Annotated in this window: 54 protein-coding genes (2 of these 54 cut by a window edge); 32 read left to right on the forward strand and 22 right to left on the reverse strand. The window is 65.6% G+C overall.

The window, feature by feature from the left end:
* From ftsH to NTH_RS04950, 5 genes are all read right to left on the reverse strand, one after another.
* Window positions 1-907, reverse strand: the 5' end (the start) of a protein-coding gene (gene ftsH, locus NTH_RS04930) for an ATP-dependent zinc metalloprotease FtsH (protein WP_338528968.1). The gene continues 1055 nt to the left of window position 1, outside the view; only the first 907 of its 1962 coding nucleotides appear in the window; its start codon is at window positions 905-907; the stop codon falls past the left edge of the window.
* 177 nt (window positions 908-1084) lie between these two features.
* Complete coding sequence (locus NTH_RS04935) at window positions 1085-1504, reverse strand: cupin domain-containing protein (RefSeq protein ID WP_338528969.1); 420 nt, start codon at window positions 1502-1504, stop codon at window positions 1085-1087.
* Between the two features lie 156 nt (window positions 1505-1660).
* On the reverse strand, window positions 1661-2572 hold the full coding sequence (locus tag NTH_RS04940; protein ID WP_338528970.1) for a complex I NDUFA9 subunit family protein: 912 nt from the start codon (window positions 2570-2572) through the stop codon (window positions 1661-1663).
* A gap of 108 nt (window positions 2573-2680) precedes the next feature.
* Window positions 2681-3355, reverse strand: a complete 675-nt coding sequence (locus NTH_RS04945) for a phosphoribosyltransferase (RefSeq protein ID WP_338528971.1) — start codon at window positions 3353-3355, stop codon at window positions 2681-2683.
* A gap of 3 nt (window positions 3356-3358) precedes the next feature.
* Window positions 3359-4054 (reverse strand): dienelactone hydrolase family protein, encoded by a 696-nt coding sequence (locus NTH_RS04950; protein ID WP_338528972.1) that lies wholly within the window; start codon window positions 4052-4054, stop codon window positions 3359-3361.
* A 443-nt stretch (window positions 4055-4497) separates the two neighbouring features.
* Between NTH_RS04950 and NTH_RS04955 the strand changes: the two genes are divergently transcribed.
* The 6 genes from NTH_RS04955 (at window position 4498) to NTH_RS04980 (ending at window position 10213) form a co-directional block, all read left to right on the forward strand.
* On the forward strand, window positions 4498-5877 hold the full coding sequence (locus NTH_RS04955; protein WP_338528973.1) for a PQQ-dependent sugar dehydrogenase: 1380 nt from the start codon (window positions 4498-4500) through the stop codon (window positions 5875-5877).
* 72 nt (window positions 5878-5949) lie between these two features.
* A complete protein-coding gene (locus NTH_RS04960) occupies window positions 5950-6501 on the forward strand; it encodes a superoxide dismutase family protein (protein WP_338528974.1) in 552 nt (183 codons plus the stop codon).
* Between the two features lie 11 nt (window positions 6502-6512).
* Window positions 6513-6938 (forward strand): c-type cytochrome, encoded by a 426-nt coding sequence (locus NTH_RS04965; RefSeq protein WP_338528975.1) that lies wholly within the window; start codon window positions 6513-6515, stop codon window positions 6936-6938.
* A 37-nt stretch (window positions 6939-6975) separates the two neighbouring features.
* Window positions 6976-8184, forward strand: a complete 1209-nt coding sequence (locus NTH_RS04970) for a 3-dehydroquinate synthase (protein ID WP_338528976.1) — start codon at window positions 6976-6978, stop codon at window positions 8182-8184.
* Window positions 8181-9368 carry a metabolite traffic protein EboE gene (gene eboE, locus NTH_RS04975; RefSeq protein WP_338528977.1) on the forward strand — a complete coding sequence of 396 codons (1188 nt, stop codon included), beginning with the start codon at window positions 8181-8183 and terminating at the stop codon, window positions 9366-9368. Before NTH_RS04970 ends, eboE begins: the two co-directional genes overlap by 4 nt.
* The gene (locus NTH_RS04980) at window positions 9365-10213 is read left to right on the forward strand and encodes a UbiA family prenyltransferase (RefSeq protein ID WP_338528978.1); all 849 of its coding nucleotides are present in this window, start codon (window positions 9365-9367) and stop codon (window positions 10211-10213) included. Before eboE ends, NTH_RS04980 begins: the two co-directional genes overlap by 4 nt.
* On the opposite strand, the gene NTH_RS04985 is transcribed toward NTH_RS04980, so the two are convergent.
* A complete protein-coding gene (locus NTH_RS04985; protein WP_338528979.1) occupies window positions 10161-11600 on the reverse strand; it encodes an alkaline phosphatase family protein in 1440 nt (479 codons plus the stop codon). The two genes, NTH_RS04980 and NTH_RS04985, sit on opposite strands and share 53 nt — an antisense overlap.
* Before the next feature lie 92 nt (window positions 11601-11692).
* Here NTH_RS04985 and NTH_RS04990 point away from each other — a divergent pair, with 92 nt between their 5' ends.
* The 3 genes from NTH_RS04990 to idi are packed head-to-tail and all read left to right on the forward strand — an operon-like array spanning window position 11693 to window position 14045.
* Window positions 11693-12544 (forward strand): EboA domain-containing protein, encoded by an 852-nt coding sequence (locus NTH_RS04990; protein WP_338528980.1) that lies wholly within the window; start codon window positions 11693-11695, stop codon window positions 12542-12544.
* Window positions 12544-13464: a TatD family hydrolase gene (locus NTH_RS04995; protein WP_338528981.1), complete on the forward strand. Its 921-nt coding sequence runs from the start codon at window positions 12544-12546 to the stop codon at window positions 13462-13464. Before NTH_RS04990 ends, NTH_RS04995 begins: the two co-directional genes overlap by 1 nt.
* Before the next feature lie 44 nt (window positions 13465-13508).
* Window positions 13509-14045, forward strand: a complete 537-nt coding sequence (gene idi, locus NTH_RS05000; protein ID WP_338528982.1) for an isopentenyl-diphosphate Delta-isomerase — start codon at window positions 13509-13511, stop codon at window positions 14043-14045.
* A 96-nt stretch (window positions 14046-14141) separates the two neighbouring features.
* Here the strand turns inward: idi and NTH_RS05005 are convergent, their stop codons facing one another.
* Window positions 14142-14999 (reverse strand): LysR family transcriptional regulator, encoded by an 858-nt coding sequence (locus tag NTH_RS05005; protein ID WP_338528983.1) that lies wholly within the window; start codon window positions 14997-14999, stop codon window positions 14142-14144.
* 94 nt (window positions 15000-15093) lie between these two features.
* Between NTH_RS05005 and NTH_RS05010 the strand changes: the two genes are divergently transcribed.
* From NTH_RS05010 to NTH_RS05030, 5 genes are all read left to right on the forward strand, one after another.
* Window positions 15094-15474, forward strand: a complete 381-nt coding sequence (locus NTH_RS05010; RefSeq protein ID WP_338528984.1) for a tautomerase family protein — start codon at window positions 15094-15096, stop codon at window positions 15472-15474.
* Window positions 15475-15933: 459 nt separating this feature from the next.
* A complete protein-coding gene (locus tag NTH_RS05015) occupies window positions 15934-16251 on the forward strand; it encodes a hypothetical protein (RefSeq protein WP_338528985.1) in 318 nt (105 codons plus the stop codon).
* Window positions 16252-16638: 387 nt separating this feature from the next.
* Window positions 16639-18759, forward strand: a complete 2121-nt coding sequence (locus NTH_RS05020; protein WP_338528986.1) for a TonB-dependent receptor — start codon at window positions 16639-16641, stop codon at window positions 18757-18759.
* Window positions 18760-18769: 10 nt separating this feature from the next.
* Window positions 18770-19150: a hypothetical protein gene (locus NTH_RS05025; RefSeq protein WP_338528987.1), complete on the forward strand. Its 381-nt coding sequence runs from the start codon at window positions 18770-18772 to the stop codon at window positions 19148-19150.
* A complete protein-coding gene (locus NTH_RS05030; RefSeq protein WP_338528988.1) occupies window positions 19147-20427 on the forward strand; it encodes an MFS transporter in 1281 nt (426 codons plus the stop codon). Before NTH_RS05025 ends, NTH_RS05030 begins: the two co-directional genes overlap by 4 nt.
* Window positions 20428-20456: 29 nt before the next feature.
* Here the strand turns inward: NTH_RS05030 and NTH_RS05035 are convergent, their stop codons facing one another.
* Window positions 20457-21641: an MFS transporter gene (locus NTH_RS05035; protein ID WP_338528989.1), complete on the reverse strand. Its 1185-nt coding sequence runs from the start codon at window positions 21639-21641 to the stop codon at window positions 20457-20459.
* A gap of 119 nt (window positions 21642-21760) precedes the next feature.
* Here NTH_RS05035 and NTH_RS05040 point away from each other — a divergent pair, with 119 nt between their 5' ends.
* From NTH_RS05040 to NTH_RS05055, 4 genes are all read left to right on the forward strand, one after another.
* Window positions 21761-23530, forward strand: a complete 1770-nt coding sequence (locus NTH_RS05040) for an IucA/IucC family protein (RefSeq protein WP_338528990.1) — start codon at window positions 21761-21763, stop codon at window positions 23528-23530.
* Between the two features lie 73 nt (window positions 23531-23603).
* Complete coding sequence (locus tag NTH_RS05045; protein WP_338528991.1) at window positions 23604-24632, forward strand: GNAT family N-acetyltransferase; 1029 nt, start codon at window positions 23604-23606, stop codon at window positions 24630-24632.
* Complete coding sequence (locus tag NTH_RS05050) at window positions 24632-26467, forward strand: IucA/IucC family protein (protein WP_338528992.1); 1836 nt, start codon at window positions 24632-24634, stop codon at window positions 26465-26467. Before NTH_RS05045 ends, NTH_RS05050 begins: the two co-directional genes overlap by 1 nt.
* Complete coding sequence (locus tag NTH_RS05055; RefSeq protein WP_338528993.1) at window positions 26464-27777, forward strand: lysine N(6)-hydroxylase/L-ornithine N(5)-oxygenase family protein; 1314 nt, start codon at window positions 26464-26466, stop codon at window positions 27775-27777. Before NTH_RS05050 ends, NTH_RS05055 begins: the two co-directional genes overlap by 4 nt.
* Before the next feature lie 139 nt (window positions 27778-27916).
* Here the strand turns inward: NTH_RS05055 and NTH_RS05060 are convergent, their stop codons facing one another.
* From NTH_RS05060 to NTH_RS05110, 11 genes are all read right to left on the reverse strand, one after another.
* Window positions 27917-29176, reverse strand: coding sequence for a methyltransferase domain-containing protein (locus tag NTH_RS05060; RefSeq protein WP_338528994.1), 1260 nt, complete (start codon window positions 29174-29176; stop codon window positions 27917-27919).
* Window positions 29177-29233: 57 nt separating this feature from the next.
* Window positions 29234-29467, reverse strand: a complete 234-nt coding sequence (locus NTH_RS05065; protein ID WP_338528995.1) for a zf-HC2 domain-containing protein — start codon at window positions 29465-29467, stop codon at window positions 29234-29236.
* Window positions 29464-30069: a sigma-70 family RNA polymerase sigma factor gene (locus NTH_RS05070; RefSeq protein ID WP_338528996.1), complete on the reverse strand. Its 606-nt coding sequence runs from the start codon at window positions 30067-30069 to the stop codon at window positions 29464-29466. The genes NTH_RS05065 and NTH_RS05070 overlap by 4 nt, the downstream gene beginning before the upstream one ends.
* A gap of 308 nt (window positions 30070-30377) precedes the next feature.
* Window positions 30378-30746 (reverse strand): DsrE family protein, encoded by a 369-nt coding sequence (locus tag NTH_RS05075; protein ID WP_338528997.1) that lies wholly within the window; start codon window positions 30744-30746, stop codon window positions 30378-30380.
* A 92-nt stretch (window positions 30747-30838) separates the two neighbouring features.
* Window positions 30839-31147: an NIPSNAP family protein gene (locus tag NTH_RS05080; protein ID WP_338528998.1), complete on the reverse strand. Its 309-nt coding sequence runs from the start codon at window positions 31145-31147 to the stop codon at window positions 30839-30841.
* Between the two features lie 155 nt (window positions 31148-31302).
* Window positions 31303-32079, reverse strand: a complete 777-nt coding sequence (locus NTH_RS05085; protein ID WP_338528999.1) for a thiosulfate oxidation carrier protein SoxY — start codon at window positions 32077-32079, stop codon at window positions 31303-31305.
* The gene (locus NTH_RS05090) at window positions 32073-33497 is read right to left on the reverse strand and encodes a pyridoxal phosphate-dependent decarboxylase family protein (RefSeq protein WP_338529000.1); all 1425 of its coding nucleotides are present in this window, start codon (window positions 33495-33497) and stop codon (window positions 32073-32075) included. The genes NTH_RS05085 and NTH_RS05090 overlap by 7 nt, the downstream gene beginning before the upstream one ends.
* Complete coding sequence (gene cysK, locus NTH_RS05095; protein WP_338529001.1) at window positions 33494-35083, reverse strand: cysteine synthase A; 1590 nt, start codon at window positions 35081-35083, stop codon at window positions 33494-33496. The genes NTH_RS05090 and cysK overlap by 4 nt, the downstream gene beginning before the upstream one ends.
* A gap of 61 nt (window positions 35084-35144) precedes the next feature.
* On the reverse strand, window positions 35145-36425 hold the full coding sequence (locus NTH_RS05100; protein WP_338529002.1) for an NAD(P)/FAD-dependent oxidoreductase: 1281 nt from the start codon (window positions 36423-36425) through the stop codon (window positions 35145-35147).
* Window positions 36422-36739: a c-type cytochrome gene (locus NTH_RS05105; RefSeq protein ID WP_338529003.1), complete on the reverse strand. Its 318-nt coding sequence runs from the start codon at window positions 36737-36739 to the stop codon at window positions 36422-36424. The genes NTH_RS05100 and NTH_RS05105 overlap by 4 nt, the downstream gene beginning before the upstream one ends.
* Before the next feature lie 44 nt (window positions 36740-36783).
* Window positions 36784-37221: a hypothetical protein gene (locus tag NTH_RS05110; RefSeq protein WP_338529004.1), complete on the reverse strand. Its 438-nt coding sequence runs from the start codon at window positions 37219-37221 to the stop codon at window positions 36784-36786.
* Window positions 37222-37461: 240 nt separating this feature from the next.
* Here NTH_RS05110 and NTH_RS05115 point away from each other — a divergent pair, with 240 nt between their 5' ends.
* The 9 genes from NTH_RS05115 (at window position 37462) to NTH_RS05155 (ending at window position 46939) form a co-directional block, all read left to right on the forward strand.
* Window positions 37462-38472 carry a helix-turn-helix domain-containing protein gene (locus tag NTH_RS05115; protein WP_338529005.1) on the forward strand — a complete coding sequence of 337 codons (1011 nt, stop codon included), beginning with the start codon at window positions 37462-37464 and terminating at the stop codon, window positions 38470-38472.
* Between the two features lie 163 nt (window positions 38473-38635).
* Window positions 38636-39073 carry a CAP domain-containing protein gene (locus tag NTH_RS05120; RefSeq protein ID WP_338529006.1) on the forward strand — a complete coding sequence of 146 codons (438 nt, stop codon included), beginning with the start codon at window positions 38636-38638 and terminating at the stop codon, window positions 39071-39073.
* Between the two features lie 196 nt (window positions 39074-39269).
* A complete protein-coding gene (locus tag NTH_RS05125; protein WP_338529007.1) occupies window positions 39270-39530 on the forward strand; it encodes a PilZ domain-containing protein in 261 nt (86 codons plus the stop codon).
* Window positions 39531-39792: 262 nt separating this feature from the next.
* Window positions 39793-41676: a TRAP transporter large permease subunit gene (locus tag NTH_RS05130; RefSeq protein WP_338529008.1), complete on the forward strand. Its 1884-nt coding sequence runs from the start codon at window positions 39793-39795 to the stop codon at window positions 41674-41676.
* A 32-nt stretch (window positions 41677-41708) separates the two neighbouring features.
* On the forward strand, window positions 41709-42722 hold the full coding sequence (locus NTH_RS05135; RefSeq protein WP_338529009.1) for a TRAP transporter substrate-binding protein: 1014 nt from the start codon (window positions 41709-41711) through the stop codon (window positions 42720-42722).
* 57 nt (window positions 42723-42779) lie between these two features.
* Entirely contained in the window at window positions 42780-43583 is an 804-nt protein-coding gene (locus NTH_RS05140) for an SDR family NAD(P)-dependent oxidoreductase (RefSeq protein ID WP_338529010.1), read from the forward strand.
* Between the two features lie 2 nt (window positions 43584-43585).
* Complete coding sequence (locus NTH_RS05145; RefSeq protein WP_338529011.1) at window positions 43586-44446, forward strand: IclR family transcriptional regulator; 861 nt, start codon at window positions 43586-43588, stop codon at window positions 44444-44446.
* Entirely contained in the window at window positions 44443-46074 is a 1632-nt protein-coding gene (locus NTH_RS05150; protein ID WP_338529012.1) for an acyl-CoA synthetase, read from the forward strand. The genes NTH_RS05145 and NTH_RS05150 overlap by 4 nt, the downstream gene beginning before the upstream one ends.
* A 28-nt stretch (window positions 46075-46102) precedes the next feature.
* On the forward strand, window positions 46103-46939 hold the full coding sequence (locus NTH_RS05155) for a PCC domain-containing protein (RefSeq protein WP_338529013.1): 837 nt from the start codon (window positions 46103-46105) through the stop codon (window positions 46937-46939).
* Between the two features lie 34 nt (window positions 46940-46973).
* On the opposite strand, the gene NTH_RS05160 is transcribed toward NTH_RS05155, so the two are convergent.
* The 3 genes from NTH_RS05160 to NTH_RS05170 are packed head-to-tail and all read right to left on the reverse strand — an operon-like array spanning window position 46974 to window position 51426.
* Window positions 46974-47861 carry a DMT family transporter gene (locus NTH_RS05160; protein ID WP_338529014.1) on the reverse strand — a complete coding sequence of 296 codons (888 nt, stop codon included), beginning with the start codon at window positions 47859-47861 and terminating at the stop codon, window positions 46974-46976.
* The gene (locus tag NTH_RS05165; protein WP_338529015.1) at window positions 47858-50212 is read right to left on the reverse strand and encodes a PIG-L family deacetylase; all 2355 of its coding nucleotides are present in this window, start codon (window positions 50210-50212) and stop codon (window positions 47858-47860) included. The genes NTH_RS05160 and NTH_RS05165 overlap by 4 nt, the downstream gene beginning before the upstream one ends.
* Before the next feature lie 17 nt (window positions 50213-50229).
* On the reverse strand, window positions 50230-51426 hold the full coding sequence (locus NTH_RS05170) for an ROK family protein (RefSeq protein WP_338529016.1): 1197 nt from the start codon (window positions 51424-51426) through the stop codon (window positions 50230-50232).
* Between the two features lie 170 nt (window positions 51427-51596).
* Between NTH_RS05170 and NTH_RS05175 the strand changes: the two genes are divergently transcribed.
* The 5 genes from NTH_RS05175 to NTH_RS05195 all read left to right on the forward strand — a co-directional run.
* Complete coding sequence (locus tag NTH_RS05175; protein WP_338529017.1) at window positions 51597-52859, forward strand: extracellular solute-binding protein; 1263 nt, start codon at window positions 51597-51599, stop codon at window positions 52857-52859.
* Window positions 52860-52944: 85 nt separating this feature from the next.
* Entirely contained in the window at window positions 52945-53838 is an 894-nt protein-coding gene (locus tag NTH_RS05180) for a carbohydrate ABC transporter permease (protein ID WP_338529018.1), read from the forward strand.
* 1 nt (window position 53839) lies between these two features.
* Window positions 53840-54721: a carbohydrate ABC transporter permease gene (locus NTH_RS05185; RefSeq protein WP_338529019.1), complete on the forward strand. Its 882-nt coding sequence runs from the start codon at window positions 53840-53842 to the stop codon at window positions 54719-54721.
* Window positions 54722-54730: 9 nt separating this feature from the next.
* Window positions 54731-56218 (forward strand): argininosuccinate lyase, encoded by a 1488-nt coding sequence (gene argH, locus NTH_RS05190; RefSeq protein ID WP_338529020.1) that lies wholly within the window; start codon window positions 54731-54733, stop codon window positions 56216-56218.
* A 4-nt stretch (window positions 56219-56222) separates the two neighbouring features.
* Window positions 56223-56684, forward strand: the start of a protein-coding gene (locus tag NTH_RS05195) for an ABC transporter ATP-binding protein (RefSeq protein WP_338529021.1). 597 nt of this gene lie beyond the right edge of the window; the window shows 462 of its 1059 coding nt (coding positions 1-462); the start codon lies at window positions 56223-56225; its stop codon lies beyond the right edge, outside the window.

Genomic DNA, 56684 nt, shown 5'->3' on the forward strand with positions numbered 1-56684 from the left:
CGTCGAGCTCGTCGATGAAGATGATGGCAGGCGCCTTCTCGCGGGCTTGCTGGAAAAGATCGCGCACGCGCGCGGCACCGACGCCGACGAACATCTCGACGAACTCGGAGCCGGAGATGGACAGGAACGGCACGCCGGCCTCGCCCGCCACCGCCTTGGCGAGCATGGTCTTGCCCGTGCCCGGCGGACCGACGAGGAGAACGCCCTTCGGCATGCGCCCGCCGAGCCGGCCGTAGCGGTCCGGATCCTTCAGGAAGTCGACCACCTCGACCAGTTCAGCCTTGGCCTCGTCGACCCCGGCGACATCCTCGAAGGTGATGCCGGTGTCGGTCTCGACATAGATCTTGGCCTTGGACTTGCCGATCTGCATAAGCCCGCCGCCAAGGCCGCCGGACTGCGCCAGCCGCCGCGACAGATAGAACCAGAGCCCGACGAAGAGGGCGACCGGGATCACCCAGGAAAGGAGCGTCGGGATGATGTTGCTCTCGATCGCACCCTCGACCTCGATGCCGAGCGCGGAGAGTTCCTCGACCAGCTCGGGATCGACCCGCGTCGTCACGAAGGGGCGGGTGGCAGTCTCACCCTCGGCGGCGCCGTCTTCCGGGAGCAGCGTGCCTTGAATGTAGTTCTCGGAAATCCGGACGTCCTCGATCCGGCCGGCCTCCGCCAGCCGGAGGAACTCGGTGTAGGAGAGCTGCTCGGTTCTCAGGCCCGTGACGACCGCCTGAACGAGCAGGAAGATCGCGATCGCGACGAGCCAGAACCAGATGTTGAAGCGGCCCTGCGGCGTCTTGCTGCCGTCGAGCAGACGCTTGTAGGCGTTCTTTGCCGGCCGGTCGGGCGGCTGCTCCGCAGAGCGCGTCTTCTCGCTATCGGACTCGTAATGCGTGGGATTGCTCCGGGCCATGAGGTCGAAATGCGGATTGCGCCGATCGGTTCCGGTTCACCTGGAACCTCAGGACATATTCCACGTCACGAAGGCGAAGTTCGATCTGCCGAACGGTCTCGCCTATCTTGACGCTCCCGTCGTGGCCAACGAGTTCGGACCAACACCGGCAACGTCAGTCGACTTGACCCACTGCGATCAGGATGACGCCATGATCTCATTTCCACCGTCTTGAATATCGGCCTGGAGCCAACGGGGAGACAGATGGACGTCGATTGTCTGGAGCCGACCGGGACCGAGGTTCTCAAATCGATGCGGTACGCCTTTCGGACCGAGCACAACGTCGCCAGCTTCCGCATCTATCACCTTGTCTCCCACGAAGAAGCGCGCGTGCCCCTGTACGATGATGAAAATCTCATCATAGGGGTGAACATGCAACCTTGGCCCTTCGCCAGGCGTGTCATTGCCGTATGCCAAGATCGTGTTTGATGCGCCCAGCAATTCTCCGGCAATGTGACCGCGCCATGGTCCAGGAAGCGAGGGATCGAAAAGTCGTTCTTTCGCCGCCTGGCGCTCGTCCGGCATGACGGTTGCGGGGTCAAAGTCATGTCGAGCCATCAACGTATCCACTGGCCGTTATTCTGTTCGCCTACTCATAAGCCCGCGCAGAATTCGGTGCAAGATTCAGTAGTTCCGCATCTCGCACGGTGTGCGACGTAGAATTGACCCCAACAGCGCCAGTGGCTCCTTCTTCTATATTCGCCGGGGACGCGCTCATGCTCCCCGAGCCCCGTCCATCTCCCGAACGACGTCTTCGACAGGAGTTCTTTCGACTGCGAGTTCGGGAAGACCGGGAGCGTCGGGCGCGGCCACGTTGTCGCGCTGCATGAGGGCGATCTGGTTGCGGGTCAGCGGCGTTCCGGGCAGCCATTCGCCCGCGATCGAAGCGACCCGCCACAACGCAAACGGCACCGGCACGAGGCGCACCGTCGAGCCTAGCTCCGTGGCCACGGATTGCACCAGTTCCCGGTATGTATATGTCCGCGGTCCCGAAAACTCATACCGCCCGGCATCGATAGGCGCGGCTTGCAGCAGGCGCCCTATGCCCTCGGCGACGTCCTCCACATGAACCGGCTGCAGCCGGGTTTTGCCGCGGCCGAACAGCGGATAGACCGGCAGACGCCGGACGAGATTGCTGATGGCGGTCAGAAAGGCGTCGTCCGGGGCGATCATGACGGCCGGCCGAACGATAATCGCATCGGCAAACTCTTCTCTCACGGCAATTTCCCCTTCGCCGCGCGCCCGGATGTAATCCGACGACGATGCCGGATCCGAGCCGATGCCGGAGACGTGGATCAGTCGCTCGATGCCGCCTTTGCGGGCATTGCGCGCCACGCGCGCCGCGCCCTCGACGTGAACTGAGCGGAACGTTGCGCCGCCGCGCTCCACATACAGGCTGACGGCATTGACCGCGCCGTGAGCATGCTCAAGAGCGGCGGCGACGGAAGCCTCGTCGTGTATGTCGGCCTTGACGGCTTCGACCTCGGCCGGTGCGAACAGGGTATCGGCGCGCGCCGGATGCCGCGACGCAACGCGGACATCAAAGCCATGCGCGAGCAGGTGCCGCGTGACGCGGCGGCCCAGAAAGCCGGTCCCGCCAAAGACGGTTACAAGTCGCTTCTTCATCTCCTTCGGGCCTGCGATTGATTCCGTCGCACGCTCTGGACGCCGTCATTTTGTCCGCGCATGCCACCGGCCGCCGCCAATCCGTTTCCCCGCGGATCTGCTTGGCGGCTATTGCGGCCGCACCGGAATGCTGCGGGCCCGGTGCAGCAGGGAAACGACCTCCTCGTCGGATGTCTGCTCAAAATTCTCATAGTGGAGGCCCACCGCGCGAAACGCCTCAGGCGTGCTGAGACAGACGATCTCGTCCGCCTCTTGCGCCAGGGCCTCGATCGTGTCTGGCGGAGCAACGGGAACCGCGAGGATGATCCGCCTGGCGCCGGCCCTGCGGAGAGAACGCAGCGCTGCCTTGACGGTGCCGCCGGTCGCGATACCGTCGTCCACCAGGATAACCGTCCGGTCTTCGACCGGAACCGGCGGCCGGCCTTCCATATAGGTCTCCCGCCTCCGCTCGATTTCCGCCAGCTGCCGGTTCTTTTCGGCTTCCAGATAGTCGGACGAAGGCCGGACAATGCGCATTGCTTCCTCGTTAAGGACCACCTGGGGATTGGCCCCGTCCACAACCGCCCCTATGCCGTATTCGGCATGACCCGGCGCGCCGATCTTGCGCACGATCAGTATATCCAGCGTCGCCCCCAACGCGCTGGCCACCTCGAATCCGACGGGCACGCCGCCGCGCGGCAGCGCTAGCACGAGCGGATTGGCGTCCGCATATTTCGCAACCGCAGTCGCAAGGCGGCGGCCGGCGTCTTGTCTGTCGGCAAAGACGTCCCGGGCTTCGAACATCCCTCAGCTCCCTGTTTTCGGGCGACCGAGATGAGCGAGGAACCACTCGGTCGCGTGTCGGACCACTTCATCGAGCGTGCCGGGCTCCTCGAAAAGATGCCCGGCGCCTTCCACGATGACGATGCGCTTTTCCGTCTGCAACGCCCGATGAGCGCGCTCGTTCATCTCGATGACCGGGCCGTCCAGGCTCCCTACCAACAGAAGCGTCGGCGCCCGGACCTGCGGAAGAACGTCGATCGCAAGATCCGGTCGTCCCCCGCGGGAAACCACGGCCGCGACGGGCGAGTCCGGTCGCGCCGCCGCCGTGAGCGCTGCTCCGGCACCGGTGCTTGCGCCAAAATAGCCGGGGACGAGCTTGGCCGTCTCCCGGCGGTCCTGCAACCACTTCGTCGCCAGATCAAGGCGCGAGGCAAGCAGATCGATGTCGAACACATTGCGTCTGTCGCGCTCTTCGGACGGCGTGAGCAGGTCCAGCAGGAACGTGCCCAGCCCCGCCTTCCGGAGCTGCGCCGCAACATGATTGTTGCGCGGACTGAGCCGCCCGATTCCGCTGCCGTGGGCGAAGATCACGATGCCGGTTGCCCCGTCGGGCACGCCGAGCAGGCCGGCAAGGCCCGCCGGCTCGACGCGAACCTCGACGACATCGCGTGCATTGGCGCCTGTTGCGGAAGCCGAACCTGTGTTTGCCCCGGTTGCCATGGATACTTCTCCCGTCATGCTGACCCTTGCACAGATTACCGAGCGCTCGCTCCCGGCGCGGCTGCGCTAATCAAAACCTCCTCGCTGGCCGCGTTTGCTGGCCTCTCGCCGCCCAATCGCGATATCCGGCCAATGTTCCGATCCGGCAGGCGGCCCCAACCCTTCCGGCATCCGCTTCTCCTCCTCCGCTTCTCCTCCTTCCCAAGCCCGTCGATGGTCTCGACCTGGGGACCTTACACATCATGCATGGGCGCGCGACGCATGAGCGCGCGGCCGCTGGGGAAGGCTGAGATCCAGGCGCCTCACCAGAGGCACACCGCCACGGAACAATGGGCATGGGAGCCTGTTAGGGCGGCAGCATCAGGGTTCGACACCAGTGCTCCGCCCTATGCTCGGCAGACTGAAACATTCACTGCCCGCAGCCAACAGATCGGGAGGAAATCATGCAACGATTGCTAACTACCGCCCTTTGGTCGGCAATTGTCCTGGCTGCCGCCCAGGCGCAGGATCAAGATGCGGGCCAGGCTTCAGACCAACGGCAGGGACCCGCCAGGCAGCAGGACATCAATGTGGCCCGACCCGGTGAAAGCGGAACGCTTCCGGGCAACCCCTCCCTCGAGCTCAGGGAGGTGACCGGCGGTCTCGTCGACCCCGTCAATGTCGTGAGCGCCAGGGATGGCAGCGGCCGGCTCTTCGTGGTGGAACGCCACGGCGTGGTGCGCATCGTCGAAGACGGCAGCGTGGCCGAGCAGCCCTTCCTCGACATCAGCGATATCGTCCTTCCCTATTTCCTCGAACAGGGGCTGTACGACATCGAGTTCCACCCGGACTTCGAGAACAACGGCCATGTCTACGCGCATTTCGCCGAAACCTTGCGCAACGGTGATTCCCTCATCGTCCGCTATACGGTCTCGCAGGACAATCCCGGACAGATCGATCCCGACAGCGCCAAGCTGATCATGCAGATCGATCAGCCCTGGGCCAACCACAATGGCGGCGAACTCGCCTTCGGCCCCGACGGCTATCTCTATATCGGCAGCGGCGACGGCGGCTGGGAAGGCGACCCGCTGGAGGCGGGGCAGGATCTCGGTACGCTTTTGGGCAAGCTCCTGCGCATCGACGTGAACGTGCCGGACGACAGCTACCAGGCCTATGCGATCCCGCCGGATAACCCCTTTGCCCGGCAGGCGGGCATCGTCGAGCTTTTTGGGATCACCGAAGAAGAGTTCGCGCAAATCCACACCGAAGCGCGACCGGAGATCTGGGCATATGGCCTGCGCAACCCGTGGAAGTTCCACTTCGATTCTGAAACCGGTGATCTCTTTATCGCCGAGGTGGGACAAAACCACTGGGAGGAGATCAACTTCCAGCCCGCCGACAGCGAGGGTGGCGAGAACTATGGCTGGGATTTCCTGATGGGCACGCACTGCTTCCCCATCGAGGAGGAGAACTGCCCGCAAGTGGGCGTCCTGCCGGTCGCCGAATACGACCATGAGCATGGATGCTCCGTGATCGGGCTCGGCGTCTATCGCGGCGGGGAGATCGAGGGCCTCGACGGCGTCTATCTCGCCGGCGACTACTGCGCCGGCACGATCTGGGGTCTGGCGCGCGGCGAGGACGACCAGTGGGTCTTCCAGGAACTCGTTGCCTCCGGCGTGCAGCTTACCGGCGGCGGAACGGACGAGAACGGCGACGTCTACGTGACGTCATGCAACTGCAACTACGGCGGGCCGCTGCCGCAGGAGAACCCGGCCGGCACGCTGTGGCAGGTCGTTGCGGCCTCCGGCCAGGACTCCGATGCCACGGGGACAACCCAGCAATAGCCGCTGAATGCAGCGGCCTCCGTCTTGCGGATGGCCGCTGCCGGTTTCCAACACGAAAAAAGGAGCAATTTAATGAAACGAGCAGTCACATCGATCGCGGCGCTTGCCGCATGTCTCGCCTGCCCCGGCCTGGCCGCCGCACAGCAGGGCGAGACCTTGACGGCGGACGTGGTCAACAGCGAGGGGCAGTCGGTCGGCTCCGTGACCTTTGAGCAGGTAGAGCACGGCGTCGTAATCACGGCCGATCTTTCCGACCTGCCGCCCGGCCCGCACGGCTTCCATATCCATGAGGACGGCGTTTGCGAGACACCCGACTTCCAGTCGGCCGGCGGGCACTACACCCCGGAAGGCCATGCGCACGGCTTCGACAACCCCGACGGATATCACGTGGGCGACCTGCCGAACCTGCACGTGGCGGATGACGGCACGGCGACGGCGGAGTTCTTCAGCCCGCTTCTGACTTTGTCCCAGCCGGCGGAAGCCGCCGGGAACGGAACGCCGTACACGCTCCGGGACGAATCCGGGTCGGCGATCATGATCCATGAAAGCGAGGACAACTACATGGATGCCGACAGCGCCGGCTCCCGGATCGCCTGCGGCGTCATCGCCGAGCCTCAGGGCTGAGGGAGGTGGCCTTGTATATCGGTGCCGAACTTTCGGCTAGAGGCAGGCGGGCCGCGGTGGCCGCCTGCCGCCTGGGCCTTTTGACGGCCGCCACCGGCCTTGCCTTCGTCGCAGCGGCCCACGCGCAGCCTTCCGCGGAAGAGATCTACCAGCGGCAGTGCGCTGCCTGCCACTCGCTGGAGCCTGGCCGCAATCTCCTGGGGCCGACGCTGCACGACATTATCGGGCGCAAGGCCGGTGGTCTCGACAGCTTTGGCAACTATTCGGAGGCGCTGAAGGAATCGGATGTGATTTGGGACGCCGAGACGCTCGATCCGTGGATCGAAGCGCCCAACGAGTTCATTCCCGGCAACCGGATGGTCTATCGCGGCCTCAAAGACGAGCAGCAGCGCGAGCAGCTCATCGACTTCCTGCAGGAACAGGACGGCGGCGGCTGAGGCGGAGCCCCGCCCCGGCAACAACGGAGGAAAGCTCTTGAGCGTCAATGCGTCCATGGTCAGAAACGCTGGCTCTGTGGAAGAGGTCCATTGGCAGCGCTTTTCCGTCCCCTTCGAATACCCGGTCGCCTTTTCGCGCGGGGTCTTCGGAACGTCCAATCCCGTCCTTGCCGAACTGATCGCGCGGACCGAGCCGGATAAGCCGCACCGTTGCCTGTTCTTCGTCGACGGCGGCCTGCTGGAGGCGCTTCCCCGGCTGAAGGAGCAGATAGAACTGTGGTGCCGGGCCTACGCCGACCGCATTGAGCTTGCCGCCAAGGTCATGCCGATCCCCGGTGGCGAGAGCGCGAAGGCCGAAGCCGCCCACCTCACCGCCGTCGAAGAAGCGGTCCTTGAGCATGGCATCGACCGGCATTCCTGCGTCGTCGCGGTGGGCGGCGGAGCGGTGCTCGATGCCGTGGGCCTCGGCGCGGCGACCGCGCATCGCGGCGTCCGCCACGTCCGGGTGCCGACCACCGTCCTGTCGCAGAACGATTCCGGCGTGGGCGTCAAGAATGCGGTGAACTTCAAGGGGGTCAAGAACTTCATAGGCACCTTCGCGCCGCCCTGGGCGGTGGTGAACGATTTCGAGTTCCTGGAGCATCTGCCCCGGCGCGAGCGCATCGCCGGCATCGCCGAGGGGGTGAAGGTGGCGCTCATCCGCGACCGCGCCTTCTTCGAATGGATCGAAGCGAACGCGGCCCGGCTGACCGCCTTCGACCGGTCCGCCGAAGAACACATGATCCGCCGTTGTGCGAAGCTGCACATGAAGCAGATCGCCGGGGGCGGAGATCCTTTCGAGCGCGGCTCGGCGCGCCCGCTCGACTTCGGCCACTGGTCCGCCCATAAGCTGGAGTCGCTGAGCGGCCACGCCGTGAACCATGGCGAGGCCGTCGCCATCGGCATTGCGCTCGATGCGCGGTATTCGGTGCTTGCCGGCCTTTTGCCGGATGGCGAGGAGGAGCGCATCGCAACGCTTCTGCAGAGCCTCGGCTTCCGGCTCTACCATCCGGCCCTTGCCGGGAGCGGCGAAGGCCGCCGGCCGGCCGTGCTTGCCGGGCTGGACGAGTTCCGCCAGCATCTGGGCGGCGAGCTTACCGTCACGCTCCTGAGCGCGGTCGGGATCGGCGTGGACGTCCATAGGATGAATCCAGATCTCGTCTGCCGCGCGCTCGAATGGCTGAAAAGACGGGAGGCGATGCGATGAGCGCGGCGCGCGCGGGAGAGGCCCTGACTTACTGTCTCAACATCCATCCTGCCGAGACGTGGGAGGAGATGCGCGCGGCGCTGACGGGTCCGGTGCTCAGGGTGCGGGACGGCTTCGCGCCGGATGGTCCGTTCCCGGTGGGTCTGCGCATCTCCGCCCGCGCGCTCGATGACCTGAAGAAGCCGGAGGCGCGCGCGGAACTGGCCGAACTCCTCCGGGCGGAACAGCTGAGGGCGGTGACGGTGAACGGCTTCCCCTACGGCCAATTCCACGGAACGCGCGTCAAGGAGGAGGTCTACCGCCCCGACTGGCGGGAGATCGAGCGGCTGCGCTACACGGTCGATCTCGCGGAACTGATGGCCGATATCGCGCCGCCCGGCGAGACCGTGAGCCTCAGCACCGTGCCGGGCTGCTTCCGGGCGCTCGCCGACGGGGCGCAGGACGGCATTGCCGATCACTATCTCCAGGCGGCCGCCTATCTATTCGGGCTCGAGCAGAAGTCGGGGGTGCGCGTCGCGCTCGCCATAGAACCCGAGCCCGCCTGCCTGCTCGAGACGATCGCGGAGACCTGCGCCTTCTTTAGGGAAAGGCTCTACAGCCCCTCGGCGCGGCTGCGCTTTGCCAAGCTTACGGGGCTTTCGCCCGACGAGGCGCGGGATGTGCTGCCGCGCCATCTCGGCCTTTGCTACGACGTCTGCCATGCGGCCGTGGAGTTCGAGGATCCGGCCGAAAGCCTTGCGCTCCTGCGCGATGCCGGCGTGCCGGTGCACAAGCTCCAGCTCAGCGCCGCCCTGCGCGTGCCGGAGGTGAGCCCCGAGACGCGGCAGGCTCTCGGCAAGTTCGACGAGCCGACCTACCTGCACCAGGTCGTCGCCCGCCGCAACGGCGCCCTTTCCCGCTACACGGATCTGCGGCCGGCATTGTCCCGGGGCGCGGAGGCCGACGGAGAGGAATGGCGGGTGCACTTCCATGTGCCCATATTCCTCAAGGATCTCGGCGCCTTCGAGAGCACGCGCGATTTTCTGGCCCAGATCCTCGCCCTCCACCGCGCCGAGCCGATTTCCAACCATCTGGAGGTGGAGACCTACACATGGGACGTGTTGCCGGAGGAACTGCGCCGGCAGAGCGTGGACGAGGCGATCCTGCGCGAGCTCCGCTGGGTGAACGAGCAGCTCGGCGGGTGAGCTTCAAGACGATCCTGCGGCTCGGGCGCGTTTCGAACCTGCCGACGGTGTGGAGCAATGCGCTTGCCGGCGCGGTGCTGGCCGCTGGCCTGCCGACCGCATCCTGGCCCATCCTTGCCGCTGCATTCGCGCTCACCCTCTTCTACCTCGGCGGCATGTGGCTCAACGACGCCTTCGATGCTGAGATCGACCGTGCGGAGCGGAAGGAACGGCCGATTCCGGCGGAAGAGATTGGGCGCGGCACCGTCTTCGCCGTCGGCTGGGCTCTGCTGGCGGGGGGCGTCGCCGTCGGGTTTCTCCTGGGTCCAAGCGCCGGACTTGCCGCTGCCGGCGTGGCGCTCGCGGTAACGCTTTATGACTGGCTGCACAAAAAGACGCCGCTCAGCCCCCTGATCATGGGGACGACGCGGCTCCTAAGCTATGTTCTGGCGGCGCTGGCGGTCGGCCATCTCCCGGCCGTCGTGCTTGCAGCGGGCGCCGGCCTCTTCGCCTATGTCGTCGGTCTCACCTATGCCGCGCGGCGGGAAGCCTCCAATGATCTGGGCGGCATCTGGCCGTTGGCGGCACTCGCCATCCCGCTCGTCTTTGCGGCCGCCCTTGCCGGCGGCGACCCCTTGGCGCTTGCCCTCTGCGGCGCGCTTCTTCTTACGGTGGTCGCGGCCATATGGAGGCTGGTCCGGCGTGGTCCGGGGGACGTCCCGCGCGCCGTGGTGACGCTGATCGCGGGCATATCGCTTTACGATGCGGCGCTCATCGCTGCGGCGGGATTGCCGATCCTCGCTTTCATTGCCGCTATGGGCTTCGCTCTGACACTTGCGCTGCAGCGCCTCGCTCCGGGAACGTGAGACGGTCGAACAGATGGGCGAGCACCAGCTTCTTGAAATCGACCGCCTTCACCGGCCCCTCAGGCATCAATTCCGGTTCTGAGCTGATAACCAGCGGGCCCTCCGCCGGGTTCTCTGTCAGCCGCCCATGGGTGCCCTTCACCAGATGCGTCGCGGAAGGCGAGATGATGTCCAGAAGCTGGCGGAAACCTGCCTTGCGCTTGGCAAGCTTGGCCGCGGCGGTCAGCTTCGGAAAACGGATCTCGGGATCGATGAACAGCTCGACGGGGTCGTAGCCGGGCTTTCGATGGATATCGACGGTGCGCGCGAAATCCGGCGCCTTCTCCTCATCAAGCCAATAATAATAGCTGAACCAGCGGTCGGGCTCGGCAATCGCAACAAGCTCGCCGGAGCGGGGATGGTCGAGACCGTTCGCCGCCTTCCCGTCCTCGTCCCATACTGCTTCAACGCCTTCCACATCTTCTATCAGCGCCTTCACCTCCGGGATGCGCGCGCGGTCCGCCACATACACATGGGCGATCTGGTGGTCCGCCACCGCAAAGGCCGCGCTCGCCCCGCAGTCCAGGATCTCGCGGCCATGCTCCTCCGGGCGCACGGCGATCAGCCCCGCCTCGCGCAGCGCTCGGTTGAGGTGTACGGCGTCTCGCGCCGGCGTGATGCCATACTCTGAGACGACGATCACGCGCCGCCCTGCCCTGTCCGCTTCCTCGATCAGCTCGCCGCAAAGCGCATCGATTTCCCTCAGGTCCTGGCGCAGGCGCGCGCTTTGGGGATCGGGCCCGAGCCGCTGGAGATTGTAGTCGAGATGCGGAAGATAGGTGAGCGTCAGCGTTGGGTCGCGCGTCTGCATGACATGGAGCGTGGCACGCGCGATCCACTGCGAAGAGGTGATGTCGGCCAGCGGCCCCCAGAACCGGAACAGAGGAAACTGGCCCAGTTTTTCGTCCAGTTCGTCGTGCAGTTCGGGCGGGTAGGCGTAATGGTCCGGGATCTTGCGGCCGTCGGCCGGGTACATCGGCCGCGGCGTGGCCGACCAGTCGGCGCTCGAATACATATTGTACCACCAGAACATCTTGGCGCAGGTGAAATCGGCATCGCGCCTGCGCGCCGCCTCCCAGATCTTCTCGCCCTCGACCAGATTGTTGGGCTGGCGCCACAGCATCACTTCCCGCAGATCGCGAAAATACCAGCCATTGGCGACGGCGCCGTGCCCGGAAGGCGGCAGGCCGGTGGTCAGCGTGGATTGCGCCGAGCAGGTGACGGCCGGCACCACCGTTTCGAGCGGGCGCATGGCACCCCGCTCGGAAAGCCGCTTCAGGTTCGGCGTGTCGCGGCCGACGAGCTGCGGCGTCAGGCCGACCGCGAGGATGACGAGGGTCTTGCGCATTGAACCGCAACGCACGCCGGCGGCAGGAAGTTGCAACCGAAGCCGCTTCTCTGCGTTAGCGAGGATCATGTCGAATCAAGCGGGAGGAGAAAATGCAGCCGGCACAGCAGGTCCTGCATGACATCGTTCTTTCCCGCTCCGGCGATCATATTGGATGGGTGGAGAAGACTCTTGCCGCGCTTCGAGCCGGCGCTCCGGAGCGGGAGCTCCACGTCTTCCTCGGCCTTGCGCCGCGCCGTCTCGGCAAGGCGGACCTGAACGCTTCGCACGAGGAGCGGCTGGCGGCGGATGCAGCGCGGCCCGGCTGGTCGTTGGAAGACTGGAGCGTCGACGGAGCGGCACGGGTACTGGCGCTTCTCGTCTTTCAGGGGGCCCGGCCCTTTGCCGAAACCTTCAAGGACTTGCGTCGCACGGCCGATGCCGCCGAGTTGATCGCGCTTTATCGCGGCCTCCCGCTCTATCCCGAGCCCGAGACCCTCCATTTCGAGGTCGGCGAGGGTTTGCGCTCGAACCTAAAGCCCGTCTTCGAGGCGATCGCGCATCGCAACCCGTTCCCGCGCGACCATTTCGACGAGCACCGCTGGAACCACATGATCCTCAAGGCGCTGTTCGTGGACAGCCGCCTGGCGCCCATCGTCGGCCTCGACGAACGGGCCAACCCGGAGCTGGCGCGCATCCTGCGCGAATACGCCCATGAGCGCTGGTCGGCGGGCCGCAAGGTCTCGCCCGAGCTCTGGCGCTGCGTCGGCCCCTTCGCGGTGGACGATCCGGCATTGGCAGACCTTGAACGTGCCCTCAAGGAGGGCGGAGCGGCCGCGCGGGCGGCGGCTCTTGCCCTTTCCGCTTCTCCCCATCCCGCCGCACGCGAGCTGCTCCGGCAGCGGCCGGAAGCCGAGGACATCGCCTCCGGCCGGCTCGACTGGCAGAGCTTGGAGGCCGCGTGATGTATATCGACCCCCACGCCCACATGATCAGCCGCACCACCGACGATTATGAGGCGATGGCCGCCGCCGGCATTGTGGCGGTGATCGAGCCGGCCTTCTGGATCGGCCAGCCGCGCACCTATGTCGGCACCTATGTCGATTACCTCTCCTCCATCGTCGGCTGGGAGCGCTTTCGCGCCGGCCAGTTCGGCATTCGCCACTATTGCACGGTCGGCCTCAACTCGAAGGAGGCCAACAACGAGGAACTGGCCGAAGGCGTGATGGAATGGCTGCCCCGCTTCGCCTTGAAGGAAGGCGTCGTGGCCATCGGCGAGATCGGCTACGACGAGCAGACAGCGCTGGAGGACCGCTATTTCCGCGCCCAGCTCGAGCTGGCGAAGGAGTTGGAGCTTCCGGTGATGGTGCATACGCCGCACCGCGACAAGAAGCGCGGCACCACCCGCTCGATGGACGTGATCGAGGAGATCGGGCTGGACCCGTCAATGGTGGTTATCGACCATAACAACGAGGAGACCGTGGCCGAGACGCTGCAGCGCGGTTTCTGGGCGGGCTTCTCGATCTATCCCTCGACCAAGATGGGCAACCGCCGCATGGTGGAGCTTCTCAAGCAGTACGGCGGCGAGCGCATCATCGTCGATTCGGCCTGCGACTGGGGCATATCGGATTCGCTCGGCGTGCCGAAGACGGCGCGGCTGGCACTCGAAAGCGGCGTGCCCGAGCAGACGGTACGTCGCGTCTGCTATGCCAATGCCCTGGAGGTTTACGGCAAGAGCGGGCAGATGCGCGAGGAGGACTGGCTGGCCCCGCCGGAGATCGACCAGCGGACGCTCTATGCCGGCAACTCCATCCTGCGTGGCGGGCGCGAGCCGATCATCGGAACGGAGGCGCAAAAGAGGCGCGACGATCTCATCATCGAGTGAGAGGTTTCGCACCGCCCTCGATCACCGGAGGCCCATATCGTCCGATGCCGATACCTGCTGAAAACGTCGTCCTGGTCGACCCCGAAGGCCAGCCGACCGGCATTGCCGGAAAGCTCGAGGCGCATCGCCGGGGTCTGCGCCACCGCGCGGTTTCCGTTTTCCTGCTGAACGGCGCCGGCGAAATGCTGATCCAGCAGCGGGCGGCGGGAAAGTATCACTCGCCAGGACGCTGGGCCAACGCCTGCTGCACCCATCCGCGCCCCGGAGAAGAGCCCGCGGCGGCGGCCGCCCGCAGGCTCGGCGAGGAATTGGGCATCCGGTCTCCACCCATCTTCCCCTTCGGCACCGTCGCCTATCGGGAAACTGTCTCCCCCACCCTCATCGAAGACGAGGTCTGCCAGCTCTTCACAGGCCGGTTCGATGCGGCGGTGCGGCCGAATCCGGCCGAGGTGGCGGCCACGCGATGGGTCGGCAAAGAGGCTCTGTTGATGGAGGTCGAAAGCACGCCGGAGCGGTTCGCCGTCTGGTTCCGCATCTATCTGGAACGGCACGCGCCGGCGCTCTTCTCGGCAGGCGGCTGACGTGCCGGTCGCCCATTCACCGCCCCTGCCCGAAGTTCCGAATGATCTCGAGGCGAGCGCTTTGGCTAAGCCTGCCCATTGCCGTGCGGGGTTGTCCTAGTCTCGCACCGCGCTCCTGAACGCAGCCGAAAGCGCCACAAGCGCATCGCGCGGCCGGCCGTCCCTGACCCTTGAGTGAAGGAGAACTGGCAAGCGCGGCAGTTCGGGAAGCCCGAGCGTGGGCCCCACATTGATCGCGCCAAACGGCAGCATGCGCCGAGCCAGTGCAGCAACGCCGAGCCCGGCCATGACGGCCGCAGAGACCGCCGCGACGCCGCCACCGACGAAAGCTTCCGTCCACGGCACGCCTGCCTCATCGAGAAGCTGCCCGGCCAGGACACGCACGCCGCAGGGCTCGGGCATCGTGGCAACCGGCAGGGGCTCGCCCGCGCGATGCTGCCAGTTTGGCGCTGCGTACCAGCCGAATTTCTCTTCGGTCAGGATTTCCCCGTCGCTCCGTCCGACATGCTGGCGGACGACCACCGCCTCGAGTTCCCGCCGGTCGAAGCTTTGAAGCAGGTCGCCCGAGGATCCGATGCGGATCTCGATCAACAGCTGCGGGTCTTGCGCATTCATGCGCGCGATCAGTTCCGGAAGCTCCGGCCCCGCGACATGGTCGCTGATGCCGATGGTCAGGCGTTGCCGGGCTCCGGCAAGAACCGCGAACGCGCGGTCGTGTGCCTCCAGGAGCTCGCGGGCGTGTTCGAGGAAGCTTGCTCCCTGCGCCGAAAGCGCCACATGCCGCGGCGTCCGCTCAAGGAGCCGGCAGCCAAGTCGTTCTTCGAGCCGCTTCAGCTTCAAGCTCACGGCCGACTGCGTCGTCCGCGCGGCCTCGGCCGCACGCGTGAAGCTGCCAAGCTCGGCGATACGAACGAATGCCTGGACGGCATCCAGATCAAGAGGGCGCATTATCATTTACAACCGTTATCTTTGATATGACTAATCATAGTATCACAAAATAGCCAGGCGGCGTCTAATATGAAGGCGGATCAGATGGAAAGGACCCGCAATGCCGCTCTGTCACATTTCACTGCGTGCCGGAAAATCGGAAGCCTATCGGCAGGCGATCTTCGATGGCCTGTACCGTGCGTTGCGCGATACGTTCGACGTGCCCGAAGACGATCAGTTCATGACCATCACGGAACATGAGGGAGCGAACTTCCGCTACGGCGCGTCTTATCTCGGCATCGCCCGCAGCGACGACCTCGTGGTGATCCAGATCACCGCGAACAACACCCGCACCCTGGAACAAAAGAAAGCGTTGTTCCGGCGGATCGCCGAATTGCTCGGCGAAACTCCCGGCATACGGCCGGAGGACGTATTCGTGAGCCTTGTCGAGGTCAAAAAGGAAAACTGGTCCCTCGGCCACGGCCTTGCGCAATATGCTTGAGCCAACACTCGCATTTCCTGCGCCGGTGTAGGTGGCGTTCGTCGCAGGCTCGGCGTCGTCGGCCGGTTGGCATAGGCCGGGCCCTGCCTGCATGATGGCCCGTGATCTACCCGGTCTACTGCATCTGTGCGGCACCTACATCCGCCCCGATGCAACCTTGCCTCCCAGTCCGCGTTACCATCGGATGGGGAACCGATATGCGCAAACGAACTGCGGTCCTGCTGGCGCTAATAGCATTTGCTGTCCTCGCCGCTGCCATCTTCCTTCTGGGAAGGGAGAACCTGCGTGCCACGGACGCATTGCAGGAAAGCCCTCCCAGCCTCGTGGTTCCGGAGAGTGGCAGTGATTAGCAGTTCCAGGAAAAGTGGAAGCCGGTTTTCCGTCTGGAATTGCGTGAAGTCGGCGAACTGACCTGGCGGCCGGACACGCGCCCAAACCGCATCTTGCAGGAGGCATTTCATGGCCGAAGCCCGGGATTCCAACGGTGTGCCCGCCGAAGTCCAAGAGGCGATAAAGCGGTTTCTAGCCGCCGCTGAAGATGAAACCGAGCTGATCGAAATGTCGGAGGCGATCGAGGCAGTACGGCGCGTTTTCCCTGATCTGGATGTCTCGGACAGTGCCCTCACGGATGCCATCGCAAGCGAAGCGTCGGTTGCCGGCTTCGATATCGATTACGATGCAGAGCGCCAGCCAAAAGCGTTCAAGCGGAAAGCGATCGAGCGCTGGGACAATGAAGGCGGCGCGATCGGCAAGAACGACGGCGACCGATCCGGCTAGATCCGCACCGTTGGAGCCTTCCGAGCGATCTCCACCTTGAGGCCGTGTACCTTCCCGAACCTTCCGATCATGAGGCGGCCGGCGCGGATTTCGTCTGGAAGCCGGTGCCCCGCGGCAGCACGCCCGCATGTGCGGCTGTGAATGCGGGGGCCAGGAAGTCAGTTGTCCGGCATCCTCGAAATGCAAGCCGAGCGTGTCCTTTTTCTTGACAATGACAATCATATTTTCTAGCGAGAAGCTCAAGAAGCCAGGTCGCTCCACGGCAGCTACCCAGCCAGCAAACATCGTTGATGCGAGGGCTCAATGCGTATGCGTGTCTGGCCATACCTTCTTTCGACTTGTCTCGTCACGCCGGCCGCGTGGGCGCAAGACCAGGGAACATCCACAATGACATCGACCCTTCTCGACCGGCTCGTCGTGACGGCCGGCCGCGAGGAAACGTCCATCGCGGGGGTCGCCCAGTCCGTCATTGTGCTGGAACGCGACGAGATCGAGCGGGCGATGGAGATTTCGCCGAATGCGACGGATCTCGTGGAGCGCCTGGTGCCCGGCTTCGCGCCGTCCAACCAGACGATTTCCGGCGGATCGGAAACCTTCCGCGGCCGCAGCGTGCTGATCATGGTCGACGGCGTGCCGCGCAATACTCCCCTGCGCGACGTCTCCCGCATCCTGTCCTTGATCGACCTCGAGACCGTGGAGCGTGTCGAGGTGGTGAACGGTTCGTCCAGCCTTTACGGAGCGGGTGCGACCGGCGGTACCATCAACTTCATCACCAGGCGCGGCACCAGCGAAAGGCCAACCATGACCGTTCGCACCGGCGTGACGGCCTTCACCGAGAATGTCGGCAAGTCCGCAGCCCCCGAAACGAGCGTGACGGTGGAGGGCCGGAAGGGCGATTTCGACTATTTCTTCGCCGCCTCGAGCGAGCTGACACGCCGCACCTATGACGGCAACGGCAACGAGATGCCCTCCGATGCTATGCTGGGCCAGGGTGGCGGCGACCGCACCGGCTCGGCCGACCTCTTCGGCGTCATGGGCTATGAAAGCGGTTCCCGGCGCTTCGAAGCGACCGTCGACTGGACCTATGCCGAACAAGAGCCCGACTGGTTCACCGATTACACGACCAACCCGGTCTCGCCGAATTTTTCCGATGCCTATAAGGGCGAGCCGTTGAAGGAAGATTCCAAATATTTCACGGCCAAATATACCGACAGCGCCTTTGCCCTCGGCAATCTGGAAGTGAAGGCCTACTACAACAAGATCTTCAAGCAGTCGCCCTTCACCAAGTTCTCCGCGGTCAACTCCGTTGTCTACTACTCGGGCGATCCGCGGAATCCGACCGCCGATTACAACCAGTCGGCGCTTGAGGCCGACCGGACAGGGCTGAACCTGACGGTCAACTCGCCCATCGACTTCGTACGCGACGGCGCCATGCTGACCTGGGGCGCCGACTACGCCTATGACGACACCCGTCAGAAGCTCACCAACGGCTGGGACGTCATCTCGCCGATGACGCAGCATTCCATTGCGGCCTTCGCGCAGGCCGAGGTGCCCATTACGGATCGGTTCCGGCTTCAGGGCGGCGTGCGCTTCGACCAGTTCTTCCTTGACGTCGCCGATTTCGAGCGGCCGGAGGCTTATGTCGGCCAGTACCGCATGGCATTCCCGGCCATCGACGTGCTCGGCGGCTCCTTCGACTACAATGCCTTTACCTTCAATGCCGGCGCCGTCTTCGACCTCACCGACGCGTTGCAGGCATTCGGCAATTTCTCGCAGGGCTACAGCCTGACCGACATCGGCGCCTTTACCCGCCGGGCGGGTCTGAACACCGCGGCGGAAGCCTGTGACGCCTACGGCGCATTGCTCGGCGCGCTCGGCTGTACCGGCCTGCCCGATTTCACGATCAGCTACGCCAATATCGCGCCGGAGCCCCAGTTGGTGAACACCTATGAGGCAGGCCTGCGCGGCGACTGGGGAGACTTCCGCGGCACCGTCAGCGCCTACCTGTCGACCTCCAAGGACGGCGTGAACTACGACGTGGCCGCCAACCGCGTCACCCAGCAGGAAGAGCGCATCTGGGGCGTGGAGGCTTCCGCCGAGTACGACATCAACACCATGTTCACGGTCGGCGGCCTGCTCGGCTACATCGAGGGCAAGTACGACGAGGATGGCGACGGGTCGGTGGACGACTATCTGCCGAACAACCGCATTCCGTCCACCTGGAAGGGACTCGCCCATGTGACCGCCCGCTTCGACAATGGGTTTAGAGCGCGCGGCGAGGTGGAGCATATCTCCGGGCGCGACCGCATCGAGGGCGAAGAACTCGACGGCGTGACACTCGTCAACGTGGCCGTTTCGAAGTCCTTCGAAAACGGCGGCGAACTGAGCCTGGCGGTCCGTAACCTCTTCGACACCGACTACATCAATCCGACAGCGACCGCCACGCGCGGCGCGCCCGTCGCGGGGTTGGGGCGGTCGGTCTTCGCATCTTACAGGATCACCTTCTGAGGATGCGGCAATGGCTGTCCGTCTGCGCAGGGAAAAAGCGCGCTTATCCCTGATCGTCGATGAACCGGTCGGGAAGGACGATCCCGACCGGTATATCGCAGCGCTTCACGAAATTTCGGGTCCATCCGATCCCTTCGTGCTTCTGGTGGCCTTCCGCATGCCGCTCGACCTCGCCCAGGAACAGCGCAAGGCGCAGAACCTCTGGTTCAAGGCGACGCGCGAGAAGATGAACGCAATGTGCCGGGCGGTCGCTATCGTCCGCGACAATCCGAGCGAGGAGATGCAGCGCACCTTCGGCGGATTGTGGAGCTTTCCGGTCCTCGTGACCGGCAAGACCGACGACGCCGACCGCTTCCTTGCCGCATACCTGCCAGAAAGGGCCGGACCATGACCGCCACGGACGCAATCCCAGGCCCCGGAGCGACCGCCAAGCCGCGCTACCGGCTGTTCGTCGTGCTGGCGGGCCTCTATCTCGCGCAAGGTATCCCGACCTATCTCTTCGCCGCCGCCATACCGCCGATCATGCGCGAGCAGGACGTCTCTCGCACCGCCATCGGCTTCTTCTCCATCCTGCTTTTGCCGCTTGTCCTGAAGTTCCTCTGGGCGCCCGTCGTGGACCGGATCCGTCCCTTCGCCAGGGCGCACCGCGCCGGCTGGGTGATCCTCACCCAATGCGGCATCATCGCCTCCATCCTGTCGCTGATGCTGGTGGAGCCAGACAATGTCTGGGCGATCTTCGGCATCGGCTTTGCCGCTTCGCTGTTTCTGTCCACCCAGGACATCGCCACCGACGGCTACGCCTCCAAATATCTGGAGCCGGAGGAGCGGCCCATCGGAAACGCCATACAGGGCGGCGCGGTTGCCTTCGGCGTGATCGCCGGCGGCACGATGGGCCTCGTGCTCTACCATTACGCCGGATGGGACGTGATGCTCATCACCATCGCGCTCATCTCCATGCTGCCGCTCGCCGCCGCCTTCGCGATGCGGGAGGCGGACCCTGCGCCCGAGCAGGCGGGAGCACGGCTTTCCCGCCCCTCCATCATGGCCTTCCTGCGCCGCCCGGAGGCGCGGCAGATCCTCTGGATCGCGCTTGTCTACCGGGCAAGCGAGGGGCTCGTGAAGGCGATGGAAGGGTCTTATCTGGTCGATGCCGGCATTCCGCTCGATGTCATCGGCTATCTTTCCGGCGCCTCGGCCGCCACTGCCGGTCTTGCCGGCTCGGTCATTGCCGCGATCCTCTTGCGGCGTTGGGGCGTCGCGCCGGTCCTCGGCCTGCTGGGCAGCCTGAGGACCGTGTGCTTCCTCGTCTTTGCCCTGCATGCGATGGGCGCAATCATCGGCGTGTGGCCACTTTACGGGGCTTCCGCCTTCCAGACGCTTATCCGCTACATGGAAATCGTCGCGCTCTACAGCCTGTTCATGAGCGTCACCTCCTCCGAGCAGCCGGGGACGGACTTCACCATCCTCGCCTGCGCCCAGCTTCTCGTCTATCTCGCCGGCTCCATGTCGTCGGGCGCTCTCGCCGATCTTATGGGTTATGGCGCGCTGTTCGGACTGTCCGCTGGTCTGTCGGGTGCGGCGGTGCTGGCGACGATGCTGATGCTGCGCACGCATGCTGCGGCAATACCGGGTCTGTCTGCCGCGCCGGCCGGAGGGCGCAAGCGATGAAGACAGGATCGGCTCTTCCGGCCCGCTTTTCAGCTCACGCCAGGCTTCACGGTCCACACGGCCGCCGCGACCCCCAGGGCAAGGCCGGCGCAGAAAAGAAGCGGCAGCAGCGGCCACAGGGCAAAGGCGTAGCCGCCCAGGAGCGCCCCCGCGCCCTGCCCCAGCACATGAGCGCTCGCCAGCCATCCGGCGGCGGCACCCTGCTCTTCCGGCTGGACGCGCGAGAGGAGCCAGGCGAGATAGGAGGGCGTGGCGATGGCAACGCCGACGCCGCCGATGACGAGCCCGGCCGCGCAAAGGATGAATCCGCTGCTTGCCGCGACAATAAGCGCTCCGAGCGCCAGGAGGCTCGAGCCGATGGCTACACCGGCGCCCTGTCCGAGCGCGAGGCGGGGAACGGCAAAAACCTGCATCAGGATCATGGCTGCGGCAACGAGGGTGAGGATGAGGCCGGTCGCGGTGGTTGCGGAGGAAGCTGCGAGATCGAGCTTCGTCTGCAGGATCGGCCCCAGCATCATCTGCACCTGTCCGAAGCCGGCCATCAGGCAAAAGCCGATGGCCAGAAACGGCAGGATGCGGCGGTCGAAGGGAAACAGGCGCTTGCCCTCGCCTCCATTCACGGCGGCAAGCTCCCTCTTGTCCTTCGGCGCAAGCAGCAGCGTGATCGGGCTCAGCACGAGCAGCACGAATGGAAGCTGTGCCACAAGGCCCGCCGTCATGGCGGCGACCGAACCAAGGATGCGGCCGGCGCCAAGCCCGGCGCTGAGCAGCGCCAGCAGGCCCCGATGTTCCCCCCGGGGCGCTTCCCGGCAGACCCAGGCCTGCGCAACCGGCATGACGCCCGAGGCCCCGAGGCCATAGACCAGCCGCGAGGCGACGAGGATCGTGAAGGCAAGCAGCGGCGCCAGCATTCCAGCCCAGATCAGCCCGGTCAGGACAAGCTGCCCCGCCAGCACCAGAAGGCCGAGAACGCGCAGAGTGCGCCCATGACCATAGCGTGCGCCAAGCGCGCCGCAAAAGGGCGCGCCGGCCACGAAGGCGAGTGCGCCGAAGGCCGCCGCCGTGCCGATCGCGCCTGTTCCAAGGCCCGTCTGCACTGCGATAAGGGGCACCAGCGCGATGAAGGCGGATTGTCCGAAACCGATGGTGGACACGCCGAAGGCAAGCTGGCCAGCCAGCGCTCGTGCGCTGGCTCGTTTTCCCATCACCTTCATCGCGGGGCTCCAAGGCTGATAAGCTGTAAACGATATAACGTTTCCCATGGCTTTTGCCGGATTCCGTCTGCAAGGGCAACCGCCTCCCTCTTCCTGTCCCAAGCAACGGAGGCGGACCAATGCTGATGTCGGTCGAGATGGTGAAATACGACCCCGCCTGCAGCCGCTTCCTCAATGCGCTCATCCGCGAATGGGGCGGCTGGCGCATCGTGGAGAACGGCGACGGAACGGCGCCGCAGGGCTGCACCCACACGCTCTGCCTCCTTTTGCCGGCCTCGCACGCCGAGATCAGCGTGCCCGTCATGCACCATTCCATGAGCGGCTCGCACGCCTTCGCCTATCCCATGCACATAAGCTGGGACGGCGGCACGCCCAAGCCGGTCACGCTTCCCGAACTCGCAATCCTCCTGATGCGCGAGCCTGACATCGGTGGCCGAGCTTTGCCGGAAGCTCAGCGGATCTTCCTCACCCGCGTCCTGGACAGCGCCGGAGCGATTGCCGAGGTGAGCCAAGCGGCTGGAGTGGAGCGTCCCTTCGCCGCCGGCGATCCCGGCTTCATCGAGGCGGAAAAGGCCCTGCGATTCGGCCATGCCGTGCATCCTTCCCCGCGCAGCCGCGACGAGTTCACGAACGAGGATTCCCGCCGCTACGGTCCCGAATACGGCAACGCCTTTTCGCTGCGCTGGTGGGCCGTCGATCCCGTCCTGCTCGCCGGCGACAGCGCAGCGCCCGTCAGCGCGGCGCAAGCGGCGCGCAGCCTTGTCGCCCTCGATCCGGCGCTCGTCGGGCGCGCCGAGGCGGAGGCGGGCAAGGAACTGATGCCGCTGCATCCCTGGCAGGCCGCAAGGCTGATGCAGGAACCGTCGATCGACGCGTTGATGCGCGCAGACCGCATAAGGGATCTCGGTCTGGGCGACCCGCAATGGCGGGCGACAACCTCGCTCAGGACGGTCTATTCCGCCGATGCGGACTGGATGCTGAAATTCTCGCTCAGCCTGCGCCTCACCAATTCCCGCCGCCTGGTGGAAGAGCACGAATGCGCGCGCGGGCTTTCCGTCTACCGGCTGTTGGCGGGCCCTGTCGGGCAGGCGCTTGAAGCGCGCTGCCCGGGTTTTCACGTCATGGGCGAACCGGCATGGCTTGCGCTGCGCGCGCCCGATGGATCGATCATCAAGGAAACCATGGTCTCTTTCCGGGAGAACCCGTTCCGGGGCGCGCATCAGCCGAAAGCCGCCGTGCTGGCCGCCCTTTGCGAACGGCATCAGGATGACCGCTACAGCCATCTGGCCGATCTCGTCCGCCGCATCGCCAAGGCGGAAGGTGAAGCACCGGAGCGCGTCGCCGAACGCTGGCTTGGCCGTTTTCTCCAGGTCGCCATCGCGCCCTTCCTGATTGCCCAAGGCGACTTCGGGCTCCTCTTCGGCGCCCATCAGCAGAACCTCGTCCTCGGCCTTCGGGAGGGATGGCCCGACCGGCTCTATTTCCGCGATTGCCAGGGCACCGGCTATGTCCGCAGTTTCCTGCCGAGGCTGAGAGAACATCTGCCGGAAGCCGGGGCAGCCATGGATCATGTCTTCGGCACGCAAGAAGCCGCCCGCATCGTCGGCTACTATCTCTTCGTCAACGGCGCCTTCCCGGTGGTCGGCGCGCTGGCAGCAGCCGGCCTCGGCGACGAGGACCGGCTTTTTGCACGCTTCCGCGCCTTTGTGGAAAGGCTCGCCGCCGAGCCGATCGAGGACCGGACCTGCCTCGACTACCTGCTCTCCTCGCCCACCATCGGCGCCAAGGGCAACTTCATGATTTCCCTCGGCAACATCAACGAGAACACGGACGTGACCGACCCGCTGGCAGGCTACGTTCAACTGCCAAACCCCCTGGCCAAAAGGTGATCCCGTGACCGTGCAGCCTGCCACCCGTGATTTCGCCCGTTCCGAAAAATCCCGCCCCGCCAGGAGTCGTGACGTGACCTGGCACTATCCCGCATCCATCGACACGCCCGTGGCGGTGCTGCTCGACGGCGGCAACCGGCTCATGCTTTCGGGAAACGCCGGCGAATTGCTCGCCGCGGCACAGCTTCGGCATGACGGACCGGACGACGCCGGGCTTTCCGACGTGAAGATCGACCCCGCTCGGCCGGACGGCGCGCATCTGCTCGCCGCCCTGATCGACGCAATCTTCATCCGCCTTCCCGACGTGAACCGCATCCTCCTGCCCGCGGCGAAAGCGCTTCCCCCGGTCGCCGCCCTGGCAACCAGGCGTGCGCAGGCTCCAGGCACGGGGCAGGAAGCCGCCATTGTCGAGCGGGCTGTCTTCCGGCAGCTCCCACTGCTTTGGCGCGAGCAGAGATCCCACACGGCCTATCCCTGTCTCCGCTCCTCGATCGGCCCGGAGGATCGCCTGCCGCCATTGCGTCCGCCGCGGCCTTCGGGCGTCATGTATCGGCGCTGGGTGCCCGAGATCGGGCTGACCGTCACGCTCCGGCCGATCGACCGCCGCACGGACCTTTCCCTCTTTCACGGCTGGATGAACCAGGGCCGTGTCGCCCATTTCTGGGAACTCGCCAAAAGCGAGGCGGAACTGGATAACTATCTCGCCGAGCAGGAGGCCGACCCGCATCTTTTCGGAGTGATCGCCAGTTTCGACGGCGATCCGGTCGGCTATTTCGAGTTCTATTGGGCCAAGGAAGACCGGCTCGGCCCCTATTACGAGCCGGAGGATTTCGACCGCGGCTGGCACGGCCTCGTCGGCAATTCACGGCATCTCGGCCGGCCGAAGACCCGCGCCCTGTTTGCCGCGGTCACGCATTACCTCTTCCTCGACGATCCGCGCACGCTCCGCATCGTGGGAGAGCCGCGCGCATCGCATCAGAAGATGCTGAGCTACACGGCCGAGATGGCCTATGTGAAGGTCAAGGAGTTCGACTTTCCGCACAAGCGCGCCGCCCTCGTCTGCTGCGACCGCGACCGCTTCTTCCGCGAGGTGAGGCTGTGATGCTTGGGCCCCTTCCCGATGGCCGGGCGGTGGAGCATGAGAGCTGGCGGGCGATCAATCGCGCCGCGGTGGCGAAGATGGTCTCCGAGCTTGCCTATGAGGAAGCATTTCAGCCCGCTCCTCTCGACCGGCATGAAACACGCTGGGAACTCCGTCTGGCCTCCGGCGTGACCTACCGCTTCGATGCCATGCGCCGCATATGGGGACAGTTGACGGTTCGCCCCGAAAGCCTCGTGCGGCTTGCGGAGGGCCGCGAACTGCCTGTCGACGATGCGGTCGCCTTCCTGGCTGATGCTCGCGAAACGCTCCGAATATCGCCGCCGACCTTCTGCACCTACGCCAGGGAACTCTACAACACGCTTATGGCCGATGCGCGGATCCTCGCCGCACGGACAGATCTGAGCGCCGGCGACCTCGCCGCCCTCCCCGATACCGAACTGCAGCGGCTTCTCGACGGCCACCCCAAGGCGCCGGCCAGCAAGGGCCGTCTTGGCTGGGGCCTTCAAGATTTCGCCGCTTACGCGCCCGAGTTCGGCGGCACGATCAGGCTTTTCTGGTTGGCCGCCGCGCGCGACCGGTGCCGCCTCTCGCTGGCGCCCGATGTCGGTGAAGAGTCGCTTTTGGCCGCAGCTCTCGACGAAACGGAAATCGAGCGCCTGAAGGCCGCCTGTGCCGAGGCGGGCGTCTCGTTCAGGACCCATCTCCTGCTGCCCGTTCACCCCTGGCAATGGCAGGGCATGCTTGCCGCGCAGTTTGCCAGCGAAGTGGCGGCGGGAAGGCTCGTGCCGCTCGGCGCCTTCGGCGATCCCTTCGTGCCACAGCAATCGCTGCGCACGCTGGCAAATACCCGCCGGGCAGACGCGCTTCACGTCAAGCTGCCGATCACCATCCTCAACACCTCCGCGTGGCGCGGCGTGCCCGGCAAGTACATGGACGTCGGCCCCGTCTTCTCCCGCTGGCTCGCCGGCTGTGCCCGCCACGATCCCGCCTTGCAGCCACTGAGGGTTCTTGAGGAGGTCGCCGGCGCCTTCTACCCGCACCCCCACTACGAACATGTCCCGGACGCCCCGTACCAGTTCTGCGAAATGCTGGGCGTGATCTGGCGTGAGAGTCCCGACGCCCACCTGTCCGACGGTCGTCGGCCTATGATGATGGGCGCCCTGCCCCAGCGGGACGCATCCGGCCGCCCCATCGTCAGCGCGCTGATCGCCCGCTCCGGCCTTGGCCACGCGGAGTGGCTCGACCGGCTTTTCGGCGCCGTCGCCGTTCCGCTCTACCATTTCATGTGCCGCTACGGCGTCGGCTTCATCGCCCACGGACAGAACGTGACGGTGATCCTTGACGGCGCAATTCCGGTCGGCGTCGCCATCAAGGATTTCCAAGGCGATGCCGATCTTGTGGATCAGGCGTTTCCCGAACTCGAAACGCTGCCCGAACATGTCCGGAAAACACTGAAGCGCCGCCCGCCGGCGCATCTTCTCCAGCACCTGCAGACGGGCCAATTCGCAAGCGTGCTGCGCTTCCTCTCGGAAGCCCTCGCGGATCATGACGGCCTGGACGAAACCGTCTTCTACGCAACGCTCGCCGGGCGCCTCCGGCGCTATCAGGCCGAGCACCCGGAACTGTCGGAGCGCTTTGCTCTCTTCGATCTTTTCCGTCCCAAGGTACCGCGCATCGCCATCAACCGCGTCCGCTTCGCCATCGGATACGGCGATGCCGGTGAGCGTCCGCTGCCGGACCTTGGTACCGATCTCGACAATCCTCTCCACATCGCCGAAACGGCGCATTCTTCCCGAGCGACCGCCCGCTCCCTCCTGTCAGGAGCCTCCCTATGACAGCATCCCTTGACCTCGCCGGAATCGGCATCGGCCCCTTCAACCTCAGCCTTGCCGCGCAACTCGATTCCATCGATGGACCCGAAGTCCGCTTCTTTGACCGCAGATCGCGGTTCGACTGGCATCCCGGCATGATGCTGCCCGGCGTCGAGCTGCAAACCTCTTTCCTGAAAGATCTCGTGACGGCGACGAATCCCACCAGCCCGTGGTCTTTCGTGGCCTATCTCGTAGCGCACAAGCGCTTCTACGAATTTCTCAATGCCGATTTCGAGGCCGTGCCGCGCCGCGAATTTGCCCGCTATCTCGCCTGGGTCGCGGAGAACCTGCCCACATTGCGCTTCGGTCGCGAGGTGCGGGAAGTAGGCTTCGATGGCCACGTCTTCACCCTGTCCTTCGACAATAGCCAGCAGTCTGCCCGCAACCTGTCGGTCGGCGTCGGCCTGGTGCCATATACACCGGCCTGGGCGGAGCCCGTTCTTGGCAGTCGCGTCTTTCATTCCTGCGAGGCCACCCACAGGCTGAGCAGCGCGCAGGGGCGTTGCATCACGGTCGTCGGCGGCGGACAGAGCGGCGCCGAGATCGTGCTTCACCTGCTGTCGGTCGCCCCCGCGGACGCGGAAATCACCTGGATCAGCCGGCGGCCGAATTTCCAGCCGCTGGACGACACCCCCTTCACCAACGAGTTGTTCACCCCCGACTATATGGAGCGCTTCCACGCCCTGGCGGAACCGCGCCGCCGCACGGCGGTGGCGCGGCAGAAGCTCGCCGGGGACGGCATTTCCGACTCCACGCTGCGCGCCATCTACCGCCGCCTCTATGAGATCAGGCACCTTTCGGCAGATGGCCCGCAAGTCAACCTGCTGCCGCACCGGGAGGTGCTCGATCTGGCCCAGGAAGGCGAGGAGACGCGCCTCGTCATGCGCAACGGGTTCGACGGCGGCATAGAGATGGTCAATGCCGACACCCTTGTGCTGGCAACGGGCTACGGCTTCGATCTCCCGCAATGCCTTTCGCCGCTGAAGACCAGGCTGACGCTCGACGAAAGCGGCCTTCCCCGGCTCCGCGCGGACTTTTCCGCCCTGTGGGACGGACCGGCGGACCGGCGGATCTTCGCCCTTAACGCCGGGCGGTTCAGCCACGGCATCGCCGAACCTCAGCTAAGCCTGATGGCCTGGCGCAGCGCGGTGATCGCCAACGCGCTCACCGGCCGGCGGCATTTCGACCTCGAGCAGCCACGCGAGCCGCTCGTGCAATGGACGGCCGACGATTTGGGCGCCTTTGCTGCCGACGCCTTGAACCTGCGCGCCTGATGCATCGGCGGATTTAGGCGAAAGCCAAAGCGATACCTTGGTGAAGGTTCAGGCTTGAGCCAAGAACCGGCAGGGGCGCCGCCTCCTGGCGACGCTCAGGGCGTTCGCCGCCATGCTCCACCGTGGCCTGAAGGAACCTTCATCCTCGTTCCGGTCCTGGTCGTCCAACCGGTCCTTCGTCGCGCGCTGAAGGCGTGCATTCGGCCCGATAGATCTCGTAGAGATCGAGCCCGACGCCGATGAGAATGACCGCGAATCCTAGCCCCTCGATCAGCGGATTGTAGGCCCAGAACATGACATAGGCGACGAGGAGAGCGCCGAGACCTGTCGCCATAAGCGGCCAGGGCTGCCCATGACGCGGCAGGTTGAAGGCGGTGGCAACGACCGCCAGGGCGGCGGCAGCGACGATGGTCGCCGCCCACGCGCCCTCGGGAAGCACAACGGCGAAGCCCAACAGCGACAGAAGCCCCACGAAAGCGAGCGTGCCGTAGCAGGCGATGATCGAAGCCACGGCCGCGACCGCCCCCCACAGCCCCCGCCCTCCAATCGCCGACGTCAGGCGCCGCGGGTGCAGCCGGCTCGCCAGGCGTCTAGCAACGGCCCGCCTCTTCGCTTCCGCCGGCCGGCGCATGACCACGTCGATCGAGCGGGCGCCGAGGCCCGAGGCGATGCGGCGCGTATCGGCGCTCGGGCTTTCGGCGAAGTAGTCGAATTCGGCGAGCACCTCCGCATCGGCGAAGCCGGTTTCGCGGAACAGTTCCAGATAATCCTCGTCGACCGACGCGCCGACCACGCATTCGGCCCACAGCTTGGGGTCACTGCGCCCGCCGAGCGGCACCGGTCTCTTGATGACGATGTCGGCAAGCTGCACGCGCCCTTCGGGCTTCAGCACGCGGAAGATCTCGGCAAACGCCTTGCGCTTGTCCGGCACGAGATTGAGCACGCCGTTCGAGGTGACCACGTCCACCGAATTGTCGGGCAGCGGGATGTTCTCGGCATCCGCCTCGATGGTCTCCACATGGTCGATTCCGCCCTCTTCCAGCGTCTCCCTTAGCCGGGTCAGCATGTCGGGCGTCATGTCGAGCGCCCAGACCTTGCCGGTCTCCCCGACCATCCGGCTGGCGATCAGCGTGTCGGTTCCCGAGCCCGAGCCGATGTCGAGCACCGTGTCTCCCGGCCCGATGACGCCGGCGCGGAAGGGATAGCCGACGCCGAGGAAGCGGTCGAGGACGGCAGGCGGCAGGCGGTCGAGTTCTTCCTTGGGATAGCCCAGGGCGAGCGCCGCCCGCCGGCCCACCGGAAAGTGGAAGCCCTGGTGCGGATCGTCCGCCACGCTGCCATACATGGCCTTCACCGCCTCTTTGACCTGCTCCTTCGAGAATCCCAGGATCGCAACCATCTCGTCCTCCGGTTCCCCTTTGAGCGCCGTGCCGCCGGCACTCGTCCTTGCGCGTGTTCAGTAGTGCTCGACGATCGCCCGGACGCGCCGGCGCAGCGAATCGGGCGCCTTCGCCTTTCCGGTCTCGCTGACGCGCGCCCGCAGCTTCCGCTCGAACTCGGCCCGCGTGAAGCAGGCCCGGCAGGTCGCCATGTGGTGGGCGAGCGCCTGTTCCGTCTCCGCATCGAGCTCGCGGTCGAGATATTCGAGGAGCTTGTCGATCACTTCCTCGCAGCGCAGATCCTGGGTCATCGGGGTCCACCTTTCGCATTGCAGGCCGCGATGCCCGCCTCGCCCGCCTGCCGCCACAGCATGCGTTGAAGCAGGCTGCGGCCGCGGGCGAGACGGGAGCGCACCGTGCCGAGGGGAATGTCGAGCGCGTCAGCCGCCTCGGCGTAGCTCAGATCCCACAGCTCGACCATGATCACCACCAGCCGGAATTCCTCCGGAAGCTCTTCCACCGCATGTTCGATGTCCTCGCGCAGGAGCTTGTTCAAAAGCTCCTGCTCCGGATTGCCCCACCACAGCAGGAAAGGCTGATGCACCGTCTCGAACAGGGAGAAGGAATCCTCGCCGCACTGCACCTCCGCCGTCACCTCGCGCGGTCTCGCCTGCTTCTTCCGGCGCGCGCTGATGAAGCTGTTGACGAGGATGCGGAAGACCCATTTCTCGAAAGCCTGCCTGTCCTTGAGTTCGGGAAGCTTGATCCATGCCTTGGCGAGCGTGTCCGCTACCAGGTCCTCGGCGTCGGCGCCGTTGCGGGTCATCCGCAGCGCCGTGCCGTAGAGCCGGTCCAGAAGGCGGTCCACCTCCGCTTCGAAGAAGGCGCGAAGCGGTTCGCCGACCTTGGTCATGGGATGCCTCGCTCCCTCACGAGCACGCGGCAGATCGCGGCGATCTCGTGCCATCTCCGTGCTCCATCCGCATCGCCGTCGCAACTTGCCGCCTGCGCTCTTAGCCGCGCCTGCGCAGGAGCGGCCAGCCCGCTTCGCCGCGCGAGCCCGCGTGCGGACCTCCACAGGGCGATGTCGACGATCTCCGCCTGCGGAGGCCGCGGCCGAACATCGGCCGCGGCGGGCTTCTCGCCTGCACTGTTTCGCAATCGTCGCATGCCCATCATAACCCAGTTGCAGCTCGACTTCACGTCATGGGATGCCCGCCTCTAGAAGCTCAATGTCGCAGCACCCGCCTTGATGCGCTCATGCATCGGGCTTGCGCCGGTGATGATGACGCCGTCGATCAGGTCCGCCTCCTCATAGCCGCGCGCCTTCACGCAAGGGGTGCAGGCCCACAGCGTGCCGCCGCGTTCCAGAAAGTCGCCGATGAGCGAAGGAAGCGGCTCCAGCGGCTCCACATGGGTCATGTCGATTGCCCGCTTGCGCACCAGGTCGACCGCCGCGCTGGTCAGAAACACCGACACCTTGAGCCCGGCGGTGATCCCGCCATTGGCGATGGTGAAGGCGACGGACGACAGTTCATGGTCGGCGCCATGGGTGATCAGAACGACGAGTTCTTCGGTCGGATTGGCCATCGTTTCCCTCCTAGTGATGTGTGTTGATCTGTGGTCGAGATGGCGCCGCCGCGCCTGCTTCGGCCGTCAGCGGCTGCCTTCCACCCGGCGTGTCAGCTTACCGCCCGCAGGACTTCCCAGCGGGTGTTACCGCTGACGATAAGCGGCTCGATGTCCCTGCCGAAGGCTTTGTGGTCTTCGTGGGCAGCCAGCTTCTCCCACTGCTCGTTGAGCTCGGCCAGGCTTTTCACCCTGACATCGACGGTGACGAGCGCTTCCTCGGCGCCGATGCTGCCGGTGTAGATGGCGTAATCGGTCTGGCCGATCTCCTTGCCGATGGTCTCCCACCAGTTCTTGATGCGGTCGATCAACTCCGGCTTCTTGCCGAAGCGGGCATAGCAATACCAACGCGCGACGATCATCTTCCTTCTCCCGTTGTTCGAGGCCGCGCCGTGGCCCGCCTGCATGGTGCACCCGGCGTCGGCAATCCTGATCACTTGATAGCCGCCCACCGCAGAGCCGTCTTTGCAATTGGGGAAGCAAGGTTTGGGGATTTGCGCACTGCAGTCCCGGTGGGTCACCGGACGTCGATACGCACCTGCTCCACGGCGCGCCGGCCGGTATCCTCGCGCCATTCCAGCCGCAGCATGCCCGGGGCGCTCGGCGCCAGGAAGAAGCGCAGGTAGGGATCGGCGGCCACCGAGCGGCCGAAGGTGGCCGTCAGCGCCGGCTCGCCGTCGAGCCGGGCCTCGAAGCGCTCGATGATGCGCTTGGGCGGAGCATCCGCCCCGAGCCCGTTCTCCATCGGGTGCTTGACGAGCGTGACCACCTCGCCCGGAACGCCGGCTTCGAAGACGGGCACGCGCACGCGCGTCCGCATCGCTTCCGCCCAGTCGCCGTTGCCCGGCGTGATACAGCCCGACGAGGCGATACGGATCGCCCGCTCGGCCACCCGCACCGCGCCCGAGCGCATCCGCGCCACGGCGATCACCGTCTGGCTGTCGTCGAGGCGGATGCGCGTGGCGATCCGTGCCCGGCCGGCCAGCGGCGTGAAGCCGAAGACCGCCACCCGCGGGAAAGGGTTTTCCGGCGCGATCACGTGCACCGTGTCGGGAAAATCGTCCTTGGAATGTTTGACCGAGAGGCGAAGCGGCAGAAACGTGCCGCTATCGCTGACATTCGGCAGATGAAGCGAGATGCCCTCGGTGGTGGGCGTGGCGGCGCCGATGACGGCGCGCGCATCCGTGCTTTCCCGCCAGACACCTTGCGCGGCTGCGCCGGAGAAGGGCAGGGAGGCCAGAAGCGCGCTGCCGCCCATTATCAGCGCCCGCCGCCGCGACATGCCGTTCAGCATGCGATCTTCTTCCAGGCCGCCTCGATGGCCTCCGCGGCCGAGATGGCGGAGGCGACGTCCGTCGCATGGCCGATCACCGAAACGCGCAGCACCCTTCGCCCGCGCCAGTCGGCCGTCCTGAAGAAGAAGCGGCCGGTCTCGTTGAGCGCCGCCGCGACCGCGTCCGCGTGGTGGCCCGACGCCGACCCCGTCGCGCTCTCCCCGTGGAACGAGAGGACCACCTGGTTAAGGCAGACGGCGTTCTCGACCCGGATGCCCGGCGTGTCGGCGAGATGCTCGGCGATCGCCCGCGCGCACTGGTGATGAGACCGGACCATCTCGGCGATCCCCTGCCGGCCGAGCGCCTGCAGCATCGCCCAAACGGCGAAGCCGCGGGCGCGGCGCGACAGCTCCGGCCCGAAATGCGTGGGATTGCGCCCGTCCTGCGCGTCATGGGACAGATAGCCGGCGGTGATGTCCATCGCCCGGCGGTGGGCGTCCGCGTCGCGAACGATGGCAAAGCCCGAATCGTAGGGCACCTGAAGCCATTTGTGCCCGTCGACGGCCCAGGAGTGGGCGCGCTCCACGCCGCGGCACTGCGCCTTCATCTCCGGCACCGTGCGCGCCCACAGGCCGAAAGCGCCGTCGATATGCAGCCAACTCCCGTGCCGGGCGGCGAGATCGGCAAGCGGTTCGAACGGATCGAACGCGCCGGAGTTTATGTGGCCGGCCTGGCAGACGATGATGCCGGGGCCGGTTTCGCGCTTCAGCGCCGCCGCGAGCGCGGCATGGTCCAGCACGCCCTGATCGTCGGTGGGAATGCGGACGAAGTTCCGCTCCCCGAAGCCGAGATAGCGCAGGACCGCGAAGTTGGAGGCGTGCGCCTCCTCGCTGATGAAGATGTTGACCCTGGGCACGTCCTGCAGGCCGGCCTCGTCGAGATCGAAGCCCAGACGGCGGAGGACCTCGCCTCTTGCGGCCGCCAAGCATATGAATCCAGCCATCGTCGCGCCCGTGGTGAACCCGACCGAGCTCTCGCGCGGCAGGTCGAGCAGTTCGAGCAGCCATTTGGCGGCGACTTCTTCCGCCGTCGCCGCGGCCGGAGAGCACTGGTGGATGGCGGCGTTCTGCCCCCAGGCCGAGGTGAGCCAGTCCGCGGCGACGCCGGCGGGATGCGAGCCGCCCATCACCCAGGCGAAGAAGCCGGCCTGCGTGTTGCCCACAAGGCCGGGCTCGGCCGCATTCACCAGGTCGTCGATCACGTCAAAGGGGTCGCGCCCCTGCTCGGGCAGGCCGCGGTCGAAGAGCCGGCGCAATTCCTCGGCGTCCGCCGAGGGATGCAAGGGCGGTCTGCCGTTGCGGTAGCGCCTGGCGTGAAACGCGGCGTGGTCGAGAACCGAGGCCGCGGCCTCTTGGACGGGAGCGGGTGCGTGTTTCATCGCGGATGCAGCCATTTCGGGAAGAATTCATAGGGATCGACCGATTTCGACGCGTCGAACGCCACCCCCTTCGCCTTCAACAGGTCCTGGAGACGGCCGTCCTTGAAGGCATCCAGGGTCTCCGTGCACCCGCCCACGTGCTCGCCGCCGACGAAGATCTGCGGGATGGTCGGCGCACTGATCTTCTTGCGCAGGGCCACGCGGATGTCGCCGCCCCAGTTGTTCTCCTGATAGGCGACCGAATCGAGATCGACGGATCTGTAGGGGATGTCCGCCGCCGCGAAGAGCTTGCGCACGGACCAGCAGAACTCGCACCATTCGAGGGCAAAGAGCACGACCTGTTCTTCCGGGTCGGACGTCACCTGCTCCACAAAATCCCATGCCGCTTTCGTGGGCTCCGGTACGGCCGCGTCACCGGCGGCGGGGGCGGCCTGAGAGGGCGCATCGAACCTGTAGGAAGGAGTCGAGGCCGCGATCTCGTTCTCTTCCGCATTCATCTCGTTCGAAATATCGTCGAAAAGCGGTGTCGAAAGGTAACGCTCGCCGGTGTCGGGGAGCATGGCCAGGATGCGCGAGCCCTGCGGCGCATCGCGGGCGATCTGAAGGGCCGCCGCAAAGGTCGCGCCTGCCGTGATGCCGCAGAATATGCCTTCCTGCCGCGCCAGCGCCCGGGCATATTCCAGCGCATCGGCGCCGCTCACCGGCACGAGCCGGTCGATCAGCCGCGCCTTGAGCACGTCGTTGGTCAGCTTCGGGATGAAGTCGGGAGACCAGCCCTGCATGAGATGCGGGCGGAAGATCGGATGGCTTGCCGCCGGGCTGCCGTCGTCGCGGTAGCTCTGCGCGACCCCGCTGCCGAGCAAGGGGGAATTGTCGGGCTCGGTGGCGATGATCTTCGTTCCGGGGCTCTTCTCCTTCAGGACGCGCGCGACACCCTTGAGCGTGCCGCCGGTGCCGAAGCCGGTGACCCAGTAGTCGAGACCGTTCTCACCGAAATCGGCAAGGATCTCCTGCGCCGTGGTGCGGCTGTGCATGTCGGCATTGGCTTCGTTCTCGAACTGGCGGCACAGGAACCAGCCGTGCTTTTCGGCAAGCTCCCTGGCCTTGTTCAGCATCCCGCTGCCCTTCTCCGCCGCCGGCGTGAGGACGACGCGCGCCCCGAGATAGCGCATGAGGCGGCGCCGCTCGACGCTGAAGTTCTCGGCCATGGTCACGACAAGCGGATAGCCCTTCCGGGCGCAGACCATCGCCAGCCCGATGCCGGTGTTTCCGCTCGTCGCCTCGACGACCGTCTGGCCAGGCTTGAGTGTGCCGTCGCGCTCGGCCGCCTCGATAATGCCGAGCGCCAGCCTGTCCTTCACCGAACCCAGCGGATTGAAAGCCTCGAGCTTCACGTAGAGCGCCACGCCTCCGGGCGCGAGCTTGTCGACCCGCACCGACGGTGTGTTGCCGACGGTCTCCAGTATGGAACCGTAGAGACGGGAGGGCGCGGCATGGCGCTCCTCCCCGGCATTTGCCTGCCATGGGCCCGTGGACGGGCCGTTGTTCGTTTCCTCCTGGGGGAGCGGTTTGGTTGAATAGGTCATGGTTCGCTTTCCGTTGTGCTTGTTGAACTGCGTTTTCCACAACGCGGCGACGCGCGGCGGGCTACCACCGCCGGCCCCAGACGTCCTGGGTGATCGCCTCGTACCAGCCGACGGCGTAGCGCGCCTCGGCACGGCGGAAGGCGGAATCGGCATCGGCGGGGCTGAGGCCGCCGGCGTCCGGCACCTCGGCGATCTCGCCGTCGACCAGCCTGTAGTGGCCGGCGACCGAGATGCCGTAGTCGGGCGAAAGCAGGCTGTAGCAGGTGTTGGTCCAGGCGGGCTGCGGCGGCGTGCGCCCGTTGAGCATCGCGGCGATCACTGCGGCGACCACCTTGCCCTGGGCACTGGCGGAGAAGCCGGATTTCGGCATGGGCGCGGCCACCGTGGCATCGCCCACCACGTGAATGCCGGGGACGACGCGAGACTCGAACGTCTCCGGCTTCACGGGCACCCACCCCGAGGAGTCCGTCACTCCGGCGCGCTCGGCGATCAGGCCCGCCTTCTGCGCCGGCACGACGTTGAGCACGTCGGCACGATGGATGTTCCCGAACTCGGTCTCCACCTCGCGCCTTTCCGCGTCGACGCGGATCACCCGGCCGTCGTCGGACTGGCCCACCCACTCGATCATGCCGCCGTAAAGCTCCTTCCAGCCGGCGGCGAACAGGCCCTGCTTGGAAAAACCGTTCTTGGCGTCGAGGATGAGGACCTTGGAGCGCGGCTTGGCGCGCTTGAAGTAGTTGGCGACGAGGCTCGCGCGCTCGTAGGGTCCGGGCGGGCAGCGGAAGGGGTTGGGCGGCGCGGCCAGCACGAAGACGCCGCCATCCTCCATTTCCTCGAGCTGGCGCCTGAGAAGGCGCGTCTGGGCGCCGGCCTTCCAGGCATGGGGCACCTTCCCGGCGGCCGACGCGTCATAGCCTTCGATGGAATCCCAGCGCATGTCGATGCCGGGCGACAGCACCAGCCTGTCATAGGCAAGCTCCGCGCCGCCGGCCAGCCGCACCCGTTGCGCCGTGCCGTCGACGTCGTCGGCCAGATCGTGGATCACCTCCACCCCGAGGGCGCGGAGTTCATCGAAGCCGTGGCCGATCGCGGCGAAATCGCGCAGGCCCGCGAGATGGAGATTGGAGAACGGGCAGGTGTAGAAGCGCTCCGCCGGCTCCACCAGCGTGACCGCGATGGCGGGGTCGTGCCGCTTGAGATATTTCGCCGTGGTGGCGCCGCCGAAGCCGCCACCGACGACGACTACCCGGCCAGCCTGGGCACGACCCGTACCGGGCAGGCCGAGCGAAGCGGCCGCCGCGGCGGCGCCCATCAGGGAGAGGGTCTGGCGCCGCGTCTTCATGGTTCTTCCTCCGCCGTCAGGTTTGCGAAGTAGCGCGCCAGCGCCTCAAGCTCATCGTCGCTGTATCCGGCGGCGATGCGCGACATGATGGTGGCGTTGGGATCGTTGCCCGCCTTGAAGGCGGCGAGCCTGTCCGCCGTCACCGCCTGCGGCGCGCCCGCCAGCGGCGGTACGGCGCCCGGCGAACAGCCCTCCGTGCCGTGGCAACTCGCACAGCTTTCCGCCAGCATCGACACCGGCTCTTCGGCCATCACGGGTGAGGAGACGGCGCTGGCCAGAAGAGCGCCGAGCCCCGCCGTTGCCGATCGCCTCATGCACATGGGTCCTCTCTCCCTTCCCGGCGGCATGGCGCTTGCGCCTATTGCAGCGTCGCTTCGAGGAGCTCGGCAAAGGCGGGCTTTCCCTTTTTTACCGCCTCCGCCAGATTGGGGTCGGGGTTGAGCTCGGTCATGAAGTCCAGGTCCAGCCTGGACATACGCGACTGGCCGTCCTCCTCGTAAAAGGCGAGGTGGCCGCACGGCATCATCGCCATGACGTGCAGGCCCGCCGCGACGATGTCGGGGCCGAGGGGCGCATAGCAGATCTTGACCGCCGTCACCTTGCCGCCGGCCAGGCCGAACTCGGCCATGTAGAGCCACTCGTCGCGGGCTTCGGCGTAATCGCGGATCGCTGCCACAGCCTCGTCCGGGCTCTGCGTGAGGTCGCGCACGACGAAGAGGTCGCCCTCCTGCCCCACCGCCTGTCCCGCGGAGAGCGCCAGCGCGCCGGCTGCGATCATGCCAAGGAAACGTTTCATCTTCACTTCTCCTTATGTCGATCGGCCTGCCGCGCTGGACCAGCCCGGCGACCGGCATTGCCATTGCCAACGGGATAGCGGCTTTACCGGGAGCCTGTCTTTGCAATTGGGGAAGGCATGCTTGGCGATTTGTGCATTGGAGCCCGATCCGCATCGCCGCTCGGCCCTCCTTCCGCAATCGGGGAACTTAATCGGAGCGTTTGCGTCCTTTGCCCCAACAGAAGGACAAGGAGGCAGAACATGGCCGAGATCGCCCCTGCAGGCACGTTCGAACCGGTAAGGAAGCTGCACGCGACCTCCTGCAGCCCCGTGCCGGTGCGTCGGAGGCCCCTGCCGGACTCATTCGACGAATGCCGTGAAGGCACGAGCTTCGCCTGCCCGGTCCTGTGGAACAAGACGATCGACTTCCTCTGTGACGAGCCGGAAGCGCTCAGGATCCGGTCGTGCACCGTCGCAGACGCCGCTCTGGCCGAAATCGCCGCCCCTCCCATGATAGTGACCCAGGATGGCTCGGCGGCGGACGATCCGCACCGCTTTCATCTGGTTCTCCTGCTCGAGGGATATGGGGATTACCGCTGGGCAGGCGGCACCGCCACGCAATTGCCCGGTGACGTTGTGCTCATCGACACCGCCGCGCCGTCCCAGGTGGTCTCATCCGTGGATTGCCGCCTCGTGAGATGGAGCTTTCCCGAACCGCTCATCGCGCCATTCCTGCCGCTGCGCGAAAATTGCCCGGTGCTGCATCTTCCGGCGCGGGAGGGGCTGATGACGGTCCTTGCGCAGCACACGCAGCTGCTTGCCCGCGAGGCAGAGCGGCTCGACCGCGCCACCGCGCAAGGGCTGCTTACGCATCTGTGCGGCCTGGTCGGCCTTGCCATCGAAACAGCGAGAGGGCCGCGCCCGGCACGCTGCCACAACTACCGCGCCCATCAGCGCCAGAGGGTTCTGTCCTATATCGAGACGCATCTGCGCGACCCGCGTTGCACGGCAAAGCGCGCGGCGCGCGATCTGGGCATGTCGGTGCGCTGGCTGCATGCGCTGCTCGCGGACATGGCGGACGGCTTCGCCGACCTTGTGGCCCGCCGCCGCCTGGAACAGAGCCTCGCGCTGCTTGAGGATCCGGCCTCCGATCACCTTTCTATCGCCGAGATTGCATTCCTTGCCGGTTTCAACGACCTGTCGACCTTCTACCGTCGCTTCAGCGACTGCTATGCAATGACGCCGGGCGCCGCGCGGCGCCGGAAGACCTAGCGACCGTTGGCGGGCGATCGCCGAAGACCGGACAGCCTCTTAATATTGATGCAGCGCACGAGAGACCCACATTGATGTTGCGATGGGCGGCGGAATGGTGCACCTGCGCACGCTCGTGAGGGCGACGAAAGCCCCTGGCGTTACGCAATGTGGGAGACCCGGAATGGATGTATTGAAGATCGCCGCCGTCGCGCTTTTTCTCTCGGGTTGCGTGGCCCCCACGCAGCCTGTCGTCGGTTCGACATCCGATTTTTCTGACGAGACGCTGCGGCTGATCAATGCCTACCGGTCGAGCAGCGGCCTGAGGCCCTTGTCGCCCCACCCGGTTTTGCAGCAATTGGCGCGCCAGCATAGCGAACGGCAGGCGCGCGGAAACAGGATGAGCCATGACGGCTATCGCCAGAGAGCGGCTCAGGCCAAGCGCGCCGGTCTTACCGCCAGATGCGCTGAGAATGTCGGCTACAGGCAGCGCGACGCGCGGCATCTTTTCACCCTCTGGAAGAACTCTCCGGGGCACAATGTGAACCTGCTCAGGCCGAACCTGCGATACGCCGGCATGTCGGTCGTCAACGGGTATTCCACTTACTTCGCATGTGGATGAAGGAAAGGTTGTTTGGCCGCTTCGTCCGGCCATTTTCGCCGCACCCATTCAAGGAAGCGTCATCGTGATTTAATTGACCCGGAAGAATAGATTTCCGTGCATAGTCCTCCGGTTTCCGACGCTGCGGGAGTATCGAACAGGCACGATATTCCACGCCCCGCTCGATCAACGGCCTGCAAGAACAAACGGGGATGAAATGTCAGAGGAAAACGCCGAACCCAGCCGTCGCAGACAGCGGCGCAACAGGACGTACAAGGCCGGGAAGATCGTGTTCAACGAAGGTTTTTCCACAATCGACTGCGTGGTCAAGGATCTATCGGAGACAGGGGCCAAGATTCGCCTGGAGAACGCCGTCCTCATACCCGCCACGTTCGATCTCGTCCTCTCCGACAACCGGACCTGGAACTGCCGGGTCCGGTGGAGAAGAATGACGGAATGCGGCGTGGAATTTCTGTGACGATGAGAATCCCGCAATAGGGCTCCAGCATGGCGCCGGCGCATAGGCTCCGCCGCTGCCGGCGCGGCTCCGCAGAACGTATCAACGCGCACGCTTATCCACATTGTGGACCTTGATCGCGGCAAGTTTTCTTTGTGATGCGCGCCAATACGTGTCAAAAAGGCGGCGTCCCTGCAGATGGTCTATATTATGGATCGGCGCAGGCGCAAGGAGAGGTCGTCCGAGCTGACGAGGACAGTGGGGACGAGGGGAGGAGGCGCACATGCAACTCGCCGGCAGCAAGCCGTCGGCCGAAGCGGCGATCGACGCCGATACGGCCGCCGAGGTCGTGGATGCGCGACCCGGGTCGCGGCTCATGCGGCCGGTGGAAGCTGTGGCCGCCATTCTGCTTCTCGTCGTGATCGGGTTGCTTTTGGCCGGCGTCGTCTCCCGCTACGTGCTGTCGCTCCCCATCATCTGGGTCGATGAGGCGGCGTCCATCTCGTTCCTGTGGCTTGCGATGCTGGGCTCCGCCATTGCGATCGACCGGAATGAGCATCTCCGGCTCACCCTGTTCCTCGGCATGATACCGGAGCGCGGCCGCGCCTTCGTTTCCACGCTGGCCCTTCTGATCGTGGCAACGGTGATCCTGTCGCTCATCGTGCCGGCCTATGTCTATGTCCGCGAGGAATCCTTCCTCACCTCGGCGGCGCTCAACATCTCGGTCGGCTATCGCGCCTCGGCCATCGTCGCCGGGCTCTTCCTCATGTTCGCCATCGCGGTGCTCCACGCGGTCAGGGAATCGACCCTCGCCAATCTTGTCGGCGCGGCCGCCGTGATCCTGGGTCTGGCGTTGCTCGGCTGGGCGCTGTCGCCCACCCTCCTCACTCTCGGCTACGCCAACATCCTCATCTTCCTCGTCGGCGTGGTCGCCGTCTGCCTGCTCATGGGCGTGCCGATCGCCTTCTGCTTTGCCCTCGGAACCATCGCCTTCATCGTCTTTTCCACCCGCGTTCCGCTGATCGTGCTGGTGGGGCGCATGGATGAGGGCATGTCGAGCCTCATCCTCCTTTCGGTGCCCATCTTCGTGCTGCTCGGCTGCGTTCTCGACGCGACCGGGATGGGCAGGGCAATCGTCAATTTCATGGCTTCCCTGCTCGGTCATGTGAAGGCCGGGATGTCCTATGTGCTGCTTGGCTCGCTCTTTCTCGTCTCGGGCATTTCCGGCTCGAAAGTATCCGACATGGCAACGGTCGCGCCGGCGCTTTTCCCCGAGATGAAGCGGCGCGGCCACAAGCCGCGCGAGATGATCGCGCTTCTGGCGACCGGTGCCGCCATGGCCGATACCGTTCCGCCATCCATCGTGCTCATCGTTCTTGGCTCCGTCGCCGGCGTTTCCATTGCCGCGCTTTTCACCAGCGGCTTCATCATCGCGATGGTGCTGCTGCTGGTGCTGGCCGTGCTGGCCCGCTGGAAGGCCGCAGGCGAAGACATGAAGGACGTGCGGCGCGCGCCCTTGGCCGTCGTGCGCTCCACGCTGCTCATCGCCGCGCCGGCGCTCCTTCTGCCCTTCCTGATCCGCGGCGCGGTCGGCGGCGGCATCGCCACGGCGACCGAGGTTTCTACCATCGCCGTCCTTTATGCGATCGTTGTCGGCATCGTGCTCTATGGCGGGATCAGCCCGCGCAAATTCTACGCGATGCTGGTGGAGACGGCGGCTCTTTCGGGCGCCATCCTGCTCATCCTCGGCACGGCCTCCGCCATGGCCTGGGCGCTGACGCAGACCGGCTTCGCCAACCAGCTCGCGCTCTTCATGACCGACCTGCCGGGCGGCTGGTTCACGTTCATGCTCGTTTCGGCTGTCGTCTTCATGGTGCTCGGCTGCGTGCTCGAAGGCCTGCCGGCCATCGTGCTGATGGCGCCGATCATGTTCCCCATCGCCGCGCGGCTGGGCATCCACGACGTGCATTATGCCATGGTGATCGTCACCGCCATGAATATCGGCCTGATGGCGCCGCCGATCGGCATCGGCTTCTATATCGCCTGCAAGATCGGCAATGTCTCGCCCGACGAGGCCATGGGCGCCATCTGGCCCTATCTCGGCGCCTTGCTGGTGGGCCTCGTCATCATCGCCGCCGTGCCGGCGCTGTCCACCGCCTATCTCTGACAATCCATAAGACAACCAAGGAGGAAACCCGCATGAAAATGACCCGCCGCAGCCTGATGATCGGCGCCGCCGCCGTGCCGCTCGTCTCGACCATTCGACACGCCGGGGCGCAAAGCGCCGAGTTCAACTACAAATACGCCAACAACCTGCCGATCTCGCACCCGATGAACGTGCGCGCGCAGGAGGCCGTCGACAAGATCCGCGAGGAGACCGGCGGCCGGGTGGCGATCCAGATATTCCCGAGCAACCAGCTCGGCGCGGACACGGACATGCTGAGCCAGGTGCGCTCCGGCGGCGTCGAGTTCTTCACCCTGTCGCCGCTGATCCTGTCGACCCTGGTGCCGAACGCCTCCATCAGCGGCATCGGGTTTGCCTTTCCCGGCTACGACCAGGTGTGGCCGGCGATGGATGGCGCGCTCGGCAAATATGTGCGCGGCGAGATCGAGAAGGCCAATCTCGTCGTCATGGACAAGATCTGGGACAATGGCTTCCGCCAGGTCACCTCGTCCGTCGGACCCATCGAGACGGCCGAAGACCTCAAGGGCTTCAAGATCCGCGTGCCGGTGAGCCCGCTCTGGACCTCCATGTTCACCGCCTTCGAATCGGCGCCGGCCAGCATCAACTTCGCCGAGGTCTATTCCGCCCTGCAGACGGGCATCGTCGATGGCCAGGAGAACCCGCTCGCCATCATCTCCACGGCCAAGCTCTACGAGGTGCAGCAGTTTTGTTCCCTCACCAACCATATGTGGGACGGCTTCTGGTTCCTGGCCAACAAGCGTGCGTGGGAGGCGATGCCGGAGGATGTGCGCGAGATCGTCGCGCGCAACTTGAACGAGGCCGGCGTCAAGGAGCGCGAGGACGTCGCCGCGCTCAACGCGACGCTCCAGCAGGAGCTCGAGGGCAACGGCATGAAGATCAACCAGCCCGATTCCGCCTCCTTCCGCCAGAAGCTGAAGGATGCCGGCTTCTATGCCGAATGGAAGGGCAAGTATGGCGAGGAAGCCTGGTCGATCCTCGAGGAGGCCGTGGGCACGAGCCTCGGCTGATCCCAGTGTTGCGGAGGGGCCGCGGCCCCTCCGGCTTTCCCAGACTATGGAGGTTGCGTGGCAGATCGTCTCAAAGGCAAGGCAGCGATCGTCTTCGGCGCCGGCTCGTCGGGCCCAGGATGGGGCAACGGCAAGGCGGCGGCGGTTGCCTTCGCGCGGGAGGGCGCCAGGGTCGCCTGCGTCGACCTTTCCATCGATGCGGCCGAGGAGACGGCCGGCATCATCCATGGCGAGGGTTTCGAGGCAATCGCAGTTGCCGCCGATGTGACCGATCTCGCCTCCATACGGGCGGCCGTCGAAAAGACTTCGACCGCCTTCGGCGGCATCGACATCCTGCACAACAATGTCGGCATGACGCATATGGGCGGCCCGGTGGAGCTCGACGAGGAGAACTTCCAGGCTGCCATCGACCTTAACATCGGCGCGGTCTACCGCACGGCAAAGGCCGTCCTGCCGCTCATGCTGGAGGGCGGCGGCGGCGCCATCGTCAACATCTCCTCCCTCGCCGCCATTCGTTATGTCGGCTACCCCTTCTTCTCCTACTACGCCACCAAGGCGGCGGTGAACCAGGCGACGCTTGCGCTGGCCATGCAGTATGCGCGCCATGGCGTGCGCGCGAACTGCATCATGCCGGGGCTGATCGACACGCCGATGATCTATAATCAGCTCTCGGGACAGTATGCTTCGACCGAGGAGATGGTGGCCGCGCGCGACGCCATGGTTCCCATGGGCAAGATGGGCACGGCCTGGGACGTGGCGGCGGCGGCCGTGTTCCTGGCCTCCGACGAGGCGAAATTCATCACCGGCGTCTGCCTGCCGGTCGATGGCGGCCAGAGCTGCGTTGCCGGGGAGATGCGCTGAAAATGGGCTTCTCCGCGCCGCCCGAACGCGACCACACCGGCGCGCAGAGCGTCGACCGGGCGCTCGGCCTCCTGTCGCTGATCGGCCGGCATGCCGATCGCGGGGCGGCGCTCACCGATATCGTCGAGGAAAGCGGGCTCAACAAGCCGACCGCGCGCCGCCTGCTCCTCGCATTGATCCGCGCCGGGCTTATCGAGCAAGACGAGACCAGCCGGCGCTACTATCTCGGCGAGGAGGCCTATGTGCTGGGCAGCCTCGCCTCGCGCCGCTTCGGCCTGCTGCAGGTCGCCATGGACAGCCTCTTGCGCATGTCGAAGCAGACGGAGGATACGAGCTTTCTGTCGGTGCGGCGCGACACGTTTTCGGTCTGCCTCTATCGCGAGGAAGGCACCTATCCGGTACGCACCCATGCGCTGCAGGCCGGCTTTGAGCACCCGCTCGGCGTCGGCGCCGGTTCGCTCGCCATGCTTGCCGCCCTTGCCGACGCGGAAGTGGAGGCGGTTCTTGCGGCCAACGACGCCGTGCTGAAAACCAGATACCCGATGCTTCCCACCGAACGCATCCGCCAGGATGTCGAGACGACGCGGGCGAATGGCTACGCGCTCAACCCCGGCCTCATCTATGCCAATTCCTGGGGTGTCGGCGTGGCGATCCGCGATCAGGACGGCCGGCCGGCCGGCGCGCTTTCAATCGCCGCCATCGACAGCAGGATGCAGCCCGCCCGGCAGGCCGAACTCGCCGCGCTTTTGACAAAAGAGGCCCGCCGCGTGGAGGAGCGTCTCAGCCGCATGCTCTCCGCGCGCCGCGGACCGGTAGAGGACCAGCAGATCGTCAAACCCCAATTGAGGAGGTCGGCGCGATGAGCCGTGCAGGCGCTGGCGGGGGCATTGTTCCCGCTTCCACGCGAGCGATGAACCTTTCGCATTTCCTGACCCAGGCCGCGCGCCGGCATCCCGACGCCGTCGCCTTCGTCTGGCGCGAAAAGGTCTGGTCCTGGCGCCAGATGGAAGCGCGGGTCGATGCGCTGGCCGCCGCGCTGCGCGACCAGTTCGGCATCGCCAAGGGCGACCGCGTGCTGGTGCAGTCGACCAATTGCAACCAGATGTTCGAATCCATGTTCGCCTGTTTCCGCCTCGGCGCGGTCTGGGTGCCGGCGAACTACCGCCAGTCGCCCGACGAGATCGCCTATCTGGCCGAGGCGAGCGGCGCGCGCGGGATGATCTGCGGCGCGGCCTTCCCCGACCATGCGCGAACCTGCCGCGAGCGCGCGCCGGACCTCCGCTTCGTCCTGTCGATCGGCGCCAGCGGCTTCGGCGAGGACATCGACATCGCCATAGACCGCCATCTTGGCCGAACCGTCCCCGCCGCCGCCGTCGACCGGGACGATCCATGCTGGTTCTTCTTCACCTCCGGCACCACCGGCCGCCCCAAGGCGGCCGTTCTGACCCATGGTCAGATGTCCTTCGTCGTCACCAACCATCTGTGCGACCTGATGCCGGGCACCACCCATGAGGATGCCTCGATCGTCGTCGCGCCGCTCTCCCACGGCGCGGGCGTTCACCAGCTGGCGCAGGTGGCCCGCGGCGTGAAGACCATCCTGCTGCCTACCGAAAAGCTCGACGTGCCGACCGTCTGGTCGCTGGTGGAGAAGTGGCGCGTCACCAATCTCTTCACCGTGCCGACGATCCTGAAGCTGCTCGTGGAAGACCAAAGCGTCGACCGCCACGATCGTTCCTCGCTGCGCTATGTCATCTATGCCGGCGCGCCCATGTACCGGTCGGACCAGAAGAAGGCGCTCGAAAAACTGGGCCCGGTGCTGGTGCAGTATTTCGGGCTGGGCGAGGTCACGGGCAACATCACCGTGCTGCCGCCCGCCTTCCATTCGGTCGGGGACGGGCCGCAGGCGCGGATCGGTACCTGCGGTTTCGAGCGCACGGGCATGCAGGTGGAGATCCAGGACGATGCGGGCAATCCCGTTCCGGCAGGGGACACCGGAGAGATCTGCGTCATCGGCCCCGCCGTGTTCGCGGGCTATCACGACAATCCCGAAGCCAACGCCAAGGCGTTCCGCAATGGCTGGTTCCGCACCGGCGATCTCGGGCATATGGACGAGGAAGGCTTCGTCTATATCACCGGCCGCGCCTCGGACATGTATATTTCCGGCGGCTCCAACATCTATCCGCGCGAGATCGAGGAGAAAATCCTGGCGCACCCGGACGTGAGCGAGGCTGCCGTTCTCGGCGTTCCGGACCCCCTATGGGGCGAGGTCGGCGTGGCGGTCTGCGTCGTCCGCCCGGGGGCGGATGCCGCGGCAATCGATCTTGCGGCGTGGCTCGAAGACAAGCTCGCGCGCTACAAGCTGCCGAAGCGCATCATATGGTGGGAGGAGATGCCGAAGACGGCCTATGGCAAGATCGCCAAGAAGCAGATCCGCGAGGAACTGGACCGCCGCGGCGACCTAGCCGCACCCGGCAAGAAGACTTCGGCATGACCGGCCCGGTATGGCGGCGCCAGGGAGCATGAGGAGCATTCGCCATCCCGGCCCTGCCTCGGCCGAGCGGATTTTCTCCGCTCCCTGCCAAGCCGAGCGCCTGACGCTGACGCTGGAGCCTGGCCGCAGCGTCAATCGGGCCGTTGCCGAGGCTTTCGGCCGCGCCGGCTTTGCGGGCGGCTATATCCGGCTGCGGGGTGCCGCCGCCTCGCCCATGCGCTACGTCATTCCGGCAGCGGCGATCGATGGCCGCCATGCGGCCTGGTACAGCGAGACCTTTACCCCGGAAGGCGTCACGATGATCGAGGATGCCGGCATGATCGTCGGGCGGAGGGACGGCGAACCCTTTCTGCATTGCCATGGCCTCTGGCGCACGCCGGATGGCGCCCGCCGCATGGGCCACCTCCTGCCGCTGGAGGCCGAGTTCGCAGAGCCGGTGGAGGCGGAGGCCTGGGCGGTTTCCGGCGCCGCTTTCCATGTCCGCGACGACGAGGAGACGAACTTCCGTCTTTTCCGTCCCGTCCCGCAGGACGACGGCACCCCGGTCACATGGAACGCCATCATCTGCGCGATCAAACCAAATCAGGACATAGGCGCGGCGGTCGAAGAGGCCTGCCGCCGACACGGCATCGCCAACGCCTCGGTTCACGGCATAGGCAGCCTCGTCGGCGCCGATTTCGAGGAGGCGGAACGCGTCCGTTCCTACGCGACCGAGGTGCTGATCGGCAGCGGCGAGGTCCGCGACGGGCAGTGCGGCCTCGATATCGCGCTCGTCGGATTGGACGGCGCGATCGGCCAGGGCCGCCTCGTGCGCGGCACCAACCCGGTCTGCGTCACCTTCGAAGTCCTGATTATCGCCCGGTGACGATACGAAACGGATCAAAAGCCTGCGGATCGGCTCAGTTTGCAGAGGCTGCGTGGGTTCTGAGGCGCGCCGTGCGGTAGGTCAGAAAGGCGGTTGCCGAAACGATGATCGCCGCGCCGATGACCGTATTGAGGCTCGGTATTTCGGAAAAGAAGACATACCCCACAAGACCCGACAAGATCAGGCTGGAATAGCCGAGCGGCCCCAGAAAGCCTGCGTCGCCCAGCCAGTGGGCGCGCAGGAAGCAGAATTGCGCGGCCTGCGAAAAGACCCCGACGGCCAGCAGGAACGGCCAGTGCCCTGCCGCCACCGGCTGCCAGCCCGAAAGCGCCGGCCAGGAGGTTATCAGCGCCAGCCCGCCCGTGTAGAACAGCATCATCACCACAGGCGGCGTGCCCTTCAGCTGCCGCGTGACGATAATCGCTCCCGTGCCGGCGAGGACCGCCACGAGCGCCGCCAGCAGCGCCGGCGTCCATGGCACGTTACCCGGACTTGCCGCGATAAAGGCGCCGACCAGCCCCAGCCCGGCCGCGAACCAGCGCGCGCCGGAAACCGTCTCGCGCAGGACCAGCGCCGAAAGCGCCACCAGCACCACCGGCCGCGTGAAATTCATGGTCATGTAGAAGGCGAGCGGTAGATGCGCCACTGCGTAGAAGCCGCCGGTCAGCGCGGCGGCCGAGAGCGCGACGCGGAAAAGATGCAAGGCGACCCGGTCGATTCGCGCAAGCACATGGCGCTGGCGAACGAGCCACGGCAGGATCAGCACAAGGCCCGTGAGCGCGCGCAGGAAAACGATCTGCCACGCGGGATAGCCCGCCCCCAGCGCCTTGACGATGGATATGGCCCAGATGTTCAGGCCCATATCCGCCATCAGCCATAGACCGGCGCGGAAATTGTCCTTCGCCGAGGCGCCCTGACTCACGGCCTTGCCAGGAGATTGGCCATCAGGCGGAAGCCGCCCGGCACCAGCTTCTCCATCTGGTGGTGCAGGATCAGCGCCACGTGGCTGTGCCGCCCCCTGCCGATCATTGCCGAAAGCAGCGCGCCCTTGTGCGCCTCCTCGTTCGGGTCGGCCATGGAGAGCAGCGGTTCATAGGCCGCGTCCCAGCTCTTGGCGAAATAGAGGCCGCGCTCCTTGTGCCAATCCTTCCAGTCTTCCCCGGTGATGCGGTTCGGTGCATTGAGCAGCGGGTGCTCTGGCAGAAGGTGCGTGACCTCGGCGTTTTCGTCCGTCACGCGCCAGCGCAGCGACGGCTTTCCGATCTCCAGCCGGCGCGGCGGCACGGCCTCCGGATCCCAGGCGTCCCATGGCCGGTGGTAGAGCGTCACGAGATTGCCGCCCGCCTCGACCCAGTCACGGACGAGCGGCATTGCCGCCCTCAGGGCGGGGCGCGTGCGCATGGCGAAAATACCCACCACCAGCGTGTCGAAATCCGCAAGCCCTTCCGCCGTAAGTGCGCCGTCGGCCAAATCCGTCACGTCGAGCCCGAGCGTCCTCAGCCACCGGCCGACGCGGTCGTTGCCGCCGCCCACATAGCCGATCCGCGCTTCTGGCAGCGCCACGTCCAGAACGCGCACGGAAAGCTCCGCCGCGAAGGCCCGCGCCCGCGCGCCGATATGGGGATAGGAGAAGCGGTGCACCGTCATCGCCGCCTTCCCGTCGAGCCTGAGCGGCAGCCTGTAGAGGCCGGGGGCCACGTCGTCCGGCGCCGTTACGCGGAACCCGCCTGTCGTGGCTTCGCCGCTCCAGCCGGCCGGCAGGTCGAGCGAGGGTTTCGCCTCCGCCGGAAAGGCATCGGCGATCCTCACGTCGATATCGCGGCTCTGAGTGGCGATATTGATCAATGCCCGGTCCGGAGCAAGAGTGGCCGAGCGCGCCGGCAGCACCAGGGGGGCCGCCTCCAGCGGCAGCAGCGTTTCGGCCGAGACGCCGTCCACCGTCACGCCGACCCGCATCGCCGGCAGCCGCGCCCTGGCCGGGCTGTATTGCGCCGGATAGGGATCCGACGGTTCCGCGTCCTCCGGCACGCGCACCGTGCCATCGGTAAAGTGCCATCCCCTTGGCAAAACGGGAGAGGCTTCCGCCACGGCGCCCGCCGTCTCGACAATCAGTGCCGCACCCTCGCCCGGCCGCAATGCATCTTTTGCCAGTGCCGCGCGTAGTTCCACACCGCAGGCAATCCGCATCACGTGGGAAAGCTGCAGCTCCTTGGCCACCAGCCGGTGCTGCACCTCGTCACGCGCATGCTGCGGGCAGGCCTCGCGCGCTGCGCGCACCGCCTTCAGCGCGGCGGCCGCATGACGGGCAATGCGCTCGGCCTCGGGAAATGCGGCGATCGCGGCATCGCATTCTGCCTGCGCGGTGGCGAGATGCCCCTCGATCTCAGGCGCGCCGGCAAAGGCGGCAAGGTCGGACAGCGTCGCCGGCAGGCCGTCGGTCAGATGATTGTCCGGGCCGGGCACCTCGGAGCGGACCAGATGCAGCGGCCAGTCGTTCGGCGCACCATGCGGTACCCAGCGCCCCATGCCCTGCGTCCGGTGAAACGCGCGCGACTGCTGGCCGATCTGTGCCCAGCTCCAGCCCGTCACCGGATCCTCGCCCGTGGCCTTCACCGTCAGCGTGGCTTTGGGCGGCGGCAGGTCGTCGTCATAGGCGTCGCCGGCGCCCGACCATGCCGGCAGGTAGAGCTTTTTCACCTGCCACGCAGGCAGTCCGACATCGGGGAAGCCTGGATCGGCCGCCGCGCTCACAACCTCATGCGCCAGTTCCGTCATGGCGCGGTGATGACCGTGCTGGCCGGGAATATTCAGGAAGGTCGGGCAGATGATGTCGGGCCGCTCCGCGCGAACGATCTCGACAAAACGCTTCAGCGTCCGCTCGCGCCCCCATTTGCCCAGCGTTTCCGTGCCACTCTTGGAAAAGCCGAAATCGAAGATCGCGTCCTGCGGCGTTTCCGACAGCCAATAGAGATTGAGACTGAGCACATCGGCGGCCCCCTCCATCTCGGCGGTGCGGACGACGCCGAGATCGTGCGTCACCTCCGTGCCGATGTCGTTCTGCCCACCTTCGCCGCGATTGGCGCAGGCATAGGAGAGCAGCAGACCGTCGCGGAAGGCGAGCGCCGCCAGCATCTCAGAGGTCTCGTCATCCGGATGCGCGCCCGTGCTCATGAAGGAGACGCAGGATCTGAGCGGGGCCAGGGCGCGCCACAGGCGGACGATGCGCGGGCTGCGCGCTTGGGCGGCGATGCGCTCCTGATCGGAAACGGGCATTGGAACCTCCGGGACTGTCAGGTTTTTGCGGTTATGCGCGGGGTGATCGTGTCGTGAATGACGAGGGCCGCCCCGCCGAGGGCGGCAGTCAGGCGGCCGCTCGCCCCGCGCAGGACGCGCGGCGTCTTGCGGTCCGGGCGGACGGCAACCGAGCCGCCCGGCAGGGTGAGTATGGAAATCAGATGGTCGAGCACGGCATCCGGCATCGCCCCGCCGAGGATCACCGTTTCGGGATCGAATAGGTTCTCGATCATGCCGATCGCCTGCGACAGCGGCCCCGCCGCCACGTCGAGCCAGGCCATCAGCTCCGGGTTGCGCTCCTGATAGAGGCGTTCAATGTCGCTGGCGCTGCCGACCTCGATGCCGGCCTTGGCAAGCTCAGCCTGCGCCGCGATGCGGCTGGCATAAGTTTCCAGGCACCCCTTGTTGCCGCAGGCACACTGCCGTCCGCCGGGCGTCATCACCACATGGCCGATTTCGCCGGCATTGCCGAACGTGCCGCGCTGCACTTCGCCATCGGCCACGACACCGAGACCAAGGCCGGCGCCGAAATAGATGAAGCAGAACGTCCTGAGATCGGAGGCCACGCCGCGAACGCGCTCGGCCACGGCGGCCGCCGTCGCATCGTTTTCGACGATCACCGCCATGTGGAGCGCGTCCTCGAACAGGGCCGTCGCGTTGGTGTCTTCCCACCCCTGCAATGCCGATTGGCCGGCGCCCGAAATGCCGACATTGCCGAACGGCCCGGGCATCACCACGCCCGCCCCCAGGATCCGCTGGTCCGACATCAGCCGTGCCGCAAGCGCCTCGCCACGTATCTTGCGCGCCACCGCCGCCACGGTTGCCGGCGAATTGCCGGCAAGCGCCTCGCGCGTCGTGAACAGCGTCTCGCCTTCAAGGTTAACCAGCGCGCCGAACATGGCGTCGGGCCTGACTTCGATGCCGAGGGCGGCCGCCCCGTCGCCGTTCAGCCGGTATTGCAGCGCCGGCAGACCACGCCCGCCGCTCTGCCGTCCGGCTTCCAGCAGCAGTCCGTCCTCCTCCAGTTCGGCGATGATGTTGCTGACGGCCTGCGTGGAAAGACCCGAGATGCGGGCGATCTCGGCGCGACCGATCGGCTGCTTCTCGCGCACATGACCGAGTACCACCTGGCGGTTGTGAAGGCGGGTGCGCTCAGCGTTCGATCCAACGATGCGGCGTGGATTGGTGATCATCATGCCTGCCTATTAACTCAATTCACTTGAATATTCAATTCGATTGAGTTAAACCTTGTTCGTTCTGCCGGAGCCAAAAAGCCGGACAGAGGGTGAATGCCACCGCAGGTGAGAAAAGACGGGTGCATGCAATGCGCCTGCGGCTTGCGGCTCAAAAGGGAGCGAGTTTGATGAAGAAGACCAGCAGGTTCCGGACCTTCATTCTGGGCGCCGCTACAGCGGCGCTGACGACCGCCGCGTCAAGTGCCTCGGCTGTCGAGATCGAATATTGGCAGTATTTCTTCGAGGCGCGCCTCGACGCGATGGAGAAGCTGATCGAGAATTTCGAGGCTGCCAATCCCGACATCACCGTCAAGATGACCCATTTCCCCTACGACAGCTACCGTACCAAGGTGGCGGCGGCGATTCCTGCCGGCCAGGGGCCGGATGTGGTGCAGCTCTTCTATGGCTGGCTGAACGACTATGTCGAAGCTGAGCTCATCCAGCCGCTGCCGGCCGATACCTTCCCGCCGGAGAAGATCGAGGAAGAGTTCTTCCCCATGGTGCAGGCCATGCGGATCGGCGACAGCTATTGGGCGCTGCCCACCGCCGTGCGTTCGCTTGCGCTGTTCTACAACGAGCGCATGTTCGCAGACGCCGGCATCGAGAATCCGCCGGCTAATCTCGACGAGTTGGTGGAATTCGCCAAGAAACTCACGCAGAAGGATGGCGCCGGCAATCTGACCGCCGTAGGCCTGACCACCGGCATGACCGCGCAGGACCATCACTGGATCCGCGAGGTGCTGATCCCTCAGTTCGGCGGCGAGCCCTATGTCGATAACTACAGGACCGTGAACTACAACAACGAGGCGGGTCTTGAGGCCTTCACCTTCTACAACGACCTGCAGGCCAAGCACGGCGTCACCAAGGCCGCCTTCATGGACGAGCCGCAGGCCGCCTTCAAGGCAGGCCGCGCCGGCATGCATATCGACGGCTCGTTCCGCATCGGCGCGCTGGAGGATGTACGCGGTCTCAAATGGGGCGTGGCCGAACTGCCCGCCGGTCCCGACGGCACCAAATCCAACTATGCCTCCTACTGGGTGAACGCGATCACCTCCAAGGCAGAGGGCGAGAAGTTCGATGCATCGGTGAAGTTCATGGAGTACCTCACCTCCGATGAGGCCATGCAGATCTGGATCGAGATCGTCGGCGAGCTTCCGGCGAAACCCTCCGCTGCAATGACCGAAGAAAATATCAGCGACCCGGTCTATGGACCCTTCATCAAGGGGCTGGACTACGCAAGGACCACCGTCTTCGCCAACGAAAGCGCACAGAGACAGGTGATGGTCGATATGATGCAGCGCATAGAATTTGAGGGGCAATCGGTCGAAGAAAGTGTCGCCCAGGCAGCCGAGGAAGAACAGAAGATCCTCGACGAATATTACAAGAAGTAGGCCTGCAAGGCGCCTGGATCCATTCCGGGCGCCTATCGCGGACTGAGACTGGGCCGACCAAGGCTGGGCTGACCGGGACGGGGCCATGCGCTTCTACAGCACTCTCTCCATATCGCAGAAGCAGATCGTCTGGGCATGGGCTTTTCTGGCGCTGCCGGTGATCTTTTACGTCGTGATCCGCTTTTACCCGACGGCGAACGCTTTCGTCCTGTCGTTTCAGGAATGGAATCTCTTGAGCGACCGCACGTTCGTGGGCCTGGAAAACTACCACAGGCTGTTCAGCGATCCCGTGTTCTGGAAGGTTTTCCAGAACACCTTCATGTATCTGATCCTCGGCACGCCGATCAGCCTGGTCTTGTCCTTCATCATCGCCTATCACCTCGACAAAGTGCGCTTCATGCACGGCACGATCCGCGCCCTGTACTTTCTGCCTTTTATGACGAGCGCGGTGGCGATGGCCTGGGTCTGGCGCTGGTTCTACCAGCCGGTGCCGATCGGCGTGTTCAACAATTTCCTGGCAAGCCTCGGCTTCGGCCAGATTCAGTTCCTGAACTCCACCACCAATGCCCTGCCCTCCGTGCTTGCCTGCGCGGTGTGGGCCGGGCTCGGTTTCCAGGTCATCATTTTCATGGCCGGGCTGCGTGCCATCCCGCAAAGCTATTACGAGGCGGCGCGCATCGATGGTGTGTCCACCTGGACGGTGCTGACGGAAATCACAATTCCGCTTTTGCGGCCCACCATCGTGTTCCTGGTCGTGTTCTCGTCGATCGGCTTCCTGCGCATCTTCGACCAGGTCTTCAACATGACCACCAACAACCCCGGCGGCCCGCTGAATTCGACCAAGCCGCTGGTGCTCCTGATCTACGACACTGCCTTCAACGGCTTCAATATGGGCTATGCCGCCGCGCAGACGGTGGTGCTCTTCACCATCTTGCTGGTCGTCAGCCTGCTTCAGCTTCGACTGCTCAAGGATCGCTGACATGGCAAACCAGGATCTTGCCATAAAGGCTTCCACCGACACGCTGTTTTCCGGTTCATCGCGCCAGCCGCGCCGCAATGCCGGTCAGCTCGTCCGCTGGCTGCTGCTCTTCGGTGGCGGCGTGCTGATGGTCATGCCGATCGTCTTCATGATCTCCACATCGTTGAAGTTCCCCTTCGAGGTCTACAATCTCAACCTGATCCCCGAGGAACCGACCCTCGAAAACTACACCTATGTGCTCGAGGACGGCCGCTTCTACCGCTGGTTCGTCAACTCGCTCGTGATCTCCGTCGTGACGACGGCTTCGGCCGTTTTCTTCGACGCGCTGGTGGGCTATGCGTTGTGCAAGTTCAGGTTTCCCGGCCGCTACCTGGTCTTCATCGCCATCTTGTCGACGCTGATGATCCCGACCGAGATGCTGGTCATTCCCTGGTACCTGATGAGCAAGAGTTTCGGCTGGCTCGACACCTACTGGGGCATCATGTTTCCCGGTGTCATGACCGCCTTCGGCACCTTCCTGATGAAGCAGTTCTTCGAGACCGTTCCGGACGACTTCCTGGAGGCGGCGCGCATCGACGGGTTGAACGAATTCCAGATCTGGTGGCAGGTGGCCATGCCGCTGGTGCGCCCGGCACTCGCCGCGCTTGCCATCTTCGTCTTCCTCGGCAACTGGACCGCCTTCATCTGGCCGCTGATCGTCACCAACTCGGCCGACATGTACACGCTGCCCGTCGGGCTATCGAGCTTCGGCGACGAGGTGGACGTGGCCTGGGAGCTGATCATGACGGGCGCGGCGATCTCCACGCTGCCGACGCTGCTCGTCTTCCTGATCTTCCAGCGCTTCATCATACGCGGCGTGGTCATGGCCGGACTAAAGGGGTGATCTGAAGGAATGACGATGGACGAGAAATTTCCCCACCCCGTCTACAAGGACACGGTGCTTGCGCCGCTGTTCGAAGGCGTGAAGGCGCATTATGTCGGCGCCTTCCGCGCCATCAACCGCGCCCATCTCGTCATGCTGACCGAGACCGGCATCCTGCCGCTGGAAAAGAGCCGCAGGATCGCCGCCGCGCTCGTCGATATCGACGACACCGTCGATGTCGCCTCCCTCACCTATACGGGCGAGGTGGAGGACTATTTCTTCCTCGTCGAGGCGGAACTGAAGAAGCGCCTCGGGCCGGACATCGCCGGCATGCTGCATACGGCGCGCTCGCGCAACGACATGGACCACACGGTCTTCAAGCTCGTCCTGAAGGCCCACGCCGATGCGTTGATCGCCAAGGCTCGCACGCTTGCCGCCGCCCTGATCGACAAGGCCGAGGCCGAGCGCGACACGCTCATTGTCGCCTACACGCACGGCCAGCCGGCCCAACCTTCCACCTTCGGCCACTATCTCGCGGCGGCTGTAGAAGTGCTCCTGCGCGACACCGAGCGCCTGCAGGCCGCCCGCGCCAATATCGACCACTGCCCGATGGGTGCCGCCGCCATCACCACCAGCGGTTTCCCGATTGACCGCAAGCGCATGGCCAAGTTGCTCGGCTTTGCCGGCCCCCTGCGCAATTCCTATGGCTGCATCGCCTCGGTCGACTACGTCACCGGCTTCTATGCGGCAATGAAGCTCACCTTCCTGCATCTCGGCCGGTTGATCCAGGACATGCAGTTCTGGTCGGCGTTCGAGGTCGGCCAGCTTCATGTGCCAGCAAGCCTTGTTCAGATCTCCTCCATCATGCCGCAGAAGCGCAACCCGGTGCCGATCGAGCATCTGCGGCACCTGGCCTCCATGACGTGCGGGCGCGCCGATGCCATCGTCAACACGATGCACAACACGCCCTTCACCGATATGAACGACAGCGAGGGCGAGGTGCAGGTGGCAGGCTATGCCGCCTTCGAGAGCGGCAGCCGGGTGCTCGACCTGCTCGCCGCCCTGATCGGCGCCGTCACCATCGATGCCGGCCGCGTGGCAAAGAACATCGATGCCGCCTGCATAACGGTGACGGAGCTCGCCGACACGCTGGTGCGCGCGGAGGACCTGTCGTTCCGTCAGGCCCATGAGATCGCCGCCGCTACGGCGCGCGCCGTCATCGCCGCCGGGAAACCGCTGGGCGAAGGTCATGCCGCCTTCGCCGAGGCCTTCCGCAATCTTTCCGGTCGCGACAGCACGCTCACCGAAAGTGCCTATGCGGAAACGGTTAGCGCCCGTCATTTCGTCGCCCTGCGCGAGCGCTTCGGCGGCCCCGGCCCGCAGGCCATGGACGAAGCGCTCGCCGCCTACCGCGCGTCCCTCACCAGCCTTTCTGAACAACAGGCGGCAGGCCTTGCCCGCGCCGCCCGAGCCGAGGCCGCGCTCGACGCCGCCTTCGGCGCCCTTCTCCAGGAGTAGTTCCTTGGCCACCGTGTCCATCCGCAATCTAGTGAAAGCCTACGGCAAGGTCGAAGTGCTGCACGGCATCAGCCTGGACGTCGCCGATGGCGAATTCGTCGTCTTTGTCGGCCCGTCCGGCTGCGGCAAGTCAACCACGCTGCGCATGATCGCCGGCCTTGAAGATATTACCGGCGGCGAAATCCACATCGGCGGGCGGCTGGTCAACAATCTGGAGCCTAAGGACCGCGACATCGCCATGGTGTTCCAGAACTACGCCATCTATCCGCATATGTCGGTGAGGAAGAATATCGGCTTCGGGCTCAGGACTTCGAAGATGTCGAAGGCCGACAAGCAGAAGCGCATCGACGAGGTGGCGGGCATCCTCGGCATGACCGACCTTTTGGAGCGCCGCCCGAACCAGCTTTCCGGCGGCCAGCGCCAGCGTGTCGCCATCGGCCGCGCCATGGTCCGCAATCCCGCCGTC

The organism is Nitratireductor thuwali (genome assembly GCF_036621415.1).
Taxonomy (GTDB): Bacteria; Pseudomonadota; Alphaproteobacteria; order Rhizobiales; family Rhizobiaceae; genus Chelativorans; species Chelativorans thuwali.

Bases quoted from the DNA above. Each gene is read 5' to 3' on its own strand.
- NTH_RS04935 (WP_338528969.1), bottom strand. From the start codon at position 1,504: ATGGCTCGACATGACTTTGACCCCGCAACCGTCATGCCGGACGAGCGC.
- NTH_RS04940 (WP_338528970.1), bottom strand. From the start codon at position 2,572: ATGAAGAAGCGACTTGTAACCGTCTTTGGCGGGACCGGCTTTCTGGGC.
- NTH_RS04945 (WP_338528971.1), bottom strand. From the start codon at position 3,355: ATGTTCGAAGCCCGGGACGTCTTTGCCGACAGACAAGACGCCGGCCGC.
- NTH_RS04950 (WP_338528972.1), bottom strand. From the start codon at position 4,054: ATGGCAACCGGGGCAAACACAGGTTCGGCTTCCGCAACAGGCGCCAAT.
- NTH_RS04955 (WP_338528973.1), top strand. From the start codon at position 4,498: ATGCAACGATTGCTAACTACCGCCCTTTGGTCGGCAATTGTCCTGGCT.
- NTH_RS04960 (WP_338528974.1), top strand. From the start codon at position 5,950: ATGAAACGAGCAGTCACATCGATCGCGGCGCTTGCCGCATGTCTCGCC.
- eboE (WP_338528977.1), top strand. From the start codon at position 8,181: ATGAGCGCGGCGCGCGCGGGAGAGGCCCTGACTTACTGTCTCAACATC.
- NTH_RS04985 (WP_338528979.1), bottom strand. From the start codon at position 11,600: ATGCGCAAGACCCTCGTCATCCTCGCGGTCGGCCTGACGCCGCAGCTC.
- NTH_RS04990 (WP_338528980.1), top strand. From the start codon at position 11,693: ATGCAGCCGGCACAGCAGGTCCTGCATGACATCGTTCTTTCCCGCTCC.
- NTH_RS04995 (WP_338528981.1), top strand. From the start codon at position 12,544: ATGTATATCGACCCCCACGCCCACATGATCAGCCGCACCACCGACGAT.
- idi (WP_338528982.1), top strand. From the start codon at position 13,509: ATGCCGATACCTGCTGAAAACGTCGTCCTGGTCGACCCCGAAGGCCAG.
- NTH_RS05005 (WP_338528983.1), bottom strand. From the start codon at position 14,999: ATGATAATGCGCCCTCTTGATCTGGATGCCGTCCAGGCATTCGTTCGT.
- NTH_RS05010 (WP_338528984.1), top strand. From the start codon at position 15,094: ATGCCGCTCTGTCACATTTCACTGCGTGCCGGAAAATCGGAAGCCTAT.
- NTH_RS05015 (WP_338528985.1), top strand. From the start codon at position 15,934: ATGGCCGAAGCCCGGGATTCCAACGGTGTGCCCGCCGAAGTCCAAGAG.
- NTH_RS05020 (WP_338528986.1), top strand. From the start codon at position 16,639: ATGACATCGACCCTTCTCGACCGGCTCGTCGTGACGGCCGGCCGCGAG.
- NTH_RS05025 (WP_338528987.1), top strand. From the start codon at position 18,770: ATGGCTGTCCGTCTGCGCAGGGAAAAAGCGCGCTTATCCCTGATCGTC.
- NTH_RS05030 (WP_338528988.1), top strand. From the start codon at position 19,147: ATGACCGCCACGGACGCAATCCCAGGCCCCGGAGCGACCGCCAAGCCG.
- NTH_RS05035 (WP_338528989.1), bottom strand. From the start codon at position 21,641: ATGAAGGTGATGGGAAAACGAGCCAGCGCACGAGCGCTGGCTGGCCAG.
- NTH_RS05040 (WP_338528990.1), top strand. From the start codon at position 21,761: ATGCTGATGTCGGTCGAGATGGTGAAATACGACCCCGCCTGCAGCCGC.
- NTH_RS05050 (WP_338528992.1), top strand. From the start codon at position 24,632: ATGCTTGGGCCCCTTCCCGATGGCCGGGCGGTGGAGCATGAGAGCTGG.
- NTH_RS05055 (WP_338528993.1), top strand. From the start codon at position 26,464: ATGACAGCATCCCTTGACCTCGCCGGAATCGGCATCGGCCCCTTCAAC.
- NTH_RS05060 (WP_338528994.1), bottom strand. From the start codon at position 29,176: ATGGTTGCGATCCTGGGATTCTCGAAGGAGCAGGTCAAAGAGGCGGTG.
- NTH_RS05065 (WP_338528995.1), bottom strand. From the start codon at position 29,467: ATGACCCAGGATCTGCGCTGCGAGGAAGTGATCGACAAGCTCCTCGAA.
- NTH_RS05070 (WP_338528996.1), bottom strand. From the start codon at position 30,069: ATGACCAAGGTCGGCGAACCGCTTCGCGCCTTCTTCGAAGCGGAGGTG.
- NTH_RS05075 (WP_338528997.1), bottom strand. From the start codon at position 30,746: ATGGCCAATCCGACCGAAGAACTCGTCGTTCTGATCACCCATGGCGCC.
- NTH_RS05080 (WP_338528998.1), bottom strand. From the start codon at position 31,147: ATGATCGTCGCGCGTTGGTATTGCTATGCCCGCTTCGGCAAGAAGCCG.
- NTH_RS05085 (WP_338528999.1), bottom strand. From the start codon at position 32,079: ATGCTGAACGGCATGTCGCGGCGGCGGGCGCTGATAATGGGCGGCAGC.
- NTH_RS05090 (WP_338529000.1), bottom strand. From the start codon at position 33,497: ATGAAACACGCACCCGCTCCCGTCCAAGAGGCCGCGGCCTCGGTTCTC.
- cysK (WP_338529001.1), bottom strand. From the start codon at position 35,083: ATGACCTATTCAACCAAACCGCTCCCCCAGGAGGAAACGAACAACGGC.
- NTH_RS05100 (WP_338529002.1), bottom strand. From the start codon at position 36,425: ATGAAGACGCGGCGCCAGACCCTCTCCCTGATGGGCGCCGCCGCGGCG.
- NTH_RS05105 (WP_338529003.1), bottom strand. From the start codon at position 36,739: ATGAGGCGATCGGCAACGGCGGGGCTCGGCGCTCTTCTGGCCAGCGCC.
- NTH_RS05110 (WP_338529004.1), bottom strand. From the start codon at position 37,221: ATGAAACGTTTCCTTGGCATGATCGCAGCCGGCGCGCTGGCGCTCTCC.
- NTH_RS05115 (WP_338529005.1), top strand. From the start codon at position 37,462: ATGGCCGAGATCGCCCCTGCAGGCACGTTCGAACCGGTAAGGAAGCTG.
- NTH_RS05120 (WP_338529006.1), top strand. From the start codon at position 38,636: ATGGATGTATTGAAGATCGCCGCCGTCGCGCTTTTTCTCTCGGGTTGC.
- NTH_RS05125 (WP_338529007.1), top strand. From the start codon at position 39,270: ATGTCAGAGGAAAACGCCGAACCCAGCCGTCGCAGACAGCGGCGCAAC.
- NTH_RS05130 (WP_338529008.1), top strand. From the start codon at position 39,793: ATGCAACTCGCCGGCAGCAAGCCGTCGGCCGAAGCGGCGATCGACGCC.
- NTH_RS05135 (WP_338529009.1), top strand. From the start codon at position 41,709: ATGAAAATGACCCGCCGCAGCCTGATGATCGGCGCCGCCGCCGTGCCG.
- NTH_RS05145 (WP_338529011.1), top strand. From the start codon at position 43,586: ATGGGCTTCTCCGCGCCGCCCGAACGCGACCACACCGGCGCGCAGAGC.
- NTH_RS05150 (WP_338529012.1), top strand. From the start codon at position 44,443: ATGAGCCGTGCAGGCGCTGGCGGGGGCATTGTTCCCGCTTCCACGCGA.
- NTH_RS05155 (WP_338529013.1), top strand. From the start codon at position 46,103: ATGAGGAGCATTCGCCATCCCGGCCCTGCCTCGGCCGAGCGGATTTTC.
- NTH_RS05165 (WP_338529015.1), bottom strand. From the start codon at position 50,212: ATGCCCGTTTCCGATCAGGAGCGCATCGCCGCCCAAGCGCGCAGCCCG.
- NTH_RS05170 (WP_338529016.1), bottom strand. From the start codon at position 51,426: ATGATCACCAATCCACGCCGCATCGTTGGATCGAACGCTGAGCGCACC.
- NTH_RS05175 (WP_338529017.1), top strand. From the start codon at position 51,597: ATGAAGAAGACCAGCAGGTTCCGGACCTTCATTCTGGGCGCCGCTACA.
- NTH_RS05180 (WP_338529018.1), top strand. From the start codon at position 52,945: ATGCGCTTCTACAGCACTCTCTCCATATCGCAGAAGCAGATCGTCTGG.
- NTH_RS05185 (WP_338529019.1), top strand. From the start codon at position 53,840: ATGGCAAACCAGGATCTTGCCATAAAGGCTTCCACCGACACGCTGTTT.
- argH (WP_338529020.1), top strand. From the start codon at position 54,731: ATGACGATGGACGAGAAATTTCCCCACCCCGTCTACAAGGACACGGTG.